Source organism: Pseudomonas sp. NPDC087614, assembly GCF_044743485.1.
In the GTDB taxonomy this organism is placed as follows: Bacteria; Pseudomonadota; Gammaproteobacteria; order Pseudomonadales; family Pseudomonadaceae; genus Aquipseudomonas; species Aquipseudomonas baetica_A.
The window spans coordinates 1-47,861 of sequence record NZ_JBIUWN010000050.1 but is presented as its reverse complement, the minus strand read 5'-3'; the positions used below and the strand labels follow the sequence as shown (position 1 = coordinate 47,861).

The 47,861-nt window shown below is 59.5% G+C and carries 27 protein-coding genes, 1 pseudogene and 2 riboswitches; of the genes and pseudogenes, 11 read left to right on the top strand and 17 right to left on the bottom strand.

Features of this window, described 5'->3' with window-relative positions; genetic code table 11:
• Positions 1–527: 527 nt before the first annotated feature.
• The 5 genes and pseudogenes from ACIOWA_RS18505 to ACIOWA_RS18485 all read right to left on the bottom strand — a co-directional run bounded on the left by ACIOWA_RS18505 (position 528) and on the right by ACIOWA_RS18485 (position 11,708).
• Positions 528–914: a hypothetical protein gene (locus ACIOWA_RS18505; protein ID WP_401161221.1), complete on the bottom strand. Its 387-nt coding sequence runs from the start codon at positions 912–914 to the stop codon at positions 528–530.
• An 8-nt stretch (positions 915–922) separates the two neighbouring features.
• The gene (locus tag ACIOWA_RS18500; protein ID WP_401161219.1) at positions 923–7,531 is read right to left on the bottom strand and encodes a DUF637 domain-containing protein; all 6,609 of its coding nucleotides are present in this window, start codon (positions 7,529–7,531) and stop codon (positions 923–925) included.
• A 51-nt stretch (positions 7,532–7,582) separates the two neighbouring features.
• Positions 7,583–7,807: a hypothetical protein gene (locus ACIOWA_RS18495; RefSeq protein WP_401161226.1), complete on the bottom strand. Its 225-nt coding sequence runs from the start codon at positions 7,805–7,807 to the stop codon at positions 7,583–7,585.
• A gap of 111 nt (positions 7,808–7,918) precedes the next feature.
• Positions 7,919–9,976: pseudogene (locus ACIOWA_RS18490) on the bottom strand (filamentous hemagglutinin N-terminal domain-containing protein); the annotation flags it as partial.
• Between the two features lie 25 nt (positions 9,977–10,001).
• On the bottom strand, positions 10,002–11,708 hold the full coding sequence (locus ACIOWA_RS18485; protein ID WP_401161217.1) for a ShlB/FhaC/HecB family hemolysin secretion/activation protein: 1,707 nt from the start codon (positions 11,706–11,708) through the stop codon (positions 10,002–10,004).
• A 216-nt stretch (positions 11,709–11,924) separates the two neighbouring features.
• Between ACIOWA_RS18485 and ACIOWA_RS18480 the strand changes: the two genes are divergently transcribed.
• Positions 11,925–12,743, top strand: coding sequence for an alpha/beta hydrolase (locus ACIOWA_RS18480; protein ID WP_339538957.1), 819 nt, complete (start codon positions 11,925–11,927; stop codon positions 12,741–12,743).
• Positions 12,744–12,816: 73 nt separating this feature from the next.
• On the opposite strand, the gene ACIOWA_RS18475 is transcribed toward ACIOWA_RS18480, so the two are convergent.
• Together ACIOWA_RS18475 and ACIOWA_RS18470 are read right to left on the bottom strand one after the other, a co-directional pair.
• Entirely contained in the window at positions 12,817–13,464 is a 648-nt protein-coding gene (locus ACIOWA_RS18475) for a hypothetical protein (RefSeq protein ID WP_401161215.1), read from the bottom strand.
• A 581-nt stretch (positions 13,465–14,045) separates the two neighbouring features.
• A complete protein-coding gene (locus tag ACIOWA_RS18470) occupies positions 14,046–19,988 on the bottom strand; it encodes a peroxidase family protein (RefSeq protein WP_401161213.1) in 5,943 nt (1,980 codons plus the stop codon).
• A gap of 73 nt (positions 19,989–20,061) precedes the next feature.
• Between ACIOWA_RS18470 and ACIOWA_RS18465 the strand changes: the two genes are divergently transcribed.
• Positions 20,062–21,540 (top strand): sensor histidine kinase, encoded by a 1,479-nt coding sequence (locus ACIOWA_RS18465; RefSeq protein WP_401161211.1) that lies wholly within the window; start codon positions 20,062–20,064, stop codon positions 21,538–21,540.
• Here the strand turns inward: ACIOWA_RS18465 and ACIOWA_RS18460 are convergent, their stop codons facing one another.
• On the bottom strand, positions 21,541–22,239 hold the full coding sequence (locus tag ACIOWA_RS18460; RefSeq protein ID WP_401161209.1) for a response regulator: 699 nt from the start codon (positions 22,237–22,239) through the stop codon (positions 21,541–21,543).
• A 316-nt stretch (positions 22,240–22,555) separates the two neighbouring features.
• Between ACIOWA_RS18460 and ACIOWA_RS18455 the strand changes: the two genes are divergently transcribed.
• The 3 genes from ACIOWA_RS18455 to ACIOWA_RS18445 are packed head-to-tail and all read left to right on the top strand — an operon-like array spanning position 22,556 to position 26,984.
• Positions 22,556–24,292 (top strand): type I secretion system permease/ATPase, encoded by a 1,737-nt coding sequence (locus ACIOWA_RS18455; RefSeq protein WP_401161207.1) that lies wholly within the window; start codon positions 22,556–22,558, stop codon positions 24,290–24,292.
• Entirely contained in the window at positions 24,293–25,639 is a 1,347-nt protein-coding gene (locus ACIOWA_RS18450) for an HlyD family type I secretion periplasmic adaptor subunit (protein ID WP_401161205.1), read from the top strand.
• 10 nt (positions 25,640–25,649) lie between these two features.
• Positions 25,650–26,984, top strand: a complete 1,335-nt coding sequence (locus ACIOWA_RS18445) for a TolC family outer membrane protein (RefSeq protein ID WP_401161224.1) — start codon at positions 25,650–25,652, stop codon at positions 26,982–26,984.
• Between the two features lie 132 nt (positions 26,985–27,116).
• Here the strand turns inward: ACIOWA_RS18445 and ACIOWA_RS18440 are convergent, their stop codons facing one another.
• Positions 27,117–27,995, bottom strand: coding sequence for a putrescine utilization regulator PtrR (locus tag ACIOWA_RS18440; protein ID WP_339538984.1), 879 nt, complete (start codon positions 27,993–27,995; stop codon positions 27,117–27,119).
• 103 nt (positions 27,996–28,098) lie between these two features.
• Here ACIOWA_RS18440 and ACIOWA_RS18435 point away from each other — a divergent pair, with 103 nt between their 5' ends.
• On the top strand, positions 28,099–29,490 hold the full coding sequence (locus tag ACIOWA_RS18435; RefSeq protein WP_401161203.1) for an aldehyde dehydrogenase family protein: 1,392 nt from the start codon (positions 28,099–28,101) through the stop codon (positions 29,488–29,490).
• An 80-nt stretch (positions 29,491–29,570) separates the two neighbouring features.
• Here ACIOWA_RS18435 and ACIOWA_RS18430 read toward each other — a convergent pair whose 3' ends face one another.
• The 6 genes from ACIOWA_RS18430 to cobW form a co-directional block, all read right to left on the bottom strand.
• Positions 29,571–31,130 (bottom strand): transporter associated domain-containing protein, encoded by a 1,560-nt coding sequence (locus ACIOWA_RS18430; protein ID WP_401161201.1) that lies wholly within the window; start codon positions 31,128–31,130, stop codon positions 29,571–29,573.
• Between the two features lie 312 nt (positions 31,131–31,442).
• A complete protein-coding gene (locus ACIOWA_RS18425) occupies positions 31,443–33,089 on the bottom strand; it encodes a phospholipase D-like domain-containing protein (protein WP_401161199.1) in 1,647 nt (548 codons plus the stop codon).
• 181 nt (positions 33,090–33,270) lie between these two features.
• Positions 33,271–34,002, bottom strand: a complete 732-nt coding sequence (locus tag ACIOWA_RS18420; protein WP_401161197.1) for a VWA domain-containing protein — start codon at positions 34,000–34,002, stop codon at positions 33,271–33,273.
• Complete coding sequence (locus ACIOWA_RS18415; protein WP_401161195.1) at positions 33,927–34,931, bottom strand: ATP-binding protein; 1,005 nt, start codon at positions 34,929–34,931, stop codon at positions 33,927–33,929. Before ACIOWA_RS18415 ends, ACIOWA_RS18420 begins: the two co-directional genes overlap by 76 nt.
• A 54-nt stretch (positions 34,932–34,985) precedes the next feature.
• Positions 34,986–38,837, bottom strand: coding sequence for a cobaltochelatase subunit CobN (gene cobN / locus ACIOWA_RS18410; protein ID WP_401161193.1), 3,852 nt, complete (start codon positions 38,835–38,837; stop codon positions 34,986–34,988).
• 3 nt (positions 38,838–38,840) lie between these two features.
• Positions 38,841–39,911: a cobalamin biosynthesis protein CobW gene (cobW, locus tag ACIOWA_RS18405; protein WP_339432930.1), complete on the bottom strand. Its 1,071-nt coding sequence runs from the start codon at positions 39,909–39,911 to the stop codon at positions 38,841–38,843.
• Between the two features lie 99 nt (positions 39,912–40,010).
• A riboswitch (cobalamin riboswitch) is annotated at positions 40,011–40,225 on the bottom strand.
• Between the two features lie 94 nt (positions 40,226–40,319).
• A riboswitch (cobalamin riboswitch) is annotated at positions 40,320–40,543 on the top strand.
• Between the two features lie 123 nt (positions 40,544–40,666).
• Here cobW and ACIOWA_RS18400 point away from each other — a divergent pair.
• The 4 genes from ACIOWA_RS18400 (at position 40,667) to cobM (ending at position 42,815) form a co-directional block, all read left to right on the top strand.
• A complete protein-coding gene (locus ACIOWA_RS18400; RefSeq protein ID WP_339432929.1) occupies positions 40,667–40,864 on the top strand; it encodes a CbtB domain-containing protein in 198 nt (65 codons plus the stop codon).
• A gap of 11 nt (positions 40,865–40,875) precedes the next feature.
• Positions 40,876–41,577 (top strand): CbtA family protein, encoded by a 702-nt coding sequence (locus ACIOWA_RS18395; protein WP_401161189.1) that lies wholly within the window; start codon positions 40,876–40,878, stop codon positions 41,575–41,577.
• Entirely contained in the window at positions 41,574–41,987 is a 414-nt protein-coding gene (locus ACIOWA_RS18390) for a cobalamin biosynthesis protein (RefSeq protein WP_339432927.1), read from the top strand. Before ACIOWA_RS18395 ends, ACIOWA_RS18390 begins: the two co-directional genes overlap by 4 nt.
• Positions 41,988–42,068: 81 nt before the next feature.
• Positions 42,069–42,815 carry a precorrin-4 C(11)-methyltransferase gene (cobM, locus tag ACIOWA_RS18385; RefSeq protein ID WP_339432926.1) on the top strand — a complete coding sequence of 249 codons (747 nt, stop codon included), beginning with the start codon at positions 42,069–42,071 and terminating at the stop codon, positions 42,813–42,815.
• Positions 42,816–42,887: 72 nt separating this feature from the next.
• On the opposite strand, the gene nfuA is transcribed toward cobM, so the two are convergent.
• Both nfuA and ACIOWA_RS18375 read right to left on the bottom strand, forming a co-directional pair.
• Positions 42,888–43,472 carry a Fe-S biogenesis protein NfuA gene (gene nfuA / locus ACIOWA_RS18380; RefSeq protein WP_003225494.1) on the bottom strand — a complete coding sequence of 195 codons (585 nt, stop codon included), beginning with the start codon at positions 43,470–43,472 and terminating at the stop codon, positions 42,888–42,890.
• A 253-nt stretch (positions 43,473–43,725) separates the two neighbouring features.
• Positions 43,726–46,008, bottom strand: coding sequence for a fatty acid cis/trans isomerase (locus tag ACIOWA_RS18375; RefSeq protein ID WP_339432925.1), 2,283 nt, complete (start codon positions 46,006–46,008; stop codon positions 43,726–43,728).
• A 156-nt stretch (positions 46,009–46,164) separates the two neighbouring features.
• On the opposite strand from ACIOWA_RS18375, the gene ACIOWA_RS18370 reads away from it, so the two are divergent.
• On the top strand, positions 46,165–47,861 hold a 1,697-nt coding region (locus tag ACIOWA_RS18370; RefSeq protein ID WP_401161185.1), incomplete at its 3' end, for a homocysteine S-methyltransferase family protein.

The following is a 47,861-nucleotide window of genomic DNA, read 5'->3' as shown; positions in this document are numbered from 1 at the left end:
CAATCTGATCGTTTTTGATCGGTCTACCGCTTTCAAAATTGGATGAGGTTGAAGTTGGCCGGAAATACAGGGCTACTTCAGACCATCCCTAACTGCCCGACTTCCCCACTAATCATTTCTGGCGACTCCAAAACTCCAAGCACCTAGAGTTAAACGAACCTGGCTCAATCTTTTTAATTGCATCGACAAAATCCGGATGATAATCACTGAGGAGAAAACGGGAACAGATCACTTTTTTATAAATTTCTAAGCCGTGGCCCGTCCCCTTTATCTAAACGTGGCCTGTCCCCATTTACACATTTTCTCGCTGAATCAAGTCCAATAGTACGCCTGGCATCAAAACTCGAGGTCTACGCGGCATCGTTGAATCCTTTCAATTGTTCGAACTGAAAGCTTAGCGGGCCGCAAGGCTAAAATGACGGAAAAATTTTACGTATTGTTTCAGCCAATTACATTAAACGTGGCATGTCCCCATTTACTCCCGACTCCCTTTACTCCTCTTCGAGCAGGTCTACTTTTCTGTATCGTTAAACAACAACTTCTTCGCAAAACCCCGGCACCTGAGGCGTCTGAATAAACCCGATCCAAGCCGACAATGCCCTCTCGAAGGTATCGAGGCTCACCTTCTCAAAAGTGCTTTCATTATGCAGTGAATATATCTTCACCTGACTTTTTGTGATTTCGGCGCTCCATGCCTCTCGCCCCCATTCGGCAACCTCCACCCTTGAAATTTTTACCGAACGCAATAACTCCAGCCCTCTCTCGAGCCAAGGCAATGTATCCAATGGCCTCTCTCCACCTGAATCATTCAGGATATAAGCCAATGGACTGTAAGCATCACCATAAACTACGTCTGAACTGCATTCCACAGAAATATAGCCCATCGAAATCGTCCACGCGAATATCAACTTCATAACACTTCCTAATACAGTGGATAAACGGTTGTATTGGGCGACAAGTATCCTTCGACTCTCACTCCGCTAGGTGTCGTGCCTCTCCACATTCCGCCAGAAACTATCCTATTTTTAAACGCCTCATCCACTTCTACCTTAACTCGGTCACCCGTCCATGAATCAGGAAACATTGTAGACACACCGTTGTTGTTCGTCTTATTCAAAAAGCTCCCTGGATTGTTCGGATCTGCCACCTGAATCTCAGCTCTGTACACCCCTTCGGCATTGGGCGCAGTTGCTGTACCAGGAATCACTTTAACATCCCCAGTTGCAATGGAATGTCCACCGACTACCGCTCCTCCACTTTTTACCTCAGCATTGAGTACATGACCATCAAAATCAATAGGTGCAGTAACATTTTTCACGTTCTTTGAGGCTTGGGCATTGAAGTCAACAACGTCAGCGCCCACGGCTCTCGGCTCAGTGCCAGAGTACTTCTTCCAATCAGGATGATACGGATCCGCCTTCATTTCATCCGTAATTTTTGTGATCGTTTTGCCATCCGACGTTTTTTTCAAAATTTCGGTAAGCAGCGCGTCAGCTTCTGACGCTTTTCCGGCTTTTAGAAGTTCCTTTACCTTCTTGACACCGTCAACGACGTCGGATGCGTATTTCTCGACCGGAATAATATTGAGCGCGGCAAGAACATAATCCCAAACACTTTCAGCCTCATAAAACCCTTTTGCCGAACCAATAAGAGGAAGGCCATCAGTCAACACGTCCATTAGTTTGTTGGCGATATTTGTCGACAACATTCGATCGACTTCGTTGTTCATCAGACCAATGCTGTACAACTCGGCATCAATCGAGTAGCGCATCAATTCTGGATCTTGCATCGCAAGCTTAAGTTGCTCGCGCGATTCAGGCGTATTTCTATTTCGAAGGAGGTCGAACTCCGCTTTCTTGGATTCAAAGCGTAAGACTTTGCAAGCAGGACTACTCAGATCAGCTTTACAGGCGGTATAAATAGCCTTATCTCTCTCAACATCCAGTTTATTCAGCTCATCTCTTCGCGTGCACGCGTTGCTGTCACCCCCTTTACAAGCGATCTCTGCTTCAAATCGCTCGGTATATTCAGCGTGATTCAAGTAGTTATATTGGGTCGCATTATTGGCGATCCACGCAGCCATTTGCAGACTGGTTGCATCAGCGTTTCCGCTCGCCGTTGCGGCTAGAACACCAATAATCTGCGACGCCGTCAGCAATAGATTCGGATCGCCATTAACCAGGTTCTTCAGCTCCACGACGAGCGCTTCGTTTGCACCGGCAGCCAATGCTCCTGTCGCAAAATCACCGCCGGTCAACTCGGCCAATAGTCCACCAACCATGGCATGTATGGCGACTTTTGTTGCCGACCCATCGTCCACGACATTAAGGGTGAGATCACCGACGAGATTGAAGCTGAACGCGGCCATCGTATTGAACAGTGCGCCTTTGAGCACGTCACTTACATTCGCATCTCCCCCCAGCGCTTTAGTGATGACCGCAGATGTGCCACCTTGCAGGATCTGACTTCCCGCGAATGTGCTGACGCCTTTCCACGTCGCCAAGGATGGACCGGTATATTTCCCGGTTGCATCGAATGTCGCGCCGGTCAGTTTATTCAGATAGTTCGCCGTGATTCCGGCTGTCAGCCCGGAAATCACATAGCCCTGCAGCGCATCGGATGAAGTCACGTCCGCGAACACCGCTCCAAGGTTTCCGCCATTATTGATGAAGCTTGTCGTGGCATTTGTCGCCGCGCCGGTAGCCACAGCCGCAAAAGTCGCGGCCCAAAATGTGCCCATTCCGCTTAACGCTGTCAGGGCAGCCGGCCCGACGACGGCGGCCATGATGATCGCAATGATCATCTGCGAAGCCGGGCCAAGACCCGAATTCTCATACTTGAACGACTCGTGAATCTCCTTCACAAGCCGCCAATCCACATCCCCCCGCGCTTCAGCTTCTTTCAACCACGCCAACTGCGGGTCAGCCTTGACCATGCTGTCGATGGTCTGGCTGACGGACTGCTGGTTTACATCCTTGATATCGATTTTCAGGCCATCTACGGCCTTGATCACGATGTTGCCCTTGGCAATCATCTGGGTCTGGCGCAGTGTCTCGTCGGTATTGCCCTTGCCTTTCGACGAGGTCCAGAAGGCATCACCATCACTTTGGGTATGACTCTCATCATGAAAGTCCTTCACACCTTCAAAAATGATCGCCCCACCACTGTCGAGGATAATGTCCTTGCCACTGTCAAGATTGGCCACCTGATACCGCTGATCCCCACCACTGGACAACGTCAGGTCGCCACCGGACTTGATCTGCGTACCAATGTGGGTGATCTGCGTCACCTCATCGCGCTGGGTTTTCTCGGCGCCAAAGCCGCCCTTTTTCTTCATGTCATACAGCGAGTAATCACTGTCTTGCGCGGCCAGCAGTTGCAGGTCGCCGTCGGCGTGCAGGTAGGCTTCTTTGCCGGCGCTGATGTCGCTGGCGATCAGGGTCATGTCCTTGCCGGATTTGAGCGTGAGTTTGCCTCCCGCCTCCAATGAGGTGCCGATCTGACTGATGTGGTCTTCCTGACGGGTTTCCTTTTTGTCTTTGAAATAAGAATGTTCTTCGTCGGCAGCGGCACCGAAGAACACATCGCGCTTGGCCTCGATGGTCACGTCGCCCTTGGCGTCGATCTTGCTGGCGACCGCTGCCACATCGCGGCCGGCATCGATTGTCAGGCCGGCACCGGAACTGACCTCTGCGCCGTGCTGGGTGAGGGTTGAGTCGAGGAAGTTGGTACGGCTTTCGGAGTGGCGCTCCTCCACCGAGGTGATAATGACGTCGCGCTTGGCATCGATCTCCATGTCGCCGCCGCTTTTCAACACACCTCCGGTGTTGAGCACGTCGCGCCCGGCGTTGATCACCAGGTTGTTGGCGGCTTCGATGCGGGCGGCGTTGTCCACGAAGTCTCGTGCGTGGCTGTAATCGCCAACGCTGCTGTCGTGGGAGGTCACCGTGCGTTCATTGATCACGTCGCCACGGGTGGCGGTCAGCATCACATCCCGCCCGGCAATAATGCCCCCCGCTTTGTTGGTCAAATTATTGGTGGCGAGCACCTTCAACTGATCCCCGGCCTCCAGCAACCCGCTGCTCACCAGATCATTCTTGGCCGTCGCATCAAGGTTCTGGCTGGCGCGCAGGGTACCGGCGTTGTTCAGGTCTTTGCCGGCGATGAGGGTGACGTCGCTGCCCTGGATCAGCGCGCCGTTGGCTGCGAGGCGATTGTTGGCGTTGGCCAGGTACAGCACCGGCACCAGGACTTTTTCGCCGTTCACTTCGTGCTCTTCGAGCCAGACGATGTCGTGGGTCAGGGCCGCGACTTGCTGTGAAGTGAGGGTCACGCCGAGGCTCAGGTTGAGCTGGTCCTTGCTGGCGATGGCGTTGTTCATCAGGTACTTGTAGAGCGCTTCGTCCGAGGTCTGGCCGTCGATGAAGCGTTGGCCGGTGCGGGCGACCACGGCTTGCTGGACCAGTTTCTGCTCGTAGAGGCCGTCGCCCAGGCGCTTGGCACTCTGGTCGGGGTCGTAGCCCAGGCCGGACAGTAGGTAGTCCGAACTCATGAACTGCTTGAGGTCGGTGAGTACCGGGTTGGTTTCGATCAGGTATCTGTGCGGCTGGGATTTGCCGGCGCTGTTCGGCAGGCCTTGCACGCGGTTGATAGTGACCGGCGTACTGGTGGACGAGGTGACACTGGCGCCGGTGAGGGTCCAGCTTTGCGGGCCGGTGGCGGTCGGGTTGGTGCTGCCTTCCTGGCTCAGACGGAACAGGCCGTTCTGGCTGGTGGGCAGGCTGAAGCCGGGAAGCGTCAGCGGGTTGACTTGTTGCTGGGCCAGGTCGGGGGCGAGTTGCTGGTTGATCTGGATCGGTGTCGAGTAGCCGCTGCCCGCGCCGGTGTCGGTTGTGGTGCGACCCGCCGCCACATAGGCGTAGTACGGGCGGACCACACTGTTGTTAATGTTCTGGGTGGCATCGAGGGTGACGTTTCCACCCGCCTGGATGATTGCATCCAGAGACTCACCGTTGATGATGCGGCTGCTGGTCGGCAGGGTTTCGCCCATCCAGGCCAGAAAGTTGCTCATGTCCTGTTCGACGGTGGCCGAAGGTGTCGGGTTGTTTCGTTGGGTGAAGAGGTCAGCCATGCCAATGGCCGAAGCGGTTTCGTTGACCCAGCTCACGAATCGTCGGGTGGTTTCGATGTCCTGCTCTTGCACGCCCTTGTTGTTGATCGTCGACGCCGTGATCTTTAAATCCCCGGCGGCGGTAACGCTGCTGCTGGTGTTGTTCACTTCGCCAGCGTTGATCGTCAGGTCCGCGCCGCTGTTGATCGAGGCGGCTTCAGAATGAAGCGTGATCTTCAAGCGATCGGTTTCGGCAATTTCCCAAAGGCCGTTGATGCGGCCACCGCCACGGCTGTCACATCCATACGAGATCAGCGTGCACGACAACTGAGTGATGGTCGCGACACTTTTCTCATGCTCGGTGTACTGCAACACATCCATGACGTTGTTAACCGTCGTGACGGCAATCGTCAGGTCGCCGGTGCTCTCAATCCCACCAGATCTGTTGTCCAGCAGATCAGCCTTGGTCCCTTTTTTGTCCCTGGCAATGAGCAGGCTGCCCAGGCTGTAGACCTGCCCGTAGTAGTTGGTGAAGCTGGGGCTCAGAAGCTGCATGTCTGCGCCACTGAAAATCAATCCGCGGTCGTTGCGTAACGCGTCTGTGGTCAACGTCAGGTTCTTGCCGGCGCCCACAGTTCCGGTGTTGTTTACGCTACCGGCCGTCAGGGTCAGGTCGGCAGCCGAGGTCAGGCGACCTACGTTGCTCAGTTGTCCACCCACGGAAATGGTTGTGTTGCCACCACCGGCGAGGCTCGATGCGGCATTGAGGTTCAGTTGTGCAGCGCTGAGGCCAAACGTTCCTAGACTGCTGACCCGGCCATTGCCCGAGTACGTGCCACCGAGCGTCAGACTCAGGCTGCCGTCGCTCGCGATCAGGCCATCGTTATTCCAGCTACCGCCGTTACCGGTCAGTGTGCTGACGGCCAGCAGTTGGCCGCCGGCCGTCTGGTTGAGGCTGTTGATGTTGACGGTCAGGCGATCGGCCTGGATCACGCTGCTGTTGGTCCAACTGGCGGCGGTCAGGGTCAGGCCACCACGGGTGACGAAGTTGCCGCCGGCGCTGCCCAGTTGGCCGGTGGCGATGTCGAGGAGGCCGGTGCCGACGTGCAGCACGTTGCCGCCGACGTTCCGCAAGCTACCGGCAGCGAGAGTCAGGTTGGTGTTGGCGGATTCCACCGCGCCATTGCGGTTATCGAACAGGCCGCCGATGGCGAACGTGGTTTTACCATTGCCGCCTAGCGCGCGAAGTTGACCGGTCTGGTTATCGAGGCTGGCGGCGGAAATGGTCAGGGTGCTTTCGCTTTCGATGATGCCCAGGCGGTTGTTCAATGCGCCGCGCAGGCTCAGGTCGATCTGTTTCCCGCCGATCTGCCCGTCGTTGTCGCCGCTGTTGTCGAAGTCTTTAGCGGTGACGCTGACCAGCCCCTTGGCGTAAAGGCCGCCATTGCGGTTGTCGAAGCTGCCGTTGGTGCCGGTGTCGACAATGGTATCGCCGGTTTGCGCGGTGATCCGCCCGCCATAGTTGTCGATGCCGGCCAGTGCCTTGAGGTCCAGGCTCTGGGCCTGAATGATCCCGCCCTGGCGGTTGTTGTTCAGGTCATAGCCGTTGCGCAATACACCCGTGATGTGGCTGCTGAAGGCGCCTTGCAGGCTGGAGAGCACACCGCCGCGGCTGTCGAGGCTGGCGGCGGTGATGTCGAGGATGCCGGCCGTGGCGACGATGCGCCCGCTCTGGTTGTCGATGGCGCCGCCGGTTTTTACCGTCAGATCGCCCTGGCTTTGCAGAATGCCCTTGGCGTTATCGAGGCTGGCGGCATTGAGCGTCAGGCCGGCGACGCTGCTGAAGATCTGACCGCCTGCGCTGTTCTGCACGGAACCACTGGCCGTGAGCGTCAATAGATCGTTGGCCCCGACAATGCCGCCATTGCGGTTATCGAGACCACCGGTCAACAGGCTCAGCAAACCCTGGCTGATCAATTTGCCGTTCTGGTTATTGATCTGCTGCGCGCGCTGAATGACCAGCGGGCCGTTGCTCGCCAGTTTGCCGCTGGTATTGGTCAAGGTGCCGAGCAGATCGAGGGTGATCGCGCCATTGCCGGCCAAGGTACCGGTGCTGTTGTTCAGGTCGGTGCCGGTGAAGCTGATGTCCTGCTGAGCGTTGATGGTTGCGTTGGTGTTGTCGAGCGCTTTGGCCTGGATATCCAGAGCGGCGCCACTGTCGATCAAACCACCCTGGGCGTTATTCAGTGTTCCTGCAATGACGAAGGTTTGCGCACCGGCACCGGAAAGAATGCCGTTGTCGCTGTTGTCGAGGCTGGCCGCCATGACCTTCAACGTGCTGTTACTGACCAGAGCGCCGGCGTTGCTGTTACGCACGGCACCGGTAAGGTCCACCAGCACGTCACCGTTGCGGCTGGACAAGGTGCCGTGATTGCGGTTGTCGAGGCTGCCGCCTAGAAGGCTCAGGCTTTGCTAACCGGAAATCAGACCATTGAGGTTAGTGGTGGTAGCGGCGCTAAGGTCCAGTTGCTGACGACTGATGAGCTTGCCGTCGCTGTTGTCCAGGTGGCGGCCAGTCAGCGTGTAGCTTTGGCTGCTGGAGATTTCACCACTCTGGTTGTTCAAGTCCCGCAGGTTGCGGATGTTCAGTTGACCGGTGGTGGTGATCAGGCCGTTGGCGTTGTTCAGGTCGCCCATGGCGCCGCTGAAGTCGATGGCAATAGAGCTGCCGAGCAACGAGCCGCCGTTCTGGTTGTTCAAACTCGCGGTGTTGATGTTCAGGTTTTGGCTGGCGTTGATCAGGCCTTGGTCCTGATTGTCGAGCTGGCCGTTAACCCGAAGGTCGAGCCCAGTACGACTGGTGAGGGTGCCGCCGTTGTTGTTCAGGCTACCGGCCTGTACATCGACGCTTGCCGCCGCGATCAGGCCTTTGATGTTGGTCAGCGCTTGCTGCACGCGCAGGGTCACTGCCTGATTGCCGAGCAGTTTGCCGTTGCTGTTGTCGAGGCTGTCGGCCGCCAGCGTGAAAGCCTGGGCGCTGGAAATTTCGCCGTTGCGGTTATCCACCTGCGCGAGGTTTTTCAGCACCAGCACCGGGGCGTTGATCAAACCGTTCTGGTTGTTCAGCTCGCCGTGATTCAGGTCCAGGGTCAGCGACGTGCCACTGGTGAGTTGCCCGCCATCGTGTTGGTCGAGGCTGCTGACAGTGGCCGTCAGGGTCTTGTTGCTGGCGATCTGGCCCTTGTTGCTGTTATCGACCCTGCCGGCGTTGAGGCTCAGGCTGTCGAGGCTGGTCAGTTTACCGCCCTGGTTGTTCACAGCCCCCGTGGCGGTGATGCTCAAGGCCTGACCGGCGTTCACCAATCCCGCCACGTTATCCAGCGTGGCCATGCGCAGCGTCGCGCTGGCCAGGCTCGAGAGTTCGCCAGTGCGGTTGTTCAGGTGGCCAAGGGTGGCACTGAGATGACCGGTACTGGTGATCAGGCCGTTGCCGTTAAGCACCTGACTGGCCGTGAGATTGAGGTTGCCGCTGCTCAATACTCGGCCCTTGTTCTGGTTACCCAGGGTACCGGCGGTGATGTTGGCGGTTTGCGCGGCGCTCAACGTGCCGCCCTAGTTGTTGAGGGTCTGGCTGGTATTGACCGTCAGGTTGCGGCTGGCCACCACGCTCTTGCCGACGTTGTTGAGGTTCTGTGCACTCAGGCTCACATCGCCGCTGGCGTTGCGGCTGGTGTCGGCGTTGACCCCGGCTTCGATAATGCCGTTGTTGGTCAGTACACCGCCGGCGCTCAGGGTGATGCTGTCCCGGGCGGCAAGCGTTTGTTGGTTGGTCAGGTTGCCTTGGGTTTGCACGTTGACGGCGGTGCCGGCGTAGACCGGGCCGCGAGCATCAAGACTGGTCGCTTTGACGTTCACTGCCCCCGTAGCAGAAGTCTGCGCGAGGCTGAGATGCCCGTTGGCGTCGAGCTGAATATCACCGCCACTGGCCGCCAGGTTGCCGTCGAGTTTCACCCCGACCCCGGCTTCGGTGCCTACCAGTTTGATCGCCCCAGCGTACATGCCGCCCAACGCCGAAGAGTCGATGGCCAGCCCCGGTTTACCGCTGCCATCATCGGCGCGGGCGGTGGCGTTGAGGCTGTCGGCGTTGACATCATTGCGACCGGCGACGATGGTCAGGTTGTTGGCCTGAATCTCGGCGTTGATCTTCGCGCTGCGGGTGATGATTTCGAAGCGGTCGACGTTGCTGGCGTTGAGCCCGGCACCGTCGATGGCAATGCTGCCCTGATCGACCTGAAAGCGATCCAGGCGACCGTTGTCCAACACCGGTTTGCCAGTGGTCAAGGTCACGCGCGGGGTGTTGATGAAGCCGCAGCCGTTGCAGCTGATGCCATAAGGGTTGGCAACAATCACCCGGGCTGACTGCCCCGCCACTTCGGTGTAACCACGCAACTGGCTTGGACTGCCGCCGACCACTTCGTTGAGGATGGTTTGCGCGGCCACCCGGTTGGTCAGGTTGGGATTGCCGACGATGATCCCGCCCAGTTGCGTCACGCCGGTCTGCGCGGCGACGTTGTTGAGGATCACGCCCTGGGTGCCGACGTTGTAATCGTGAAATTGGTTATGCGAAAGGCCCGTGCCGTTGGGCGTGGCGATGTTGACGATCGGTACACCGTTGCCGGCCTGACCGAGGCTGGTGCCCGGCGTGGCCACCACAATCCCGTCCGCCTGCGCCCAGATCGGTTGCCAGAACATGACGTTCGCCAGCAAAAACGCCAGTCCGCGCTTGGGCATGCCAAGGAACGATTCACGGGTTTTTACGGCAGGTGTGGGCTGACTTGCGAGAAAGGCAAACTGGCGAACATCCATGTCGATGGTCTCTGGAAAACAGTGATTAAAGGAAAAAATCCAGGCGGAAATAGATCGGTGCTTCACGCTCGGTCAGCACATCGGGGCGTTCCAGCGAGTGCGCAAACGTCACGCTGGCGGCGACGTGCTCGCCACGGGCGAACAGTTCCAGCGAGTTGCTCGACATGCGCCCGTGCTGATTACCGTTGTAGCGATCGCCGCGGATCACGCCCTGGTCATAACCCAGACTGGTGCCGTATTCAGCGAACACCGGGCGCAACCATTCGGCGGTCACCGGACGTGCCCAGCGCAAATCGTTACGCCAGTAACCGCCGCTGTCGCCCGACAAGGATTGATCCTTGTAACCACGGATCGACGACGAGCCGCCAAGGCTGGTGCGCTGGGAGCTGAACAGCACGTCTTCGCTGCGCTGGCCGGTCATCAGGCTGCTGAACGTTAAGGACTCGCCCCACACTTTGAAGGGCTGCAAGTAGCTCAGGGTGGCGGTGTATTTGCGGTAGCGCGCGTTCGGTTCGCCGGGGCCTGGATCGTGGCTGCCCTGCGCATCGAACGCGCCGATGCCTTCCTGCATGCCGGCGTCGAAGTTGACGAACGCACTGCCGACACGGCGGCCGTGGTTGAAGCCGAACTGCGCTTCGCTGATGCGGTTGCTGCTCAGCTTGAGCTTGCTGTCTTCGATGTAGGCGTTGGTGCGCAGGTAGGACAAACCGGCGTTGAGCGAGGTCTTGCTGACAGCGTCGCGGTGGATCACTCGCTCGGCGCGGATCTGATGGTTTTCGCTGTCACCGGTCTGCTTGAAGTTGTAGCCGTTGGCGGCGATCTGCGAGCGGTATTCGCTCTGGCTGTAGGTGTAACTGAAGTTCCACCAGCCCCATGGCAGGTTGTAATTGAGCACGGCGTTTCTGGAGGTGTGCTGGTGATCGGTCATCGCATCGTGACCGCCGCGCAGGCTCAACTGATCGGCCAGGCCCAACGGGCTGTCCCAGTCGAACGTCGTGCCCCACTGCTGTTCGCCAGTGCTGCGCTGGCCGTCGTTATTGCGCGACAGCCCGACACGCCAGGGTTTCTGCGGGGTGTTGGTCACCAGCACCGTGCTGCCACCCACGTTCTTGCCTGGCGCCAGTTCCATTTTTGCCTGATTGGACGGCAGGCGATTGAGCTGATCGACCATCTGCTCGATCTCGCGCAGGTTGACCAGTTCGCCCGACTTGCCGGGGAATGCCATGGCCAGTTCGCGCTCCGACAGCTTGCTGTTCTCGGCGCCCTTCATGCCTTCGAGCTTGCCTTCGACCACCAGCACCTTCAGATGGCCGCCGGACAGATCCTGTTGCGGCAGGTACGCGCGGCTGGTGACCAGACCTTTCTCAATGTAATGGTCAGTGATGACTTTGAGCAGCTCGTTGAGCTGTGGCACACCGAGGCATTCGCCGATGTAGGGGTTGAGCAGGCGTGCCCTGTCGCGCTCGGACAGGCTGTCGGCGCCCTTGAGTTCGAGATTCTTGATCGGGAAGCAACGGGTGTCGGTGGGCGCTGCGGGTTGGGCAGGTTTGGCGTCCTTGCCGGGCAGATCCTTGAGTTCTTCGAGACGCCGCTGCTGCTCTTCGAGAAGACGGTTCTGGCGGTCGCGGATCAGGTCGGTTTCACCGGGTGTGGGTGCAGCAAAAGCGGTTTGGAGCGCGGACAGGCACAGCAAAGCTACGCACAACCTCGCCGCGAGGGCGGGTGGGTACATGTTCGATCCCTCGAGACGGAAAGTGATATCAAAATAGTGGCGAGATGTTAGATGGCCATCATTTTGACGTCAAACATAAGTTGAAACAATTTTTCGGAGCTTGTCGCCGATCTGTCGGATTCGATAATCGAGCACTTGCGTACAAGTCCCCCTTGAGCTTTACGCCGATAGTGAACGCTGCCATCACGGCATCCATTCGCCACGTAAGGAGTTCCCATGAGCACATTCACCACGCAAGACGGCACCGCGATCTATTACAAGGACTGGGGCAGCGGCAAGCCTGTTCTGTTCAGCCACGGCTGGCCGCTGGATGCCGACATGTGGGAATACCAGATGGAATACCTGAGCAGCCGCGGCTACCGCACCATCGCCTTCGACCGCCGCGGTTTTGGCCGCTCGGATCAGCCATGGACCGGTTACGACTACGACACCTTCGCCGATGACATCGCGCAATTGATCAATCACCTCGATCTGCGTGAAGTCACGCTGGTGGGCTTCTCCATGGGCGGTGGCGATGTCAGTCGCTACATCGCCCGTCACGGCAGCGAGCGGGTTGCCGGCCTGGTGCTGCTGGGCGCGGTGACGCCGCTGTTCGGCCAGAAAGCCGATTTCCCGCAGGGCGTCGACAAGTCGGTATTTGACGGTATCAAGGCGGGCCTGCTGCAAGACCGCGCGCAGTTCATCGCCGATTTCGCCGCCCCGTTCTATGGCACCAATCAAGGTCAGAACGTCTCTGACGGCGTGCTCACGCAAACCCTGAATGTCGCCCTGCTGGCCTCGCTCAAAGGCACCCTGGATTGCGTCACGGCGTTCTCGGAAACCGACTTCCGCCCAGACATGGCCAAGATCGATGTACCGACCTTGGTGATCCATGGCGACGGTGATCAGATCGTGCCATTCGACATCACCGGCAAACAGTCTGCCGCGCAAATCAAGGGTGCCGAACTGAAGGTCTACAAGGGTGCGCCGCATGGCTTTGCGGTGACTCATGCGCAAGCGTTGAACGAGGATCTGTTGGCGTTCCTGGGCCGCTGAGTGCCGGACCGCCTGCTTTTCGCCGAGGCGTAAAAAAGCCCGCCAGACTTTTGCCTGGCGGGCTTTCAGTTGATCAGCGAGCGCTGAGTTCGATCCACTGCGGCTCAGTCGCTTCCATCTGGCGTTTAGCGCGGTACGTCAACGCCGACATCACTATGAAACCAAGCAGTATCAGGACCGGATACGCCATCAACAATTCAGAAAGAGAGTACTTCCACGCCAGCGGACGTCCGACCCCCAGCATGGCGGCATACATCCAGGACACTGCCGAGAGCGAGCCGCAGAACAGTGCGAGCATTCTTGCGCTGAACCCGAGATGGAGCAGCGAGCCAGCCTTCTGTAACGCCGGCAGCACCAGGCGATGCAACAAGACGCCGTTGTAGCTCAACATCACAACGATGATCACTTTGGCTTGCAGCTTTGGATTCATAAAGTAATCCATGCCTTTATCCAGATAATCGATACCGACGACCGCCGTACCGGTCAGCCACAAGCCTATGAGGGCAACCACCACCGACTTCTGCAGTTTCTCCATATGAGCATTGTCATGTTCAGAGGGTGTTTTTTGTTTTAACAGGTCACTCACCATCGCAACATCACTGGTCAACACAAGACCCATTGCCACACAACACGCCACCAAATGAACATATATGACACCCAGGCGCAGAAACTCCATAAATTCTTTTTGCTCAAACAGGCTCATCATTGTATTTATTGTCACGCTCATACTCTCCAACTTAATCAACTGCTCAGGTCAGCCACAAAACAGACTAAATTCTGCCAATAACTTTCTAACTTCGCTCACAACAGACCCATCGAATCGCCGGTATTAATTACCTATTGATTCAACTGACACACCCACAAAACACCAACTATTACGCCCTGAATTTCAGATAAAAAAATCCTCATTTGCACTGAATGCACATGAGGTTCGGAGTCCACTTCTTTTCTGCGATTGCAGCGGCCGCCAAGGGTGACGTCCTGAATAATCTGAGGTTCATAATGCTTGAATGTTCAATTTTCGGGCGAACCACCGACAAACGGCAGCATCACTTAACGACTCATTAATCAACAACTTCCCTGCAATGCCCACGCCAGCTAGCCTGCTTTATTCACACGCAACTTCTCAGGTTTTATTGGATCCATTCAGTGTTAACTTGACGAGACAATATCAATAGCGAGACATTCCCATTTACAACACTAACCCAATGAAATGGTCATACTTTTGAAGCACGCAAATGAGCAATTTACAGCTATAAAAACGCCCCGATCCTGGCGGGGCGCTCTTATTACATGAATGAATCAAACCACGCCGATAAAGTCACTCGCTGTCAGCGCAACATGCCCGACCAGATCGATCTGGAAGTCAGCACCGTTGCCATTGTTGACATTGCCCTCCACATAAGTGTGATCAACACCGCTGACACTGACGTAGTGGTATTTCAATTGCGCCTGGTTGTTGAACTCACTGCCCGCGCCATTCCACTCACCGAGGAACGTGAAATCCTGGTTTCCACCAGATCCGCCGCCGGAGGTACGCGCATCTATTTGTGACAGGTCGATGTGATCCTCTCCCTGGGTAAAGTCGGTAATGACGTCTCGACTCAAGGTGGACGTCCCTGAGTCGCCCGTAGAGGTGAACACAAACATGTCGTTACCGGCCCCGCCGGTCAACGTGTCACGGTTCGCGCCGCCCACCAGGGTGTCGTTGCCACCACCGCCAACGAGCGTGTCGTTACCTCCAAGCCCCATCAGGACGTTGTTTGCGTTATCACCGATCAGGCTGTTGGAGCCGCTGCTGCCGATCACGTTTTCAATGCCGGTCAGGGTGTCATTGCCGGTTTGCGAACTGCTAGCCGTACCGCTGGCCAGGTTAACCGTGGCTGCGGCCGAGGTTGCCGACAAGTCATAGGTGTCGACGCCGTCACCACCGTCATAGCTGTCGTTGCCGTCGTTGACCGAGGCCTGGAAGGTGTCGTTGCCAAGACCACCGTACAGCGTGTCCTGCCCTTGCCCGCCGACCAGGATGTCGTTTGCGCTGCCACCGTCGATCCAGTCGTTACCGCCCTGACCTTGCAACAGGTTGGCGGCGCCATCACCCTGAATGTGATCGTTGCCGGAACTGCCGATGACGTTTTCGATGCCCGTGAGGGTGTCGCTGCCGGTCTGGGTGCTGGTTGACGTGCCAGCCTGCAAATCCACCGTGGCCGCCGCCGAAGTGGCCGACAGATCATAGGTGTCAGTGCCCGTGCCGCCGTCATAGTGGTCGTTGCCGTCGTTGACCGACGCCAGGATCGTGTCGTTGCCGGCGCCGCCGAAGATCGTGTCAGCGCCTGCCAGCCCGCTGAGACGGTTATTGCCACTGTTGCCGGTAATGATGTTGTCCAGTTCGTTACCGGTACCGTTGATATTGCCGGAGCCCAACAGCGTCAGGTTTTCGACGTTCGCACCCAAGGTGTAGCTGACAGAAGACATGACTGTGTCGTTGCCTTCATTGAGGCTCTCCTGCACCAAGTCACCATTGGAGTCGACCATGTAAGTGTCATTGCCGGCATTGCCACGCATGATGTCGCTGCCGCTACCGCCGTCCAGCAGGTCCGCGCCGAGCCCCCCGTTGAGCACATCGGTACCCGAGTAACCCAGCAGGATGTCCTGATAATTGGTGCCGTTCAGGACGTTGAAGCCGTTGTTACCTTCAATAAACCTACCGACCGCCTCAGAGGGATCGGAGGTCAGTTGTTCCACCGTGCCGTTGTTGTCAGTGTAGGTGGTGACCACGCGCAACTGCTGACCGAACTGCGCGGAGGTTGGCGCAAACGTCGACGCATTGGCGCCGGAGATGTTGAGCCACGCCGCACCCACCAGCGCTTGCCATTGATAGGAGAAACCGCTTGGCCCGGGTAAGCCATCGGCATCCTGGATCGCCGAGGTGTTGGCGGTCAGCCGGTATTGCGCCGGCACTGGACGGCTCGGCGTGGTCGGCGCCGTCGCGAAACCGGACAGCGTCACATTACCGGTCGGCAACTGGTTGTTAACGTTGAGGTTGACCGTACGGTCGGCGAAACGCAGTTTTTCCACACCGATCACGATGTCGGTGCCATCGACATTAGCGGCACCGATGCGCAAGTCCACCACTTTGAACGCCGTGATCAACTCACCACCGGGCCGGGTATCGGTGAATTTGCTGATGCTGTAGTCGGCAAAATTGCCGCTGAACAGCGCCGTGTCCGCTGTGCCGTCCGCCGTACCGGGCGCATCATGGTTGTCACCCAGAATGAAGCCAGGACGACTCGCCTGCAGACTGGTGAAGTGCTGGTCGAAACCCTGACTGGCGAGCAAGTGATTCAAGTCCGCAAGCTTGATCGAGTCGCCCACGATCACATCATTGCCAGCATTGCCCTGGATGACATCATCACCGCTACCGCCGATCAGCCAGTTCTCGGCGCCATCGCCGATCAGGCCCGCCAAAGGCGCGCCCGGGTTGCCGGTATTCGGACGACTGTCGCTGAAACGTGAGCCGATCAGCCCTTCAATGTCGGTCAGCAAAGCGTTGAATGGCTGGAACAGCACACCCGTGCCCGGCGCCGCCACAATGTTCTGATTGTTAAGATCAGCGGCCGCATCCAGAGCGATGTTCACATCGCTGAAGGCGACGATGTCGAACCCGATATCGCCAATGGCTTCGTCGCCATCCCCCTGACCGGGGGCGCCACCCAGGCCCGGCAGCAGAATGTCATCGCCGGCCCCGCCGAATTCCTGGTCACCGGTGGAACCGCCGGAAATGATGTCGTCACCGTCATCGCCGAACAAAATATCCGGACCGTCACCGCCGTAGATTTCATCATTACCGTCGCCACCATGTACCAGGTCGGTATCGCCACCGGCATCGATGTAGTCATCGCCGTCGCCGCCGTAAATCTCATCGATCCCGGCCTCGCCATACAGGTGATCGTTACCGCCTCCGCCAATCACTATGTCAATCCCGCCGGCGCTGGTCCCGGCGTAAATGATGTCATCCCCTTCCCCGCCATCAAGGAAGTCTTCGATATCGCCGCCGTAGATGATGTCGTTACCGTCACCACCATAGATGTGGTCGGCACCGGCCTTGCCATCAAGGATGTCGTCACCGCCCTCGCCGTAGATCGTATCGTCGCCGTCACCGGCATCGATCCAGTCGTTGAAGTCAGTGCCGACCAGCACTTCGTGGGAGTTGTAGCCCACTGCCGCCGTGCCATCGGGGTTTTCGCCCTGATCGGGACGGTAGTCACGGATGTAGGTTTGAGCGGTGTGGGTTTCCGGATTGACCAGGCTCACCAGCAAACCGTTACCGCCGATCCCGCCACCACCGCCGGTGGAGTAGATACCGACCTGGTTGGCTGCGATCAGGGTGCCGTACTTGTGCTCGCTCTTGTACGACGTTGTCGTGGTGCCAGAGTCGGTGTAGCTCAACTCGATATAGCTGTCGGCATAGCCGAACACGTCCCCGGCCAGGTGCCGAGCATCGGTGGTGCGTTCAATGATGTCCTTGAACTGCTCGGTCACCACCTGCTCGTTCAAGTTGGTCATGGCCGGCAAGCCAAGGTCGAGGCGGTACAGGTAGTAGAACCGGTCACCGTCCATCAACCGCTCCATCTGATCCTCGAAGATGGCATTGAAGGTGGTGCCCAACTGTCCGAGGTACACATGTTTTTCCGCCAACCCGCCAATCCACAGGTCAATCGAGTTATAGCCGTCGTAACCCTCGACATGATTGCCGCTGGGATCCGCCGCACCGGAGAGGAAGTACGCCGCCTGCTCGGCGGTGACACTGCCACCGGCATAGTTGACCGTTTCGCCGGTCTGGTCGGCGTCGATGATGGCTTGGGCATGGGCCACGTCACCGTCGAAGGAGTAAGCCGCAATGAAGTTCACCAGTGATTCGGGGTGAATCATGTTGTTGGCGAAATCGCTCCAACTGGTATAGGGCGTCAGGCTGTCAACGATCAGGTTGGTGTGATGTTGAGTGCCGGCGGGCGAGGCACGCTCGGCTATCAAGGCGTCATGGATTTGCTGACGTGCCTGGTTCAGGGTCGGTAACCCAAGATCGCGTCCGCGTGCCAGGTTGATGGTCGCCAGATCGAGCGGCTGGCCGAGCAAGCCTTGTTGCAGGGCTGGTGTCACGAACTCATCGATCTCGTTGCTGACCTGCCGGGTCATGCCCAGCGCAATAGCGGTCGGACCCACTTCGGCAAACCCACCGGGATTGAGGAACGCCTGCTCCAGCGCATAGTGAGTGATCGCGCCAGTCAGGTCGTAGCCACCACTGGCGTTCTTTTCCAGGGCATCGATGGTTTCGCGCAATTGCGAATGGCCGAAACGGAAAGCAGCCTCGCCGTACTCCAGTGAAATATTGGCGTTAATACCCGAGTCATAGCTGACGAACTCCGGCAGATCGGGTGTGATCAGCCGGGCGTACTGGTCGATCGCCACATGCTGATATTCCATCTCCACCGTCAATTTGGCCGCGTAGAACAGTTTGTCCTGATCCCACGACACGGTAACGCCATCGGCCAACGTGTAATTGCCGCTGGCGTCGCTGAAGAAACCGCCGCTGCCATTGCTGACCTGAACCTGCCAGTTGTGCCGCACATTGACGTCCGTCTGCGCCAGCACTTCGTTCTGCAGGTTGATCAGTTGCACGTTGTGGTCTTCGTGGAAGACGTGGTGAATCGCGGTCAGGCCGAAGTTTTCGTTCACTCGCCCGTCACCGGCAATGTAGTGGTCGCCCACCGACTCCAGCAGCAGTTCATTGGCCACCGCGTAATCGGCGCTGCCCGGCGCCGCAGTGATGGTGAAATCGGCAAAATTGACGAAGCTGAACAGGTTCTTCGGCCCGGAATTGTCGTAGTTGAAGACCATGCCGTAGGGGTTGTTCGCATCGAAGGTGATGCTGGTGATGTGCGAATCCAGCGACATCAACTTGGCCTGGTCGATATGCACATCATCGAAGTGCGGGTTCATGTCCAGCAGGATGGCTTCGCGGGTATAAACCACCTGCACGCCGGCCGTATTGGGATCGGCATCAAGCACGTGGCCTTGGGCATCGCGCACGCGGAAGTTGGCAATGTCATCCCAGGTCAGGTCATCACGACCGGTTTCGGCTATGTGAGCACGCAGTTCGGTGAGCGTCGGCAGGGTCTGGTGGGTGAGCACGCCATTGAGCGTCCAGGCGGCCTCATCACTCAACGTATTGCCATCGAACAACGCCGCACCGGCGATGAATTGGCCTGGGTGGTTGGGGTCTGCAACCCACTGGCGCAGCAATTGGGTTACCGAATCAGCAGAACCATACGTCTGGTTCTGATCGATATAAGGCGAGTCGAGGTTGATGTATTGCGCCTCCCCCTGCCCGTCCACTTCCGCCACCGAGGCGCGGTGGACCTTGATCGAGTAAACCGGTTGTCCATCCGGGCCGATGCTGCCGTAGAGCGGATCATCCGGCGCCAGCGGAATGGTAATGGTCGCGTTCTGGTTGGGCTTGTTGATGAAGTCCAGCCCATGGTCGAAGAACTGCCCGAACAGAGTGAACCAGCCGGTGGTCGACGGGTCGCCCGACACGGTGTTCTGGTTGCGAATGAAGTACTGCCCGGAATCCGGAGCACTGGTATCGACCTCACCGAGGGCGCCGATAATGCCGGGATCGGTGACGATCGCCACGCCGCCAGCGGTGTGTTGAATATGGCCCGCGCCATCAGTGGCGAACGTGACGCCGCCACTGACAATGGTCTGGCTGATCATCCGTGGCGTGTAGTCCACCACTGACGCTGTCGGATCGCTATACAGTGAACTACTGTCAGACATGGGCGTGGCGCCTGCCGGCACACCTGCGCCAGTCAATGCGGCGTTACTCAGATTCTGATGGACGTAGTGCGTGTAGTCCGAATGGGTCAGACGGATGAAGTTCTGTTCGAAGCTGCCCCAGCTCTGGCCGTCCTGGGTCAGGTTATTGAAGTGGCCGGAGACATCGCGCAGACCGATCGGATCGCGGGCGCCGTTGTACCAGGCCGTTTCACCGGGCGGAGTGTCCAGCGGATTGAAGCTGCCCAGCAGGCCAAGCACATGGACGTTGCCGTCCGAACCGTCATAGCCGTACAGCGGCTGGCCAGAGGCGTTGTAGCCGACGATATGAATGGTCGGAAAGGACACCTGCTGTTCAAGGAACGAAATATCGTTGGCATTGAGGGTAAAGCGCTTTAGCTGGTACATGGCAAACTCCGGATATCCGTTGGCTCGCAAGGTTTTTCAACCGACTTACCACGATCATCAGGAAATCGACGCGATGGCAAAAGATGCAAAAGTCCAATCAAAAACCGAGACTTTTGTCGCCGATGAGTCTGAGACTTTGGTCGAACCCAGACCTGTCTACAGAAGACTCTGGCGCGGGCGCTTCAAGCCGCGCACACGCCATCTGAGCCGCTCCACCCAGTTTGTGCTGGCCGCGGCACTGATCCTTGGGCTGACGATGTTTTTCGTCGGCAAACTGGTGAGTGAGCGCATAGAACGCGCCGCCGTACAAAGCGCGGCCGAGGCCGGCGCGCATTACATGGAGGCGTTTCTGGAGCCTTACGTGCAGGAGATGAGTCGCGATAACAACCTCTCGCCCGCCAGCGTCCAGTCCCTGGATCGGCTGATGGAGAGTCGCTCGCTGAAACGACACATCGTCTCGATCAAGATCTGGCGCGCGGATGGCACGGTGGTGTACAGCACCGACAAATCGATCACTAACCGCAAGTTCCCCATGGATGAAATTGCCGAAGCGCTCAAGGGCAACGTGGTCACCGACCTTGAGGATCTGTCTCAGGAAGAGAACGAATTCGAACGCAAGCTCAACGTACCGCTTTACGAAATCTATGCACCGCTGCGCGAGTTCAACACGCGAAAAATCATCGCGGTGGGCGAGTTCTACGAAAAAGCCGAAAGCCTGGAGCAGGAAATCAACCGCATACGTCAACAAGTGTGGCTGGTCGTCGGCACTGCGACCCTGGCCATGCTGACGCTGTTGTTTTTCATCGTCCGGCGCGGCGACCAGATCATCCAGCGCCAACAGGTGGCGCTGCGCATGCGCCTGCTGGAGCAAACCCGCCTGCGCGTCAGCAATGCGGCACTGCATCGCAAAATCAACACGGCGACCCAAGAGTTCTCCCGCATCAACGAATTGACCCTGCGCCGCATTGGCGCCGATCTGCACGACGGCCCGGCGCAGTTGCTGACGCTGATTCTGATCCGCTTGGATGACCTGGCCGAACACTGCACCACGCTTGATCTGGAATCGCTGGAAACCATACGCGGCGCCGCCACCGACGCCTTGCGTGAGGTGCGCGACCTCTCCCGGGGTCTAGCCCTTCCGGAAATCAACGATTTGACCCTCAAGCAAGAGCTGAAACTGGTGGCCCAGCGGCATGAACAGCGCACCGGCAGCAAGGTGCAGTTGAAAATCGCAGCACTGCCCGACTCGGCGCCGCTTCCGGTAAAGCTGTGCGTCTACCGGTTTGTCCAGGAAACCCTGAACAACGCCTACCGTCACGCACAGGGCAAAGGTCAGACGATCACCGCCAGCCATCAACACGAAACACTGCTGATCACCGTCAAAGACGCCGGGCCAGGCATGGCCGCTGACGCGCTGGTCGTCGATGCCCACGAAAGAAACCGGCTGGGACTGGCCGGTTTGCGGTATCGCGTCGAATCGCTGGGTGGCGTGTTCAGCATCAAGTCCGCGCCGGACAAAGGGACATCGGTCAGCGCACAACTCAAACTGTAATCAGGAGCCTCCGCGGGCATCCAGGTGCGCTGGCGCCGAGCCCATGTGCAACCGGCCGACAGCCTCGCGCTCCCAGTGGCGCCTGAGCGCCGTGACCGCTTCCACGCGATTGCGCGCGTGCAACTTCTGCATCACGCAGGTCATGTAGTACTTGACGGTTTTCTCACTGATGAACAGCTTTGACGCCACCTCTTTATTGGTCAGGCCTTTGGAGACTTCACGGATAATCTGCTCTTCTCGATGGGTGAGGTCGATCTTGCGCACTTCAACTTCATGCTTCTTGAAATTGCTCAGCAGCTTGTTGGCAAATTCTGGGGTGATAAAGGTTTCGCCCCTGGCAATCGAACGGATCGCCAGCACCAGATCCGGTCCGCTGACGCCCTTCAACACATAACCGCGCGCACCCGCCTCCAACGCCGAATAGGCGTCATCTTCCGATTCGGAAACCGTCAGCATCAGCACTTTCACTTCCGGCAGTTGCGTGGAAATGAATCTCACCGCCGCAAACACGTCGCCTGGCATGTTGACGTCCATCAACATCACGTCTGGCCTCATCCGCTGAGCGATATCGCGCGCCTGCTCGGCGCTGCCGCCCTGCTCCACGACTTGCAGATCTGTCCGCTTTCGCAGGGTATTGGCGACGCCCTCACGCAGCAGGGGATGATCATCGGCAATGCCGATGCGGATGAAAGGATTCATGACGCGCTCCTGAAAGGACCAAGCAGCCGGACACCCATTGATTAATAGCAGCTAACCCGCACGGACGCCGGGCTGTGGACGCAGGCGAAGAGCGTCGCCTGCGAGAAAATCAGACTTAAGTCGAACGGTTTTCAACCGTCAACAAGCAATCTTCATTACAAGCGACTGAAAAATACGCGAGCAACTCGTTGTTTTGTAATGCACTCCAAACAGTCAAAAATATACCGTCAATGAAAAACCGGACCTGAAGGCAATCCGACCAACAGTCGCTCTCCTACGCTGAGGTACATGACGCCACGGCATTGGAACTTTCCCGATGGACAAGAAAAACCACCCGCGATCCGAGTTTGCCGACGTTTTTTTCCGGCTGCGCCGCACCTTTTTTTCGTTGGCCGGGTTCAGCGGCGTGATCAACGTGCTGATGCTCTCGCCCGCCATTTACATGCTGCAGGTGTATGACCGGGCACTGGTCAGCAGCAACGTCACCACACTGCTGATGCTGACGATTCTGATGATCGGCCTCTACACCCTGTTGGCGATGCTCGAAGTGGTGCGCACCCGCGTGATGATCCGGGTCGGCAACCGCCTCGACATGGCACTCAACCGCCGGGTATTTACCGCCGCGTTCGAGCGTAACTTGCAGCGCGCCGGGGGCAATCCCGCTCAGGCACTGCAGGACCTGGCACAGGTTCGCCAGTTTCTGACCGGCAACGGCCTGTTCGCCTTTTTCGACGCTCCATGGACACCGATCTACCTGTTCGTCGCCTACCTGATTCACCCCTTGCTGGGCATCGTCACCCTGTGCGGCTCGCTGATTCTGGTAGCGCTGACCTGGCTCACCGAAATCGCCACAAAGAAGCCGTTGGCCGAGGCCAACATGGCGGCGCAGGTCTCAGGCACATTCGCCAACAACAACCTGCGCAACGCTGAAGTCATTGAGGCGATGGGCATGTTGCCGGCGATCACCGGTCGCTGGTTCGGCAGCCATCTGCGGATTCTGGAAATGCAGACCCTGGCCTCCGATCGGGCGGCCTACATCAGTGGCATTGGGCGTTTCGTGCGGATCACCTTGCAGTCGCTGATCCTCGGCACCGGCGCGCTGCTGGCCATCGAAGGCTCGATTACGCCGGGCATGATGATCGCCTGTTCGATACTCAGCGGCCGGGCGCTGGCGCCAGTGGAGCAACTGATCGGCGCCTGGAAGCAACTGCTGACCAGCCGTCGTGCCTGGTCGCGGCTCAAGAACCTGCTGCAGGAATTTCCAGCACGCGCCGATGCGATGAAGCTGCAAAGACCGCTGGGCATGATCTCGGTCGAGCACTTGCATGCCGGCGCACCGGGCATGACTCAAGCGATCATTCGCGGGCCCAATTTCAACCTGTCGCCCGGTGAGTCACTCGGCATCATCGGCCCTTCCGCGTCGGGCAAATCGACACTGGCCCGTTTGTTGGTGGGCATCTGGCCGGCGCTCAGCGGCAAAGTGCGTCTCGACGGCGCCGACGTGTACCTGTGGAACAAGCAGGAACTCGGCCCGTGGATCGGCTACCTGCCCCAGGATGTGGAACTGTTCGAAGGCAGCATCGCCGACAACATCGCGCGCTTCGGCGACGTCGACAGTGAGGCGGTAATCGTCGCGGCCCGGCGCGCTGGCGTCCACGACATGATCCTGCGCTTTGCTCACGGTTATGACACCACGCTGGACGTCGACGGCAACCCGTTGTCCGGGGGCCAGCGCCAGCGCATCGGCCTGGCCCGCGCACTGTATGGCGAGCCCTCGCTGATCGTGCTCGACGAGCCAAACGCCAACCTCGATGACGCCGGGGAAAAAGCCCTGATCGAGGTACTGGAAGATCTGAAACAGCGGCGCTGTACCACGGTGTTGATCAGCCACCGGCCAAGCATTCTCGGCACCGTCGACAAAGTCCTGATGTTGCGTGAAGGCAGCACCCAATTGTTCGGCCCCCGCGAAGAAGTGTTCGCCGCACTACGGCAAACCAGCGTGCTGCCGACCGTCGGTGCGCCAACCCTGTCAGCCGTGCGCGGGAGAGAATAAATGGGTGCCTTGAGCGTTGACCCGCATGGCCAGGAACTGGTGCGTGCAAGGGCCGAGATTGACGTCGACGACCGGCGCCCGGCGCGCTGGGGCGTGCTGTTGGTGATCGTCGGCTTTGGCAGTTTTTTACTCTGGTCGTGGCTGGCGCCGCTGGATGCCGGGATTGTCGCCACCGCCACGGTCAAGGTCACCAGCAACCGCAAGGCCATCCAGCATCAGACCGGCGGCACCATCGACGCGATTCTGGTGCGCGAAGGCGACAACGTCAGCAAGGACCAGGAACTGGTGCGGCTGGACGCCACGCAGGCGCTTTCGGAACAAGGCGTGGTCAACGCACAGTTCATCGCCACCAAGACCATGGAAAACCGCCTGCAAGCTGAGCGCGACGGTTTGCCGGATGTGGTGTTCGACCCGCTGATGCTCAAACGCTACGCCGACAACGATCATCTGGCCGACGCAATTCGCCTGCAACGCCACCTGTTCGTCACACGCCGTGCCAGTCTGGCCGGTGAAATGGACATCCTGCGTGAGTCACTCAATTCCGCCGACGCCCAGGTCAAAGGATTGCAACGCGTCTACAACGCCCGCTCATCACAGATCGGTTTCCTCAATCAGGAACTGGTGGGCGTGCGCCAACTCGCCGCCGAAGGCTATGTACCGCGCAATCGCATGCTGGAACTGGAGCGCACCGGTTCCGACCTGAACGCCTCACAGGCCGATAACCTGAACAACATCGCCCGCGCTCGAGGCCAGGCCGCCGACATCAAGTTGCGCATCATTCAGCGCGAGTACGACTACCGCAAAGAAGTGCAGTCGCTGCTGGCCGATGTGCAGAAGGAGAACAGCGCCCTCACCGATCGCTTGCAAGCCTTGGATTATCAAGTGCAACACACGGTCATTCGCTCGCCCATCGACGGCGTGGTTCAGGGCCTGAACGTGTCGACGGTCGGCGGGGTGATTGCGTCAGGCTTCAAGATCATGGAAATCGTCCCCGCCCATGAGCCGCTGCAAATCGACGCGATGATTCCGGTGCAAGCCATCGACCGCATGAACCCGGGGCTGCCGGTGATGATTTCGTTTCCCGCGTTCAACCATGTGCAGACGCCCAACATCCCGGGGAAGGTGCTGACCATTTCTGCCGACCGCTTGATGAGCGAAGACAACAAACAACCCTATTACCTGGCGCAGATCGAAGTGACGGAGGCCGGGATGGCCATGCTGGGCAGCAATCACATTCGTGCGGGCATGCCCGCCTCGGTGACCATCAAGACCGGCGAGCGCAATATGCTGAGTTACCTGCTCAAGCCATTGCTCGACCGCGTCAATAGCGCATTCAAGGAGCAATGAAGTGGACGGCATCGGGCGGGTGATCGGGGTTGCTGCGCTGCTAGGACTGGCGCAATCGGCAACGGCACTGGACCTGCGCGAGTCGTGGAATCTGATGCAGTTTCAGGGCCCGACCTTCCTGTCTGCCGGTCACGAAAGGGATGCCGCCCAGGAAAACCGCGCCATCGGCAAATCCGGCCTGCTGCCGAAAATCGGCATCACCGCGTTCGACAACCACATCAACGGCACGCAAAAACAGCCGGACTTTTACGGCAACAGCCACACCAACGATCTGAACTACGCCTCGCGCGGTGCCACCCTGCAACTGCGCCAGCCACTGTTCAACAAACAGAAAATGGCCGAGTACCGCCAGGGCCAGTATCAGGCCGACTATGGCAACGCGGTGTTCGACAGCAAGGCACAGGATTCGGCGGTGCGCCTGGCCGGGCGTTACTTCGACGTGCTGCTGGCCCATGAAACCGCCAAACTGGCCAATGCCAAACTCAGCGCACTGAATGAGCAAGTGGCCTCGACTCAGCGCCGACGGCAGTTGGGGGACGGCACCGTGACCGATGTCGATGACGCGGTGGCCAGACGTGATCTCGCTCAGGCCGAACTGATCGAGGCCGAGGACAGCCTGGTCGTCGCCAGGCGCCAGTTGCAAGAGTACGTCGGTGAAGCACCCGACCAGATCGCCACATTGCAGGAGACCTTCCCCACCCCGCCGCTGCAGCCGGACAACCTGCAGGCGTGGATCATCCGCGCCGGCACCGACAACCCGTCGATCCGCGCCCGGCGCTTGAACGTCAACACCGCCGATGAAGAAGTGGCCAAAGCCAAGGCCGGTCACTGGCCAACCCTCGATCTGGTGCTGGGCTACACCGCCGCCGACAGCGAAACCCTGTCCACCCAGAATCAGCGCAACCGCTACACCTCGGCCGGAGTAGAGCTCAACATTCCGCTGTACAGCGGCGGATACGTCACTGCCCGGGCCCGGCAAAGCGTCGCCACGCGAGACCAGGCGCAAGAGGATTTGAATGCAACACGCGAAGAAATCATCTCCGGCACAACTCGGGAATTTCGCGGTGTGCAAAGCGGTGAAGCGCGCATTCATGCATTGGAAAAAGCCGTCAGCTCCAGCGAGCGCTCGCTGCTGTCGTCAAAGAAAGGCTTCCTGGCAGGCAGCAGCACCAACATCGACATTCTCAACGCCCAGGAACAGATTTTCACCGCTCGTCGCGACCTGTTCGAAGCCAAGTTGCGCTACCTGCTGGCCAAGCTGCGTCTGGCGGCTGACGTCGGCGCATTGGGCGACGACGACATCGAAAGCGCCAACGCCTACCTGGGGCCTCGGCTGTCGTTCTGAACAACCCACGCCAGCCCCCGCCGCCCTCTGTTTTCGGCTGGCCGACGATTAGGCGTGGCACCACTGTTTGAGCCAACACCCCGGCTATTGACTGCGTGGTCGAAACGGTACGCCGTGACGAAAAGGGGTCAATCACTCCCCCGCACGTACCACACCGCGCTCCTCCAACAAGCGTACAAACATACTCAAACTGCGCGACACGGTGCCCCGTCGCCACACCAGCCAAGTGGTCAGGTAGCGAAAATCCGAGGCCAGCGGCCAGACACTGACCGTCGCGCTACCGGGCATGCTTTGCAGCATTTTGCGCGGCATCAGGGCCAGGCCGGCGCCGGCGCTGACGCACGCGAGCATGCCGTGATAGGACTCCATCTCGAAGATCTTGCCGGGCACGGCAGCGTCGGTGCTGAACCATTTTTCGAAGTGATGGCGATAGGAACAGTTGGATCGGAAGGCATAGATGTTCTCGCCATTCACATCCGCTGCGCGTTCGACCGGGGGGTGATTGAGCGGCGCAATGATGACCATTTCTTCCTCGAACGCGGGCACACCTTCCAGCGCGGGATGCAGCACAGGGCCGTCGACAAAAGCGGCGGCGAGTCGACCGGACAGCACGCCTTCAATCATCGTCCCGGACGGGCCGGTGGACAGGTCCAGGTCGACTTTCGGATGAAGCTGGTTGTAGGCCGCGAGCAGTTCGGGGATCCGTACGGCGGCGGTGCTTTCCAGTGAGCCCAAGGGGAAAGCGCCCTGCGGTTCCTCACCGGCGACGGTGGCCCGTGCCTCTTGAACCAAATCAAGAATGCGCCGCGCATATTCGAGAAAACTCCACCCGGCCGGTGACAGGCGCAAGCGGCTCTTCTCACGGATAAACAGATCAACGCCCAGATCCTGCTCAAGCTGCTTGATCCGCGTGGTCAGGTTCGACGGCACGCGATGAATCTGCGCAGCGGCGGCGCTGATGCTGCCGTGTTCGGCAACGGCTTTGAAGATTTCCAGCTGCACCAGATCCACAGTCATTCTCCAATCGTGAAAGAAACGATCTTTATTATTCAGTTTCCAGAAAACAAACACCACCCTACTCTAGGCCCATCCACTGAACACGCAGGACAACGCCATGAGCCAGATTTCCAGCCAGACCCACGCTATCTCGATCAACCCCGCCACCGGCGAGCAGATCGGCCATTACGCCTTTGAGTCCGCAGAAGCACTCGACGCCGCACTGACCCGCGCCGCTTACGGCTTCGGCAAGTGGAAACGCAAGCCACTGCAAGATCGCTCTCGCGCCCTGACCGCCCTGGCCGCTGCGCTGCGTGAAGGCGCCGAAGCCATGGCGACCATGATCACCCTGGAAATGGGCAAGCCTATCGCCCAGGCCCGCGGTGAAATTGAAAAATGCGCCAAGCTCTGCGAGTGGTACGCCGAACACGGCCCGGCCATGCTCGACGCTGAACCGACCCAGGTAGAAGGCGGCAAAGCGCGTATCGTATATCGCCCGCTCGGCCCGATCCTGGCGGTGATGCCATGGAACTTCCCGATCTGGCAAGTGCTGCGCGGCGCGGTACCGGCGCTGATCGCCGGCAACACTTATGTGCTCAAACATGCGCCGAACGTGATGGGCAGCGCCTATCTGTTGCGCGACGCTTTCACCCGTGCCGGATTTGCCGACGGCGTGTTTGAAGTGATCAACGTCACCCCCGAAGGCGTTTCCACCGCCATCGCCGACCCACGCATTGCCGCCGTCACCCTGACCGGCAGCGTCCGCGCCGGCATGGCCATCGGTGCTCAGGCCGGGGCCGCGTTGAAAAAATGCGTACTGGAACTGGGCGGCTCCGACCCATTCATCGTGCTCAACGATGCGGATCTGGACGAAGCCGTACAAGCCGCCGTCATCGGTCGCTACCAGAACTCCGGCCAGGTCTGCGCCGCCGCCAAACGGCTGATCATCGAAGAAGGCGTCGTTGAAGAATTCACCCGCAAATTCGTCGAAGCCACACGCACGTTGAAGGTGGGCGATCCGTTGGCGGCTGACACGTACATCGGCCCGATGGCGCGTTTCGATCTGCGCGACGAACTGGATCAACAAGTACGCGACACTCTCGAAGAAGGCGCGACGTTGCTGCTGGGCGGCGGCAAGTCTGAGGGTGTGGGCAACTATTACCAGCCCACCGTGCTGGCGGATGTCACCGACCGCATGACCTCGTTCAAACAGGAACTGTTCGGCCCGGTCGCCTCGATCATCACCGCCCGCGATTGTGCCCACGCCGTCGCTTTGGCGAACGACAGCGAGTTCGGCCTGACCGCTACGATCTACACCGCCAACGTGCAACTGGCCCAGCAACTGACCAGCGAACTGGACACCGGCGGCGTGTTCATCAACGGTTACTCCGCCAGTGATCCACGCGTGACCTTCGGCGGCGTGAAGAAGAGTGGTTTCGGTCGCGAGCTGTCGCACTTCGGCGTGCGCGAGTTCTGCAATGCGCAGACCGTGTGGCTGGATCGCAAATAACCCACCCCCTGCGCCGCAGCAACCTGTGGGAGCGGGTTTGCTCGCGAAGAGGCCGGTAAAGTCAGCGTAATACGTTGCTATTACGCCGACTCGCGCACCAGCAACACCCGCGTCACTCGCCGTTCCTCAACAGCCTTGACGGTCATCTGCCAGCCTTCATATTCCAGGCGATCACCAATCATCGGCAGCCGATCCAGCAAGCTCATCACCAAACCGGCAACCGTCTGATAATCCTCGGTCGGTTCGGCACCGAAACCGGTGCGCTGGCGCACGCGCGCCAGGTTCAATGCACCACTGACGATGAAGCCACCCTGCTCTTCCACCACATCTGGCCCTTCGACTTCGCTGGCATCAGGCAGCTCGCCGGCAATCGACTCGAGAATGTCGGTCATGGTCAACACCCCCACAAAATCGCCGAATTCGTTGACCACAAAGGCAATGTGGGTCGACGCGGCGCGCATCTGTTCCAGCGCATTGAGGATCGAATAGCTGTCGAGCAGGTTGATGGTCTTGCGCGCCAGGTGTTCCAGGTTCGGCTCAGTGCCGGCCAGGTACTCCTTGAGCAGTTCCTTCTTGTGCACGAAGCCCAGCGGCTCATCCACCACGCCGTCGCGGATCAGCGGCAGGCGCGAGTAGGACGAGTGCATCAACTTCGTGCGAATCGTATCGGCATCGTCGGCCAAATCAATGGTGTCAACGTCGGCGCGCACGGTCATCAGGCCACGGATCGGCCGTTCGGCCAATTGCAGCACGCCGCTGATCATCACCCGTTCACGTCGGTCGAACAGCTCGGCGCCTGGTGCGTCGCCATCGTCCAGCAGGTCAGAGATTTCCTCGCCGACCTCCTCCACCGCCAATTTACGTCCACCCAGCAAACGCAATACCGCATGCGCGGTGCGCTCACGCATCGGACGCAGCCCCTGCATCGAACGCTTGCGGCGAGCCCGTGCGATCTGGTTGAACACCTCGATCAGGATCGAGAAACCAATGGCGGCGTAGAGGTAGCCTTTCGGGATGTGGAAGCCCAGACCTTCAGCGGTCAAGGCAAAACCGATCATCATCAGAAAGCCCAGACACAGCATGATCACCGTCGGGTGTGCGTTGACGAAGCGTGTCAGCGGCTTGCTCGCAACAATCATCAGGCCGATGGAAATGATCACCGCGATCATCATTACCGCCAGCTCATCGACCATGCCCACCGCGGTAATCACCGCGTCCAGAGAGAACACCGCGTCGAGCACGACGATCTGCGCAACGATCGGCCAGAACAACGCATAAGCAGTATTCGTCGAACGTTCGCCGACATGGCCTTCAAGACGCTCGTGCAACTCCATCGTGGCTTTGAACAACAGGAACACGCCACCGAACAGCATGATCAAGTCACGGCCGGAGAAGCTCTTGTCAAACACCTCGAACAACGGCTGCGTGAGCGTGACCAGCCAGGAAATACTCGCCAGCAAGCCCAGGCGCATGATCAACGCCAACGACAGACCAATAATGCGTGCACGATCACGCTGATGCGGCGGCAGTTTGTCCGCAAGGATTGCGATGAACACCAGGTTGTCGATACCCAGCACCAGTTCCAGCACGATCAAAGTCAACAAGCCTAACCAGGCCGTGGGATCCGCTAACCATTCCATAAAACGTCTCTGTCTCTCTTCAGTGAATTCAGGCTGCCGGACACGGCAAGGCGCAACGCGAAAGCTCAATGGCTGCGTTATCAACGATAGTCGGGAGTCGGAAGACTGGATACTGCGAGTGCGTCAAGACCGCGCCGTGGCGCGAGGGGAAGCTGTAACTGGGAGGTTCCGAGAGGGTGTTCATGTAAATCCTGCATGAAAAAAGGATTTGGAGCGTACAGCCTGGAGTCACTTTTCTTACAGCCTGAAATCATTTCAAAATCTGTATTTCTTGAAAAATACGTCGTTTCGAACGGCCTCAATAACAACGACTTAGCGCCCGGCAAATCGCAGGCGCGACAACTCACGCAAATCCCCTTGGACGTAATAATCGTTAGCCCAACTGTCATCCACCGCCAACGGCCGCACCTGCTTCAATGCCAGTTTCTTCGCGAAATAACGAAACCGGTAATGCTCGTAGAACCGCAGCAACTCCAACCCATAACGATCCGCCAGATCGGTATCGCCGCGAATGACCAGGTAGTTTTCGTCATTGCCGTTGCTGGCCGAGGCGCTGAGGTTATGGCTGCCGCTGATGAGGGTCGGCGTGTCAGTGGTGAAGTCAGTCAACACCACTTTGGTGTGCACCAACAGATTGCCCTTCTGGCCTTTCATGTTTTCGCGTAGCCAACCCTCCAGACCGGTGTTGAGTAACGCCGTGGCGGCGAATTCGGCGCTACGATCGGCATGGAACCCGGTGATGCGGCTGGTCGTGTTTTGCAGGCCGAAGCGCAGGATGTCGTCATGGGGTTGGCCAAGCAAGGCATTGAGGATCGCGTCAGGCAACGCGAAGGCGGTGACGAACAACACGTCCTTCTTCGCCGACTCGATGATCTCGACGAACTCGCTCAAATCCGCACCGCCCGTGCGCGGCGAGAAACCGGTGAACAGCGGCTGCGTGGCGTCCATCGGGTTGTGTTCGGTGATCCACGCACGGGTCGCGCCGACATCTGCCGGTGTCGCCCAGACTTCCTCGAAGGTTTGCAGATAGCGGGTGCTGACCGCCACCTCATCGAGCACATGCACAACATTGGCCTGACGATAAACACCGTTGGCGGTGAAATTGGTGCTGCCGCACAGCACTGCCTGCGGCTGGCGTTGACCCGCGGCATCGACACGGCTGAGGACGATGAATTTGTTGTGAAAGATATTGTGGGTGACCCGCCCACGTTTACTCGTCGCCGGCAGCTTCGCAAGACTCGCCTCGTTGAGAGTGGTGTCGTCGTCATCGGGGCGGGCGTGATACAGCACTCGCACCCGCACGCCCCGTTCGAACGCAGCGTTCACGGCATCGACGATGGCTTGCAGTTGGTATTCATAAATCGCGATGTCCAGCGCCCACTCACCATCGGTGGCGCGCGCGATAAACCCCAGCAAGCGCCCGAGCAAGCCGTTTTCCAGCCATTGCCGTGCCGCATCGGGCCAGGCTTCGATGGGCATGTTCTTGTTAGCGCTAAGTTGCGCATCGAGATCGGGAAACTTGCGCTGGAAGGCCTGACTGGCGGCCACCGCGCGGTTGAAAATCACACGCTGGTTGGCCGGATGACCGTCGTCTGAAGTAATGGTCAACTCCAGCGACTCGCCCAGTTGCGGCGCATCCGGCGTGCCATAAGCCAGGTGAACGCGATAGTGAATCGTCATCCCCGGATTGACCGCGTAATCGGCCCAGCGAAATTTTTGCAGCGGCGCCTTATCGCTGGGGGTGGCGTGAAACTGCGCAAACGTGTGGGCTTTGCCGGGGAAGGTCAGGCTGTTGAAGAGAAACAGCCAAGGCTTGTCGCCCTGCTGCTTTTCGATGGCAAACCCGAGCAGGCCTTGGCGACGTGGCTCGGCGAGGTCCATTGCCAGCAGCACGCCGTTGGTGCCGGCGTAAGCCTTGACACGAAAATCGTCCTCAGGGTTGGTGACCAGAATTCGCATCGCTCACTCCTTGTGATTGGGCTGGGTTGGAGCATAGAGCAGTGGTTCGAATTATGTCGGCAGATCTGAAGCCGAGTGGATACCATCGCGGGCAAGCCCGGCTCCCACCGGTCCCGCGGCGGTCACAAAACCTGTGGGAGCGGGATTGCCCGCGACATGGCCTTGTCAGCCGCTGCAGGTTTCAGAGGTCATCGATATGCCGATACTCCGCCCCCAGCGTCCCTGCCAGATCCTTCGCCCGGCCCAAACGGATCGGTCCGCGCTCGATATCAATCAACAGCCCCGGGCACCCGAGCGCCGACAACCCCGACCACGCCTTCAAACGCCCATCCGTCACCACCAGCAAACGCTGTTGCTCGACAGGAAAGCGCTTGCGCCGCACTGTCAGCCACTGCTGCGCCTGCGTCAACGCCGCGAGCAACGGCGTCCCGCCCCCCGCGCCCAACCCATCCAGCCAGACACGCAAACCGCTTGAGGCCTTCAACCCTTGTACCTGCCATTTGGGCACCGCACCACTGGCGGTCAGCAACGCCAGCCGCGCACGCTGGCGATAGGCGTCGTCGAACAGTTGCGCGAGCAGGCCCTTGGCATCGCTCAGTGCGTTATGACGGCGGGTCGAGGCCGAGGCATCGACGATCACCAGCCACAATTCCTGGGGTGAACGGGTGCGCAGTTGAAACAGCAGATCTTCACGTTTTTGCGGACGACCATTGAGCAACGTGCCCGGCCAGTTGACCGAGCCACTGCGAGCCGCATGACATTTACCCTGGCGTCCGTTGTCGAGTTGTCCGGCGCGGGGTCTGGCATTCGCCCCCGCGTCGGATCGGGGGCGAATGCCTACATCTTTTTTGGCCAGTTCGGCACTTCGCGACGGCTGCCGGTGGCGAGCGCTGGTGCCGGCATGTCGCCCCACTGGCCCTGCCCTTCGTCCGGGTTGGCCTGCGCGTTTGACGGCGATTGCGCGGCTTGTTGCTGAGAACTCGACGGGGCATGTTCACGACGACGGTGGCGCAAGGCAAATTCCGCCACCGCATCGATGTCCTCCTCGGCGATGGCCGTGGCGCCGCGCCATGCGGCATGGGCCCGGGCCGCGCGCAACCACACGAGGTCGGCACGCAGACCATCGACGCCAGCGACAAAGCAGCGCTCGGTGATTTGCGCCAGTGCCGCATCATCCAGAGGAATGCCGGCCAAGGTGCTGCGGGCGGTTTCACAGCGCTCGCGAAGGGCTTGCTGCGCGGTTTCCCACAGAGCGCAGAACGCGTGTGGGTCGCTGTCGAAATCCAGTCGCCGACGGATGATCTGACCGCGCTCGGTCGGTGCGGTGTGGCCGCTAAGGGCAACGTTCAAGCCGAAGCGGTCGAGCAGTTGCGGGCGCAACTCACCCTCCTCCGGGTTCATGGTGCCAATCAGGACGAACTTCGCCGAATGCCGATGGGAGATGCCGTCGCGCTCGATCAGGTTGGTGCCGCTGGCCGCGACGTCGAGCAGCAGATCCACCAAATGATCGGGCAAAAGGTTCACTTCATCGACGTACAGCACGCCGCCGTCAGCCTTGGCCAGCACCCCGGGGGAAAACTGAGCCCGGCCATCGCTCAGGGCCGCGTCGAGATCGAGAGTACCGACCAGACGTTCTTCGGTGGCGCCCAGCGGAAGCGTGATGAACTGGCCGCTGGCGAGCAGATCCGCAAGGCCACGGGCCAGGGTGGACTTGGCCATGCCGCGTGGGCCTTCGATCAGCACACCACCGATTTTCGGGTCGATGGCGGTGAGGCTCAGGGCGAGTTTCAAATCATCGGCGCCGACCACGGCGGAGAGTGGGAAATGCGGGGTGTCGGTCATTATCAGTACTCGGTCATGGTCGGTGAAATGCTTCCACATTTGAAATGAGCTGCATCAGGTGTCTTCTTCTATGTCCAGCAGCAGATTTTCGAGAGCCTCTTTATAGGCGCCCGGCGCCTGCCACATCCCCCGCTGTTGCGCTTCGAGCATGCGCTCGGTCATGTCGCGCAGTGCGTGGGGATTATGCTCGCGAACAAAATCCCGGGTGGCCGGATCAAGCAGATAAGCATCGGCCAGCAATGCGTATTGATGATCGTCGATCAATTGCGTCGTCGCGTCGAAGGCAAACAGGTTATCCACGGTCGCCGCCATTTCAAACGCGCCTTTATAGCCGTGGCGTTTGACCCCGTCGATCCATTTCGGGTTCGCTGCCCGCGAGCGGATCACCCGGTTGAGCTCCTCCTTCAAGGTGCGGATCTTCGGCAGATCCGGCTGACTATGATCGCCGTGATAACTCGCCGCTGCTTCGCCGCGCAGGCTTTCCACGGCAGCGAGCATGCCGCCCTGGAACTGGTAATAATCGTTGGAATCGAGCAAGTCGTGCTCGCGGTTGTCCTGGTTCTGCAATACCGCTTGCACCTGACTCAAACGCTGAACGAATTGTTCGCGAGCTGCGGTGCCTTCGTCGGAGCCACCGTAGGCATAAGCCCCCCAGTTCACATAAACCTCGGCCAGATCCTCGCGGGTCTGCCACAGACGACCGTCGATGGCGCCCTGCACGCCTGCGCCGTAAGCGCCGGGCTTGGCCCCGAAAATTCGCCAACCGGCCTGGCGCCGTGCAGCGTCTTCATCGAGGCCCGATTGCAACAGGGCTTCGCGTTCGGCGCGCACTTTGGCCGCCAAAGGATTGAGATCGTCCGGTTCATCCAGCGCGGCCACCGCTTGCACCGCCGCGTCGAACAAGCGGATCAGGTTCGCAAACGCGTCGCGGAAAAACCCGGACACCCGCAGCGTCACGTCAACCCGAGGGCGATCCAGCAGACTCAGCGGCAGGATCTCGAAATCATCGACCCGCTGACTGCCCGTGGCCCACACCGGCCGCACCCCCATCAGCGCCATGGCCTGGGCGATGTCGTCGCCACCGGTACGCATGGTCGCGGTGCCCCACACCGACAGGCCGAGCTGACGCAGGTGGTCACCGTGATCCTGCAAATGTCGTTCGAGAACCAGTGTCGCGGACTGGAACCCGATGCGCCACGCGGTGGTGGTCGGCAGGTTGCGCACATCGACCGAGTAGAAGTTGCGCCCGGTCGGCAGCACGTCGAGCCGGCCTCGACTTGGCGCGCCGCTCGGGCCGGCGGGGACGAAGCGCCCGCTCAAGGCATCGAGCAGGCCGCGCATTTCCGCCGGGCCGCAGGCGTCCAGGCGCGGGGCGACCACTTCGTGCAGCGCCTGGATAATCGCATTCACGTCAGACCCACCCGGTCCCTTTGGGAGCGAGCTTGCTCGCCAAAGCGGTGTGTCAGTGCAAGCAGTGTTGGCCGACACGACGCCTTCGCGAGCAAGCCCGCTCCCACAGGCGATTTGCAGTGTTTGGGAGATCAGTTCTGTGGCCAACAGTTCGAGGCGTTCGCGGGTATCGCCGGCGGTGCGCCAGACGTCATTGCTGACCTGTTGCAGTTGCTCTGGACGCGGGCCAACCCACGGATCGGCCAATGCACAGTCCAACGGATCAAAACCCAGTTCAAATGCCTTGGCCAACGCCCGCAGCAGGCTCGACTGCGCACCTTTGCCGTCACCGCGTGGAATGCGCAGCAGCGCCAACAACGTATCGATGCGCAAACGCCCGGTTGGCGACTCGCCGAAGATGTGCAGGCCATCGCGGATCTGCGATTCCTTCAGATCGCACAAATAAGTGTCCAGACGCGGCAGCCAGATTGCCGCGTCGGCATCACTGTCCAGCGCCGTGTCCAGTTGCAGTTCGCGATCGATTTGCGTGTCGCGCACCAATTGCAGAATGTCGCGCTGCAACTCACGGGCACGACGCGGATCGAGCAGTTGCGCCTCGTAATATTCGTCCGCCAACAGCTCCAGATTACGCAGCGGGCCATAGGTTTCGGCGCGGGTCAGCGGTGGCATCAGATGATCGATGATCACCGCTTGTGTACGCCGTTTGGCTTGAGCGCCCTCGCCCGGGTCATTGACGATAAACGGATAGATATTCGGCAGTGGCCCGAGCAACGCGTCCGGCCAGCAATTCTCCGAGAGCCCGACGCCTTTGCCCGGCAACCATTCGAGGTTGCCGTGCTTGCCGACGTGAATCACGCCGTGGGCGCTGTACGTGTTGCGCAGCCAGAAATAGAAGGCCAGATAACCGTGTGGCGGCACCAGATCCGGGTCGTGGTACACCGCACTCGGATCAACCTGATACCCCCGCGCCGGCTGGATGCCGATGAAGGTCAAGCCAAAGCGCAGGCCGGCGATCATCATTCGCCCGTCACGACACATCGGGTCTTTTTGCGGCGCCCCCCAACGCTCAACCACCGCGGCACGATTGGCTTCGGGCAGCGCGTTGAACATTGTCATGTAATCGTCCATCGCCAGACTTTGCAGGCATGGACGCTGGTCAATCGTGTCGAGGTCATTGCTGACTCCACCGAGCAACTGCTGGATCAACTCAGTGCCGCTGTCCGGCAGCTCGGCGGTTATCGGATAACCCTCAGCCTGCAACGCTCGAAGAATATTCAGCGCGGCTGCCGGCGTGTCGAGGCCAACGCCGTTACCGATACGCCCGTCGCGGGTCGGGTAGTTGGCGAGGATCAGCGCAATGCGTTTCTCGGCATTCGGCACCCGCGCGAGATCAATCCAGCGGCGCGCCAGTTCGGCGACAAAATCCATGCGCTCGGGTTGCGCCCGGTAGCAGACCACATCGGATTGGCTACGCTCGCTGCGCCAGGCCAGATCCTTGAAACTGATCGGGCGGCTGATGATGCGTCCGTCGAGTTCCGGCAACGCAATGTGCATTGCCAGGTCCCGTGGCCCGAGGCCTTGCTCGCTGTCGCGCCAGCCTGGTTCGTTGTCCTGGGCACAGATCGCCTGGATCACCGGGATGTTGCGGCGAAACGGCCGCAGATGCGGCGCTTCCGGGCTCGACTGAGCGAAACCGGTGGTGTTGAGAATCACCCCTGCCTCAACTTCATCCAGCCAATCCTCGACCATCGACAGGCAGCCGGGTTCTTTCAGACTGGCCACCGCTATAGGCAGCGGATTGAGTCCAGCTGCCTGCAAGCGCTGACAGAAAACATCGATGAACGCGGTGTTCGCCGCTTGCAAATGCGAGCGGTAAAACAGCACCGCCGCAACCGGTTGATCGGCCAGCCAATCAGCTTGTTGCCAGTCACTCAGTGCGGCGGCGTTTTTATGCGGATGGTAAATCGCTGTGCGCGGCAGGGGTTGCGGCTCGGCCCAGGCGTAATCGCGTGCGAGCCAGCGGTTGGCCAGACAATGAAAGAAATCCAGCGCATTGCCCATGCCGCCCTGTCGCAAGAACTGCCAGAGCCGGTCGCGGTCGACCGCGCCGACGGTGCTCAGCTCACTGAGTTCCGGGTCGGGGCGATCGCAGCCCGGCACCATAATCACCTGCACACCACGCTCGGCCAGCTCGACCAGACGCTCGACACCGTAGCGCCAATAGGCAATGCCACCGTGCAGCGAGATCAGAATCACCTTGGCATGGCGCAACACTTCATCGACATACAGATCGACCGAGGCGTGATTCTGCACCTGCATCGGGTTGGCCAGGCGCAGGCTCGGATAATCCTCGGGCAATTGCTGCGCCGCTTCGGCGAGCAACGCCAGGCTGGAGTCGCCGCTGCACAGGATCACCAGTTCGGCGGGGGTTTGCCCAAGGTCGGCAATGTTGTCATCCGACACGAAACCGCCGGGCTGGGTCCTGAGCAGGTGCATGGCTTAAACGCTGAGTGCGGCGCGAAGTTGCGCTTCGAGTTGAGTGGCGTCGAGTTCCTGACCGATCAGTACCAGACGGGTGACGCGCGCTTCATCGGCGCCCCACTGCCGGTCGAAATGCTTGTCGAAACGCGTGCCCACGCCTTGAATCAGCAAACGCATCGGTTTGTTCGGTATCGCCGCGAAACCCTTGACGCGCAGGATACCGTGCTGGACCACCAGTTGCGTCAGCGCATCGAGCAGCAGGCTTTCGTCGGCTTGCGGCAGTTCGATGGAGATCGAATCGAAGGCGTCGTGATCGTGGTCATCGTGGTCGTCATCACCGTCGTGGTGATGATCGTGATGGCTGTGGCGGCTGTCGATGTGCTCTTCAGAGCCTGCCCCCAGACCGATCAGCACGTCCAACGGCACGCGACCGTTGCTGGCCTCGATGATCTTCACCGCTGGCGGCAGCTCTTCGGCGACTTCGAGGCGCACCCGGGCCAGATCTTCAGGGCTGGTCTGGTCGGCCTTGTTGAGGATCACCAGATCGGCGCTGGCCAGTTGGTCGGCGAACAGTTCGTGCAAGGGCGACTCGTGATCCAGGTTCGGATCGAGTTTGCGCTGGGCATCGACCTGATCCGGGAACGCAGCAAAAGTGCCAGCGGCCACGGCCGGGCTGTCGACCACGGTGATCACCGCATCAACGGTGCAGGCGCTGCGGATTTCCGGCCACTGAAAGGCTTGTACCAGCGGTTTTGGCAGGGCCAGGCCCGAAGTTTCGATGAGAATGTGGTCGAGGTCGCCGCGGCGGGCCACCAGTTCGCGCATCACCGGGAAAAACTCTTCCTGCACCGTGCAGCACAGGCAACCGTTGGCCAGTTCATAAACGCGGCCGGTGGCTTCTTCTTCGGTGCAGCCGATGGTGCACTGTTTGAGGATTTCACCGTCGATGCCCAACTCACCGAATTCATTGACGATCACCGCGATGCGACGGCCCTGTGCGTTGTCGAGCATGTGTCGCAACAACGTGGTTTTGCCCGAACCGAGGAAGCCGGTGACGATGGTGACGGGGAGTTTGGCCAGTGTTTTCATCGATATGCCCTTTGGCAAGGTGGCGGGCATACGGGACGAGAACCGGCAACGCGCGTGCGCGCCGGAAGCGTTCGCCACCGGATCACCCCGCCCGGTTGTAGTGAGAAACTGTGACGAGGCAGGTCTCCTGGCTGACGGCGTTCAGGCGCTGGGCCTGGCATTCACTGCGCCTTCCCGCTGGCGCCTTGTGCAAGGGCTGGCAGTGGCGTGGCAGTGAACTTCACCGTTCACAGTTGCGGGGGCAGCCGCGGCATTGACCGCGTTCCCTTCTTAGCTTCGGCCAGTGCCGAAGAACCTCGAAAGCACAAGGCTACGCATGGCTTGCTGATGGGTCAATGTTTGGATTGGGATTGGGTTTGAGGGCATATCCAACCCATCCAATTGACTCAAATCCCCCACCCATGCTCTCCTACACAACTTGTTACGGGTGCCCTTCACAGGGTGAAACGGGAAACCGGTGAATCATGTGCTTTACTCAAGCCCATGTCAGTCCGGTGCTGCCCCCGCAACGGTAAGCGAGCGAAGCATCAGATCCACTGTGCCGATACGGCATGGGAAGGAGATGCTTGCAGGTCGGGCCCAGCGCCAACCCCTCGTGAGCCCGGAGACCGGCCCGCAACACACAGCACGCATACCTTTTGTGTCGCTGAACATAACAAACCCGCGGTGGGCGGGCGCTGTTCGGACCCCTGCGTACTCGCACGCCGGGGCTTCATGCGCTCGACTGCCCCGCTGACATTCCAGAGGGAAGCGCCATGTCGATCATCAGCAGCACCGGCAGCAACACGGACAAAATCTCCAGCACCACCACCCTGAGCCAACGCCTGACCGCCGCTGTTTTCGCGTCGATTGTGGGTGCGGGCCTCGTCTACTTCGCTGGCTTCTCGCACATCGAAGCCGTGCACAACGCCGCCCACGATACCCGCCACAGCGCCGCGTTCCCGTGCCACTGAGGCCTGCCGACATGATCAAGCGAATTGCACAAACGGCAGGTTTCAGCGGTCTGCTGGCCGCCCTGCTTCTCACTCTGCTGCAAAGCTTCTGGGTTTCGCCGCTGATTCTGCAGGCAGAAACCTTCGAGAAATCCGAACCGGTGGCACAAGTCCACGAACACGCCGCCGGCTCTGTTGCGCACACCCACGATAGCGAAGCCTGGGAGCCGGAAGATGGCTGGCAGCGCGTGGTCTCGACCACCGGCGGCAATCTGGTGGTCGCCGTGGGATTCGCCCTGATGCTCGCGGGGCTCTACACCCTGCGTGCGCCGACCAAAACCTCGCAAGGTCTGCTTTGGGGACTGGCCGGTTACGCAACGTTCGTACTCGCCCCCACCCTTGGCCTACCGCCTGAGCTGCCGGGCACCGCTGCCGCAGATCTGGCCTCACGGCAGACGTGGTGGATCGGCACTGCCGCCTCTACTGCGGTCGGCCTCGCCCTGATAGCGTTCAGCCGTCACTGGCTGATGAAGATCCTCGGTGTGGCGATCCTTGCGGTGCCACATGTGATCGGCGCGCCACAACCACAAGTGCATTCGATGCTGGCCCCTGAAGCATTGGAAGCTCAGTTCAAAATCGCTTCGCATCTGACCAACGTGGCGTTCTGGCTGGCCCTTGGCCTGATCAGTGCGTGGTTGTTCCGCCGCAAAAGCGATGGCCAATACCACGCATGACCCGAGACAGTGCAGCGCCGACCTTAGTGGTCGGCCTGGGCTGCCAGCGCGGCTGCCCTGCCAGCACGCTGCGCGCGTTACTCGATCAGGCCTTGCAAGCGCATCGCATCGAGCTTGGAGCGGTCAAAGCCTTGGCCAGTATCGATTTGAAACGCGATGAACCCGGGCTGCAGGAACTTGCTGCACAATTGGCCTTGCCATTGCGCTACTTCAGCCGCGAAGAATTGGCCAATTACCAGCAACGGCTCAGTCACCATTCACAGATCGCCTACGAACGCACCGGTTGCTATGGAGTGGCAGAGAGCGCGGCTTTGGCGCTGGCTGAACAGTTGATTCAGGCACCGGCAAAACTGCTGATATCCCGGCAGAAATACGCTCAGGCAACATTGGCATTGGCTGGCGCTGCGTAAAATCCCGATAATCCTCGTCTTTGATCATGAGCAATCTTCATCTGAAGCATTGCCCCGCCGCGCTTTTCACAGGATTCCTACATGACCGTCTACTTCATCGGTGCCGGCCCCGGCGACCCGGAACTGATCACCGTCAAAGGCCAACGGCTGATCCGCAATTGCCCGGTGATCATCTATGCAGGTTCGTTGGTACCGGCAGCGGTGCTGGAAGGTCATCAGGCGCAGACGCTGGTCAACAGCGCTGAATTGCATCTGGAGCAGATCATCGAGCTGATCAAAACCGCGCACGCCAAGGGCCAGGATGTCGCACGCGTGCATTCGGGAGATCCGAGCCTGTATGGCGCCATTGGCGAGCAGATTCGTTATTTGCGCGAGCTGGATATTCCCTTCGAGATCATCCCCGGCGTGACGGCCACCGCAGCATGCGCCGCGTTGTTAGGCGCAGAACTGACCCTGCCTGACGTGTCGCAAAGCGTCATACTGACCCGTTATGCCGACAAGACTGCCATGCCCGCAGGCGAAGAACTTGGAAGCCTGGCGCAACATGGCGCGACCATGGCGATCCATCTGGGGGTCAATCATCTGGAGAAAATCCTTGCTGAACTGTTGCCGCATTACGGCGAAGACTGCCCGATCGCGGTAATTCACCGGGCGACATGGCCGGATCAGGACTGGGTGGTGGGAACGCTGGGGGATATTGCCCAGAAGGTCGCCGCCAAAGGGTTTCGGCGCACGGCGTTGATTCTGGTTGGGCGGGTGCTGGGCAGTGAGGTATTCAGTGAGTCCTCGCTGTATCGCGCCGGGCATGCGCACTTGTATCGCCCCTGAAGACATTCTTGAACATCACGCATAAAAAACGGCGCTCACGGGGCGCCGTTTCTCATGCTCGCAGCGAACACCTTAGTAATAGGCGTTTTCTTTCTGCGTATGGTCGGTCACGTCACGAACGCCTTTGAGCTCTGGAATGCGCTCGAGCAAGGTGCGCTCAATGCCTTCCTTCAGGGTGACGTCCGCTTGACCGCAACCCTGACAACCACCACCGAACTGCAGCACGGCGATGCCGTCTTCGACTACATCGATCAGGCTGACCTGACCGCCGTGGCTGGCCAGCCCCGGGTTGATCTCGGTTTGCAGGTAGTAATTGATACGTTCGTTGACCGGGCTGTCGGCGTTGACCATCGGCACTTTGGCGTTTGGCGCCTTGATGGTCAGTTGACCACCCATGCGGTCGGTGGCGTAGTCGACGACCGCGTCGTCCAGGAACGCTTCGCTGAACGAATCGATATAAGCGGTGAAGCTTTTGAGCCCCAGCGCCGTGTCTTCCGGCTTTTCTTCGCCCGGCTTGCAGTAGGCAATGCACGTTTCGGCGTACTGGGTGCCAGGCTGGGTGATGAAGACGCGGATGCCGATTCCCGGGGTGTTCTGCTTGGAGAGCAGATCGGCCAGGTAATCGTGGGCGGCGTCAGTAATGGTAATAGCGGTCATGGAAACTCCTCGCAGGCTTGGGCGCAGTTTACGCCAATCGTTGCGCCGGACAAAGTCCTAGTATTTTTGTCGGGAAAGATTCTCGACAGACTGACCTTCTGTCCGTGCCTTGAGCCAACGGTAGCCACGTTTTCCCAACCATGGGTAACTCAACCAGGAGCCGACGCCGATTACCAAAACACAGACGACAAACATCCGACAGGCATTGCGCCGCCGCTGAAGGTTGTGACAGCAGGCCCTTCTCAAAGGCCGATCAGAGATTCTCGTATCGATTCATGTCCAGCACCCCCTCTTCAACCGGATCGGTTTCGTGGAGGTACTGGCTCAAGTCGTGAAAATAGAACCAGAACTGCGGATGACTGCGGCGAATACCCCAGCGTTCGACGATTTTTTCGAAGCGGTTGGCGTCTTTGGCGTTTTCCATTGCATCGACAAACTCAGGCACTTGCTCGGCGGGAATATTGAAGATGAAGTTCGGATAACTGCTGAGCACGCCCGGGTAAAGAGTGATCGTGTCGAGGCCCGGCTGATAACGCAGCGACTCACCGAGCAAGAACGCCACGTTGCTGTGCGCGCGATTGCGCAACAGGCTATAGACCTCGCGTTTGCCACTGGCAGTTTCAATACGCAACATCGTCGCTTCCGGCAACTGGTCGATCACCTTCAACCCGGCGGCGGGGCGCGATGTCAGGCGACTGAGCGCCTGTTCGGCGTTTTGCAGCGCCGGATCGATATTCGGGCGTGAGCAATAGGCGCCCTCGCAACGGTTGATCGGGTCAGGTCGGGCGTCGAGGTCGCCATAACGCGCCAGCAACTGCATGGCGAAATCGTGTTTCGGGTCTTTCTTGTTGAGTTTCAGCGCGGTCGGCTTGTCGTCGTCGATGGACTCGTAATCCAGCCACATCTTGAACTGGCCACTGCTCTGATACCAATCGTCGAGGTAATCCTCACGGGAGTCGGCGGGCATCAGGCGCAGGAAGTTTTGCTCGGCGCCGTTACGGATCAGATCGAAATACAGGCGGGTTTGCGCCTGATGCGAAACGTTGCCGAACACATCGAAGTTGACCGCCAACTGGTAATAGGTGCGCTCCAGCAACGGATAGTCGAACAACCACATCGTCTGCGGCACCTCGCCGATCAGGCCTTTGGTGACCGAGGCGCTGTCGAAGTGGCGGAAGATGCTCAGCAACGCATTGTCGTTGCCCGCCCACAGCGTCGACCAGCTCGGCGCCGGCTGGTCGGCGTAACTGTCACGGCGCAGGGCTTCGTATTCGTTACGTTTGTTGCGGTAGTCGCGCCAGAGGCTCAGGACGCTGCCGACATCGTCGTTTTGCCCGGGCATGGCCAGCAACGGTGTGGCCTGACCACGATAGTTGGGATCGGTGATGTACAAGTCATGTTCCGGAGCCTGGAACAGCGCCCAGAAGTTGTCGCGTATAACGTCGGTCGCAATCTGCCCTCGGCACACCGGGCCACGGATAAAGGTGCGGACGAAATACTCGGCGTTATCGAGCATGAACTGATAGCGCGCCTGCGCCGGAATGGCCTCGAACGTGGCGAACGGATTGGCCCGGCTCTGCGGCCCGTAACCCGGCAAGGCGTTGACCTGCCAGTTGCCGCTGTAGAACAGGCTTTTGACCCGCGCCATTTTTGCCGCGCTCAGCGGGTAGGTAATGTGCGTTTTGTGAACGATCACGCCTTGGACCGGCCACAAGCGGTAATACACCTGAGTCCCCGGATCGTCATTCGGGCGACGAGTGGCAATCAGGTCGATGGGTTGTCCGGTTGGCGTGCGCGAACGCACCCACTGAAAGTAGTGCCCTGGCTCACCGTCCTTGAAATAGATGTGCGCCAGGAACCAGTGTTCGTACAGCCAGCGCCCGACCAGACTCTCCCGGGCTCCGGGCGTGTTGAGCAGATTTTCCCACTGGACAATCTGCATCGCTTCTTTGCTGCTGGGCGCCAGACCCTGTTCGTCAATGGGTGCGCCGGACGCCAGCCAGCGTTGCAGCGTTTGGTATTGCTGATCAGTCAGACCGGTGACCGCCAGCGGCATGCCTTCTTTCGGATGGGCACCGGCGTACGCCTCGAACTCGGCAGGCATGGTGCACATGTTTTCGCGGTTCAGGCCCAGGGCGATTTCTTCTGGCAGTCTGGCGTTCGGCGTCAACGGGGTTTTGTGCCCCAGCTCCAACATGCGGGCCATCAAAGCCGCCTGACTGCCCTGTGCATCAAGTACCGAATAGAAACCCTTTTGCTGCCAGGCGCGCTTGCCAAAAGCGTCGTAGAACAACCGGGTAGTTGGCGCCGCCTGAGTGCGCTCGCCGTCGTAGACCGGCATTTTGCTCGCGCCACGCCCGGCGCCTTCGCCGCTGCCCAGGTTGAGCTGACAAGCGGAGTCGTAGCACGCATGGCAGGCCACGCACTTCTCGGTGAAAATCGGCTGGATATCACGGGTATAAGAAAGCGCGGGATCTTGCGCCGCAGCGCCCCAGCTCAAGAACAGCAAAACGATGCTGATGACGCGGTACGACATGTCCCTGATCCCGATCCTGAAGAAAAACGCCGAGATTCTACAGTATGACGGCCGTACCAACATGAGCGATATTCATGCAAAACCGCCACATGCTCTAAAAGCGCACAGGTTTGTTATGATCCCGCTCCTTCGTAATGGTCTTTCCGAGTAGTCCAAATGTCCGATCGCAGCGTCCGCCTTCAAGCTCTCAAGCACGCCCTCAAAGAGCGCATCCTGATACTCGACGGCGGTATGGGCACGATGATCCAGAGCTACAAGCTCGAAGAGCAGGATTATCGCGGCAAACGCTTCGCGGACTGGCCGAGTGACGTCAAGGGCAACAACGACCTCTTGGTGATCACCCGTCCGGACGTCATCGGCGGCATCGAAAAGGCTTATCTGGATGCCGGCGCCGACATTCTGGAAACCAACACCTTCAACGCCACCCGCATCTCCATGGCCGACTACGGCATGGAAGAGCTGGCGTACGAACTAAACGTAGAGGGCGCGCGCCTGGCGCGCAAAGTCGCCGACGCCAAGACCCTGGAGAACCCGGACAAGCCGCGCTTCGTCGCTGGCGTGCTCGGCCCCACCAGCCGCACCTGTTCGCTGTCGCCTGACGTCAACAACCCTGGCTACCGCAACGTCACCTTTGATGAGCTGGTGGAGAACTACACCGAGGCCACCAAAGGCCTGATCGAGGGCGGCGCCGACCTGATCCTGATCGAAACCATCTTCGACACCCTCAACGCCAAAGCGGCGATCTTCGCCGTGCAAGGAGTGTTCGAAGAGTTGCACCTCGAACTGCCTATCATGATTTCCGGGACCATCACCGACGCCTCCGGGCGGACCTTGTCGGGCCAGACCACCGAAGCGTTCTGGAACTCCGTGGCCCACGCCAAGCCGATTTCGGTGGGCCTGAACTGCGCCCTTGGCGCCAGCGAATTGCGTCCGTATCTGGAAGAACTGTCGAACAAGGCCAGCACCCACGTTTCCGCGCACCCGAACGCCGGCCTGCCGAACGAATTCGGTGAGTACGACGAACTGCCGTCGCAAACCGCCAAAGTCATTGAAGAATTCGCCCAAAGCGGCTTCCTCAATATTGTCGGCGGCTGCTGCGGCACCACTCCGGGCCACATCGAAGCCATTGCCAACGCCGTGGCCGGTTACGCGCCGCGACAAATCCCGGATATTCCCAAGGCCTGCCGCCTCTCGGGCCTGGAGCCGTTCACCATCGATCGCAGCTCGTTGTTCGTCAACGTCGGCGAGCGGACCAACATCACAGGTTCGGCCAAGTTCGCCCGTCTGATCCGCGAAGACAACTACACCGAAGCCCTGGAAGTTGCCCTGCAGCAGGTCGAGGCCGGCGCGCAGGTGATCGACATCAACATGGACGAAGGGATGCTCGATTCGAAGAAGGCCATGGTGACCTTCCTCAATCTGATTGCCGGCGAGCCGGACATCTCCCGCGTACCGATCATGATCGACTCCTCGAAATGGGAAGTGATCGAAGCCGGCCTGAAATGCATTCAGGGCAAGGGCATCGTCAACTCGATCAGCATGAAAGAAGGCGTCGAGCAGTTCATCCATCACGCCAGGCTGTGCAAGCGCTACGGCGCCGCCGTGGTGGTGATGGCGTTCGACGAAGCCGGCCAGGCCGACACCGAAGCGCGCAAGAAAGAAATCTGCAAGCGCTCCTACGACATTCTGGTCAACGAAGTCGGCTTCCCGCCGGAAGACATCATCTTCGACCCGAACATCTTCGCCGCCGGAGCTCAGGGCATACGGCAGTTAGGCGCGGATGTAGGCACAGGCAATGATGAAGTCCACAGCGTAGTTGTTGGGTTCTTCGATGCCGGTGGCCACGGCGAAGA

What these genes read in the sequence shown, in the direction of transcription:
- ACIOWA_RS18505 (WP_401161221.1), bottom strand. Translation starts at nt 914, where the DNA reads ATGAAGTTGATATTCGCGTGGACGATTTCGATGGGCTATATTTCTGTG.
- ACIOWA_RS18495 (WP_401161226.1), bottom strand. Translation starts at nt 7,807, where the DNA reads ATGGGCGACCTGAACAACGCCAACGGCCTGATCACCACCACCGGTCAA.
- ACIOWA_RS18485 (WP_401161217.1), bottom strand. Translation starts at nt 11,708, where the DNA reads ATGTACCCACCCGCCCTCGCGGCGAGGTTGTGCGTAGCTTTGCTGTGC.
- ACIOWA_RS18480 (WP_339538957.1), top strand. Translation starts at nt 11,925, where the DNA reads ATGAGCACATTCACCACGCAAGACGGCACCGCGATCTATTACAAGGAC.
- ACIOWA_RS18470 (WP_401161213.1), bottom strand. Translation starts at nt 19,988, where the DNA reads ATGTACCAGCTAAAGCGCTTTACCCTCAATGCCAACGATATTTCGTTC.
- ACIOWA_RS18465 (WP_401161211.1), top strand. Translation starts at nt 20,062, where the DNA reads ATGGCAAAAGATGCAAAAGTCCAATCAAAAACCGAGACTTTTGTCGCC.
- ACIOWA_RS18460 (WP_401161209.1), bottom strand. Translation starts at nt 22,239, where the DNA reads ATGAATCCTTTCATCCGCATCGGCATTGCCGATGATCATCCCCTGCTG.
- ACIOWA_RS18455 (WP_401161207.1), top strand. Translation starts at nt 22,556, where the DNA reads ATGGACAAGAAAAACCACCCGCGATCCGAGTTTGCCGACGTTTTTTTC.
- ACIOWA_RS18450 (WP_401161205.1), top strand. Translation starts at nt 24,293, where the DNA reads ATGGGTGCCTTGAGCGTTGACCCGCATGGCCAGGAACTGGTGCGTGCA.
- ACIOWA_RS18435 (WP_401161203.1), top strand. Translation starts at nt 28,099, where the DNA reads ATGAGCCAGATTTCCAGCCAGACCCACGCTATCTCGATCAACCCCGCC.
- ACIOWA_RS18430 (WP_401161201.1), bottom strand. Translation starts at nt 31,130, where the DNA reads ATGGAATGGTTAGCGGATCCCACGGCCTGGTTAGGCTTGTTGACTTTG.
- ACIOWA_RS18425 (WP_401161199.1), bottom strand. Translation starts at nt 33,089, where the DNA reads ATGCGAATTCTGGTCACCAACCCTGAGGACGATTTTCGTGTCAAGGCT.
- ACIOWA_RS18415 (WP_401161195.1), bottom strand. Translation starts at nt 34,931, where the DNA reads ATGACCGACACCCCGCATTTCCCACTCTCCGCCGTGGTCGGCGCCGAT.
- cobN (WP_401161193.1), bottom strand. Translation starts at nt 38,837, where the DNA reads ATGCACCTGCTCAGGACCCAGCCCGGCGGTTTCGTGTCGGATGACAAC.
- cobW (WP_339432930.1), bottom strand. Translation starts at nt 39,911, where the DNA reads ATGAAAACACTGGCCAAACTCCCCGTCACCATCGTCACCGGCTTCCTC.
- ACIOWA_RS18400 (WP_339432929.1), top strand. Translation starts at nt 40,667, where the DNA reads ATGTCGATCATCAGCAGCACCGGCAGCAACACGGACAAAATCTCCAGC.
- ACIOWA_RS18395 (WP_401161189.1), top strand. Translation starts at nt 40,876, where the DNA reads ATGATCAAGCGAATTGCACAAACGGCAGGTTTCAGCGGTCTGCTGGCC.
- ACIOWA_RS18390 (WP_339432927.1), top strand. Translation starts at nt 41,574, where the DNA reads ATGACCCGAGACAGTGCAGCGCCGACCTTAGTGGTCGGCCTGGGCTGC.
- cobM (WP_339432926.1), top strand. Translation starts at nt 42,069, where the DNA reads ATGACCGTCTACTTCATCGGTGCCGGCCCCGGCGACCCGGAACTGATC.
- nfuA (WP_003225494.1), bottom strand. Translation starts at nt 43,472, where the DNA reads ATGACCGCTATTACCATTACTGACGCCGCCCACGATTACCTGGCCGAT.
- ACIOWA_RS18375 (WP_339432925.1), bottom strand. Translation starts at nt 46,008, where the DNA reads ATGTCGTACCGCGTCATCAGCATCGTTTTGCTGTTCTTGAGCTGGGGC.